The 56,978-nt window shown below is 57.9% G+C and carries 53 protein-coding genes (2 of these 53 only partly in view); 30 read left to right on the top strand and 23 right to left on the bottom strand.

The genetic code is table 11. From position 1 onward, the window contains the following. From GOV85_RS11280 to GOV85_RS11250, 7 genes are all read right to left on the bottom strand, one after another. Positions 1-260, bottom strand: the 5' portion of a protein-coding gene (locus tag GOV85_RS11280; protein ID WP_171178068.1) for a DUF2237 family protein. It extends 115 nt beyond the left edge of the window; the window shows 260 of its 375 coding nt (coding positions 1-260); it begins with the start codon at positions 258-260; its stop codon lies beyond the left edge, outside the window. Between the two features lie 9 nt (positions 261-269). After that, positions 270-1,433 carry a serine hydrolase gene (locus tag GOV85_RS11275; RefSeq protein WP_171178066.1) on the bottom strand — a complete coding sequence of 388 codons (1,164 nt, stop codon included), beginning with the start codon at positions 1,431-1,433 and terminating at the stop codon, positions 270-272. Between the two features lie 83 nt (positions 1,434-1,516). Further along, positions 1,517-2,197 (bottom strand): aminoacyl-tRNA hydrolase, encoded by a 681-nt coding sequence (gene pth, locus GOV85_RS11270; protein ID WP_171178064.1) that lies wholly within the window; start codon positions 2,195-2,197, stop codon positions 1,517-1,519. A gap of 126 nt (positions 2,198-2,323) precedes the next feature. Further along, positions 2,324-2,977: a 50S ribosomal protein L25/general stress protein Ctc gene (locus GOV85_RS11265; protein WP_171178062.1), complete on the bottom strand. Its 654-nt coding sequence runs from the start codon at positions 2,975-2,977 to the stop codon at positions 2,324-2,326. A 247-nt stretch (positions 2,978-3,224) separates the two neighbouring features. After that, positions 3,225-4,391 (bottom strand): alpha-hydroxy acid oxidase, encoded by a 1,167-nt coding sequence (locus GOV85_RS11260; protein WP_171178060.1) that lies wholly within the window; start codon positions 4,389-4,391, stop codon positions 3,225-3,227. A 147-nt stretch (positions 4,392-4,538) separates the two neighbouring features. Further along, positions 4,539-5,330, bottom strand: a complete 792-nt coding sequence (gene trpA / locus GOV85_RS11255; RefSeq protein ID WP_171178058.1) for a tryptophan synthase subunit alpha — start codon at positions 5,328-5,330, stop codon at positions 4,539-4,541. A 78-nt stretch (positions 5,331-5,408) separates the two neighbouring features. After that, positions 5,409-5,870, bottom strand: coding sequence for an acyloxyacyl hydrolase (locus GOV85_RS11250; protein WP_216599031.1), 462 nt, complete (start codon positions 5,868-5,870; stop codon positions 5,409-5,411). A gap of 227 nt (positions 5,871-6,097) precedes the next feature. Between GOV85_RS11250 and ychF the strand changes: the two genes are divergently transcribed. Beyond that, positions 6,098-7,195 (top strand): redox-regulated ATPase YchF, encoded by a 1,098-nt coding sequence (gene ychF / locus GOV85_RS11245; protein ID WP_171178056.1) that lies wholly within the window; start codon positions 6,098-6,100, stop codon positions 7,193-7,195. A 22-nt stretch (positions 7,196-7,217) separates the two neighbouring features. Here the strand turns inward: ychF and GOV85_RS11240 are convergent, their stop codons facing one another. Both GOV85_RS11240 and GOV85_RS11235 read right to left on the bottom strand, forming a co-directional pair. Then, positions 7,218-7,574: a nuclear transport factor 2 family protein gene (locus GOV85_RS11240; protein WP_171178054.1), complete on the bottom strand. Its 357-nt coding sequence runs from the start codon at positions 7,572-7,574 to the stop codon at positions 7,218-7,220. Between the two features lie 146 nt (positions 7,575-7,720). Beyond that, positions 7,721-8,095 (bottom strand): MaoC/PaaZ C-terminal domain-containing protein, encoded by a 375-nt coding sequence (locus GOV85_RS11235; protein ID WP_217358291.1) that lies wholly within the window; start codon positions 8,093-8,095, stop codon positions 7,721-7,723. A gap of 114 nt (positions 8,096-8,209) precedes the next feature. On the opposite strand from GOV85_RS11235, the gene GOV85_RS11230 reads away from it, so the two are divergent. The 5 genes from GOV85_RS11230 (at position 8,210) to GOV85_RS11210 (ending at position 15,112) form a co-directional block, all read left to right on the top strand. After that, positions 8,210-9,091, top strand: coding sequence for a LysR family transcriptional regulator (locus GOV85_RS11230; protein ID WP_171178052.1), 882 nt, complete (start codon positions 8,210-8,212; stop codon positions 9,089-9,091). Between the two features lie 85 nt (positions 9,092-9,176). After that, the gene (locus tag GOV85_RS11225; RefSeq protein ID WP_171178051.1) at positions 9,177-10,880 is read left to right on the top strand and encodes an NAD(P)H-dependent oxidoreductase subunit E; all 1,704 of its coding nucleotides are present in this window, start codon (positions 9,177-9,179) and stop codon (positions 10,878-10,880) included. Between the two features lie 13 nt (positions 10,881-10,893). After that, positions 10,894-13,677, top strand: coding sequence for a formate dehydrogenase subunit alpha (gene fdhF, locus GOV85_RS11220; protein WP_171178048.1), 2,784 nt, complete (start codon positions 10,894-10,896; stop codon positions 13,675-13,677). 114 nt (positions 13,678-13,791) lie between these two features. Beyond that, on the top strand, positions 13,792-14,577 hold the full coding sequence (locus GOV85_RS11215; protein ID WP_171178045.1) for a cyclase family protein: 786 nt from the start codon (positions 13,792-13,794) through the stop codon (positions 14,575-14,577). Positions 14,578-14,590: 13 nt separating this feature from the next. Beyond that, positions 14,591-15,112 carry a thioesterase family protein gene (locus GOV85_RS11210; protein ID WP_171178043.1) on the top strand — a complete coding sequence of 174 codons (522 nt, stop codon included), beginning with the start codon at positions 14,591-14,593 and terminating at the stop codon, positions 15,110-15,112. Between the two features lie 4 nt (positions 15,113-15,116). Here GOV85_RS11210 and GOV85_RS11205 read toward each other — a convergent pair whose 3' ends face one another. The 3 genes from GOV85_RS11205 to GOV85_RS11195 all read right to left on the bottom strand — a co-directional run bounded on the left by GOV85_RS11205 (position 15,117) and on the right by GOV85_RS11195 (position 22,372). Then, complete coding sequence (locus GOV85_RS11205; protein ID WP_253282787.1) at positions 15,117-19,205, bottom strand: translocation/assembly module TamB domain-containing protein; 4,089 nt, start codon at positions 19,203-19,205, stop codon at positions 15,117-15,119. Beyond that, a complete protein-coding gene (locus GOV85_RS11200) occupies positions 19,202-21,007 on the bottom strand; it encodes an autotransporter assembly complex family protein (protein ID WP_171178041.1) in 1,806 nt (601 codons plus the stop codon). The genes GOV85_RS11205 and GOV85_RS11200 overlap by 4 nt, the downstream gene beginning before the upstream one ends. A gap of 99 nt (positions 21,008-21,106) precedes the next feature. Beyond that, complete coding sequence (locus GOV85_RS11195; protein WP_171178039.1) at positions 21,107-22,372, bottom strand: urate hydroxylase PuuD; 1,266 nt, start codon at positions 22,370-22,372, stop codon at positions 21,107-21,109. 96 nt (positions 22,373-22,468) lie between these two features. On the opposite strand from GOV85_RS11195, the gene GOV85_RS11190 reads away from it, so the two are divergent. Then, positions 22,469-23,389, top strand: coding sequence for a LysR family transcriptional regulator (locus tag GOV85_RS11190; protein ID WP_171178037.1), 921 nt, complete (start codon positions 22,469-22,471; stop codon positions 23,387-23,389). Between the two features lie 18 nt (positions 23,390-23,407). On the opposite strand, the gene uraH is transcribed toward GOV85_RS11190, so the two are convergent. Further along, positions 23,408-23,764: a hydroxyisourate hydrolase gene (uraH, locus tag GOV85_RS11185; RefSeq protein ID WP_171094280.1), complete on the bottom strand. Its 357-nt coding sequence runs from the start codon at positions 23,762-23,764 to the stop codon at positions 23,408-23,410. Positions 23,765-23,928: 164 nt separating this feature from the next. Between uraH and puuE the strand changes: the two genes are divergently transcribed. From puuE to GOV85_RS11170, 3 genes are read left to right on the top strand one after another with little or no spacing between them, the layout of a single operon-like run. Continuing rightward, entirely contained in the window at positions 23,929-25,347 is a 1,419-nt protein-coding gene (puuE, locus tag GOV85_RS11180; RefSeq protein ID WP_171178109.1) for an allantoinase PuuE, read from the top strand. Further along, positions 25,344-25,850, top strand: coding sequence for an ureidoglycolate lyase (locus GOV85_RS11175; RefSeq protein WP_171178035.1), 507 nt, complete (start codon positions 25,344-25,346; stop codon positions 25,848-25,850). Before puuE ends, GOV85_RS11175 begins: the two co-directional genes overlap by 4 nt. Positions 25,851-25,892: 42 nt before the next feature. Next, entirely contained in the window at positions 25,893-27,323 is a 1,431-nt protein-coding gene (locus GOV85_RS11170) for a uracil-xanthine permease family protein (RefSeq protein WP_171178033.1), read from the top strand. A 46-nt stretch (positions 27,324-27,369) separates the two neighbouring features. Here GOV85_RS11170 and GOV85_RS11165 read toward each other — a convergent pair whose 3' ends face one another. From GOV85_RS11165 to GOV85_RS11155, 3 genes are all read right to left on the bottom strand, one after another. Further along, on the bottom strand, positions 27,370-28,356 hold the full coding sequence (locus tag GOV85_RS11165) for a type I glyceraldehyde-3-phosphate dehydrogenase (protein ID WP_171178031.1): 987 nt from the start codon (positions 28,354-28,356) through the stop codon (positions 27,370-27,372). A gap of 54 nt (positions 28,357-28,410) precedes the next feature. Then, entirely contained in the window at positions 28,411-28,734 is a 324-nt protein-coding gene (locus GOV85_RS11160; protein WP_171178029.1) for a hypothetical protein, read from the bottom strand. Positions 28,735-28,851: 117 nt separating this feature from the next. Beyond that, the gene (locus tag GOV85_RS11155) at positions 28,852-29,679 is read right to left on the bottom strand and encodes a bifunctional allantoicase/(S)-ureidoglycine aminohydrolase (RefSeq protein WP_171178027.1); all 828 of its coding nucleotides are present in this window, start codon (positions 29,677-29,679) and stop codon (positions 28,852-28,854) included. Between the two features lie 174 nt (positions 29,680-29,853). Here GOV85_RS11155 and GOV85_RS11150 point away from each other — a divergent pair, with 174 nt between their 5' ends. Beyond that, complete coding sequence (locus GOV85_RS11150) at positions 29,854-30,210, top strand: hypothetical protein (protein ID WP_171178025.1); 357 nt, start codon at positions 29,854-29,856, stop codon at positions 30,208-30,210. Positions 30,211-30,225: 15 nt separating this feature from the next. Here GOV85_RS11150 and GOV85_RS11145 read toward each other — a convergent pair whose 3' ends face one another. Further along, positions 30,226-31,161 carry a glyoxylate/hydroxypyruvate reductase A gene (locus GOV85_RS11145; protein WP_171178023.1) on the bottom strand — a complete coding sequence of 312 codons (936 nt, stop codon included), beginning with the start codon at positions 31,159-31,161 and terminating at the stop codon, positions 30,226-30,228. A 104-nt stretch (positions 31,162-31,265) separates the two neighbouring features. On the opposite strand from GOV85_RS11145, the gene GOV85_RS11140 reads away from it, so the two are divergent. From GOV85_RS11140 to GOV85_RS11125, 4 genes are read left to right on the top strand one after another with little or no spacing between them, the layout of a single operon-like run. Next, positions 31,266-32,522, top strand: coding sequence for an acyl-CoA dehydrogenase family protein (locus GOV85_RS11140; protein WP_217358290.1), 1,257 nt, complete (start codon positions 31,266-31,268; stop codon positions 32,520-32,522). 8 nt (positions 32,523-32,530) lie between these two features. Further along, positions 32,531-33,337 (top strand): thioesterase family protein, encoded by an 807-nt coding sequence (locus GOV85_RS11135; RefSeq protein WP_171178021.1) that lies wholly within the window; start codon positions 32,531-32,533, stop codon positions 33,335-33,337. Between the two features lie 24 nt (positions 33,338-33,361). After that, on the top strand, positions 33,362-34,057 hold the full coding sequence (locus tag GOV85_RS11130; protein WP_348540066.1) for a DUF1007 family protein: 696 nt from the start codon (positions 33,362-33,364) through the stop codon (positions 34,055-34,057). Then, a complete protein-coding gene (locus tag GOV85_RS11125; protein WP_171178019.1) occupies positions 34,042-35,004 on the top strand; it encodes a nickel/cobalt transporter in 963 nt (320 codons plus the stop codon). The genes GOV85_RS11130 and GOV85_RS11125 overlap by 16 nt, the downstream gene beginning before the upstream one ends. Here GOV85_RS11125 and truA read toward each other — a convergent pair. Then, positions 35,001-35,768 (bottom strand): tRNA pseudouridine(38-40) synthase TruA, encoded by a 768-nt coding sequence (gene truA, locus GOV85_RS11120; RefSeq protein WP_171178017.1) that lies wholly within the window; start codon positions 35,766-35,768, stop codon positions 35,001-35,003. The two genes, GOV85_RS11125 and truA, sit on opposite strands and share 4 nt — an antisense overlap. A gap of 107 nt (positions 35,769-35,875) precedes the next feature. Here truA and GOV85_RS11115 point away from each other — a divergent pair, with 107 nt between their 5' ends. From GOV85_RS11115 to GOV85_RS11080, 8 genes are all read left to right on the top strand, one after another. Further along, on the top strand, positions 35,876-37,291 hold the full coding sequence (locus GOV85_RS11115; RefSeq protein ID WP_171178015.1) for a YcjX family protein: 1,416 nt from the start codon (positions 35,876-35,878) through the stop codon (positions 37,289-37,291). Further along, positions 37,288-37,743: a GNAT family N-acetyltransferase gene (locus GOV85_RS11110; RefSeq protein WP_171178013.1), complete on the top strand. Its 456-nt coding sequence runs from the start codon at positions 37,288-37,290 to the stop codon at positions 37,741-37,743. The genes GOV85_RS11115 and GOV85_RS11110 overlap by 4 nt, the downstream gene beginning before the upstream one ends. Continuing rightward, the gene (locus tag GOV85_RS11105) at positions 37,736-38,725 is read left to right on the top strand and encodes a YcjF family protein (RefSeq protein WP_171178011.1); all 990 of its coding nucleotides are present in this window, start codon (positions 37,736-37,738) and stop codon (positions 38,723-38,725) included. Before GOV85_RS11110 ends, GOV85_RS11105 begins: the two co-directional genes overlap by 8 nt. A 60-nt stretch (positions 38,726-38,785) precedes the next feature. Further along, positions 38,786-39,496 carry a VIT1/CCC1 transporter family protein gene (locus tag GOV85_RS11100; RefSeq protein WP_171178008.1) on the top strand — a complete coding sequence of 237 codons (711 nt, stop codon included), beginning with the start codon at positions 38,786-38,788 and terminating at the stop codon, positions 39,494-39,496. A gap of 155 nt (positions 39,497-39,651) precedes the next feature. Further along, positions 39,652-42,357 carry a DUF2339 domain-containing protein gene (locus tag GOV85_RS11095; protein ID WP_171178006.1) on the top strand — a complete coding sequence of 902 codons (2,706 nt, stop codon included), beginning with the start codon at positions 39,652-39,654 and terminating at the stop codon, positions 42,355-42,357. Positions 42,358-42,520: 163 nt separating this feature from the next. Further along, positions 42,521-45,433, top strand: coding sequence for an isoleucine--tRNA ligase (gene ileS / locus GOV85_RS11090; protein ID WP_171178004.1), 2,913 nt, complete (start codon positions 42,521-42,523; stop codon positions 45,431-45,433). A 78-nt stretch (positions 45,434-45,511) separates the two neighbouring features. Beyond that, positions 45,512-45,967, top strand: a complete 456-nt coding sequence (locus tag GOV85_RS11085) for a methylated-DNA--[protein]-cysteine S-methyltransferase (protein WP_171178002.1) — start codon at positions 45,512-45,514, stop codon at positions 45,965-45,967. A 76-nt stretch (positions 45,968-46,043) separates the two neighbouring features. Next, positions 46,044-46,511: a hypothetical protein gene (locus tag GOV85_RS11080; RefSeq protein WP_171178000.1), complete on the top strand. Its 468-nt coding sequence runs from the start codon at positions 46,044-46,046 to the stop codon at positions 46,509-46,511. 22 nt (positions 46,512-46,533) lie between these two features. Here the strand turns inward: GOV85_RS11080 and GOV85_RS11075 are convergent, their stop codons facing one another. The 4 genes from GOV85_RS11075 to fsa all read right to left on the bottom strand — a co-directional run bounded on the left by GOV85_RS11075 (position 46,534) and on the right by fsa (position 49,774). Next, entirely contained in the window at positions 46,534-47,229 is a 696-nt protein-coding gene (locus GOV85_RS11075) for a phosphatidylcholine/phosphatidylserine synthase (protein WP_171177998.1), read from the bottom strand. Between the two features lie 69 nt (positions 47,230-47,298). Next, positions 47,299-48,219: a tyrosine recombinase XerC gene (locus tag GOV85_RS11070; RefSeq protein ID WP_171177996.1), complete on the bottom strand. Its 921-nt coding sequence runs from the start codon at positions 48,217-48,219 to the stop codon at positions 47,299-47,301. Next, on the bottom strand, positions 48,216-48,923 hold the full coding sequence (locus tag GOV85_RS11065) for a DUF484 family protein (protein ID WP_171177994.1): 708 nt from the start codon (positions 48,921-48,923) through the stop codon (positions 48,216-48,218). Before GOV85_RS11065 ends, GOV85_RS11070 begins: the two co-directional genes overlap by 4 nt. Positions 48,924-49,120: 197 nt before the next feature. Then, positions 49,121-49,774, bottom strand: a complete 654-nt coding sequence (gene fsa, locus GOV85_RS11060; RefSeq protein WP_152457215.1) for a fructose-6-phosphate aldolase — start codon at positions 49,772-49,774, stop codon at positions 49,121-49,123. 88 nt (positions 49,775-49,862) lie between these two features. On the opposite strand from fsa, the gene GOV85_RS11055 reads away from it, so the two are divergent. The 4 genes from GOV85_RS11055 (at position 49,863) to GOV85_RS11040 (ending at position 54,762) form a co-directional block, all read left to right on the top strand. After that, on the top strand, positions 49,863-52,058 hold the full coding sequence (locus GOV85_RS11055; RefSeq protein ID WP_171177992.1) for a primosomal protein N': 2,196 nt from the start codon (positions 49,863-49,865) through the stop codon (positions 52,056-52,058). A gap of 79 nt (positions 52,059-52,137) precedes the next feature. After that, complete coding sequence (locus tag GOV85_RS11050) at positions 52,138-53,370, top strand: MFS transporter (RefSeq protein ID WP_171177990.1); 1,233 nt, start codon at positions 52,138-52,140, stop codon at positions 53,368-53,370. A 66-nt stretch (positions 53,371-53,436) separates the two neighbouring features. Then, positions 53,437-54,315 (top strand): 50S ribosomal protein L11 methyltransferase, encoded by an 879-nt coding sequence (locus GOV85_RS11045; RefSeq protein WP_171177988.1) that lies wholly within the window; start codon positions 53,437-53,439, stop codon positions 54,313-54,315. 102 nt (positions 54,316-54,417) lie between these two features. Continuing rightward, a complete protein-coding gene (locus tag GOV85_RS11040) occupies positions 54,418-54,762 on the top strand; it encodes a hypothetical protein (protein WP_171177986.1) in 345 nt (114 codons plus the stop codon). A 104-nt stretch (positions 54,763-54,866) separates the two neighbouring features. Here the strand turns inward: GOV85_RS11040 and GOV85_RS11035 are convergent, their stop codons facing one another. Further along, positions 54,867-55,082 carry a DUF1127 domain-containing protein gene (locus tag GOV85_RS11035; protein WP_171177983.1) on the bottom strand — a complete coding sequence of 72 codons (216 nt, stop codon included), beginning with the start codon at positions 55,080-55,082 and terminating at the stop codon, positions 54,867-54,869. 334 nt (positions 55,083-55,416) lie between these two features. Between GOV85_RS11035 and ruvC the strand changes: the two genes are divergently transcribed. The 3 genes in view from ruvC to ruvB are tightly spaced (at most 4 nt apart) and all read left to right on the top strand, a layout consistent with a single transcriptional unit that may run on beyond the window. Then, the gene (gene ruvC / locus GOV85_RS11030; RefSeq protein ID WP_171177980.1) at positions 55,417-55,914 is read left to right on the top strand and encodes a crossover junction endodeoxyribonuclease RuvC; all 498 of its coding nucleotides are present in this window, start codon (positions 55,417-55,419) and stop codon (positions 55,912-55,914) included. Beyond that, positions 55,911-56,588, top strand: coding sequence for a Holliday junction branch migration protein RuvA (ruvA, locus tag GOV85_RS11025; protein ID WP_171177978.1), 678 nt, complete (start codon positions 55,911-55,913; stop codon positions 56,586-56,588). The genes ruvC and ruvA overlap by 4 nt, the downstream gene beginning before the upstream one ends. 4 nt (positions 56,589-56,592) lie before the next feature. After that, positions 56,593-56,978 carry the 5' end (the start) of a Holliday junction branch migration DNA helicase RuvB gene (gene ruvB / locus GOV85_RS11020; RefSeq protein ID WP_171177976.1) on the top strand. The gene runs 634 nt beyond the window's last position, so the window shows 386 of its 1,020 coding nt (coding positions 1-386); it begins with the start codon at positions 56,593-56,595; its stop codon lies off the right edge, out of view.

The following is a 56,978-nucleotide window of genomic DNA, read 5'->3' as shown; positions in this document are numbered from 1 at the left end:
AAGCGGCTGGCACACAGGCACCAGCTGTCACCGGGTTTGAGGCCCGGAAAGTCGAATTCGGGCCGTGCCGTGCTCAGATCATTGCCGACATATTTTGAGAATGCCAGAAACTCGGCTGTCATCACTGCACAGACGGTGTGGCTGCCCTGATCTTCGGGGCAGGTGTTGCACCCGCCGTCGCGGAAAAAGCCGGTTAAGGGGTTTCTTGAGCAGGGGGCGAGGACACCACCCAGCACATTGATACTGTCTTGCTTTTGCATGAGGCTACCTTACAGGCTTTCTGCGATCTTGCGGAACATTTCGATGTTCTGATCATTAACGCCGGGTTCACGGAACAGTCGGTCTGCACCGGTTGAGACAATCAAGACGCCGCGGGGCTGATTGAAATAGACATACTGACCGTAAACGCCACGTGCCAGAAACTCACCCTCATGTGCGCCGCGGGGTATCCACCATTGATAGCCATACCCGATCTTGCCCTGTGCTGTGGGGGCGCTGGGTTGCGTGGCCTCAAATATCCATTCGGCGGGGACCATTTGTAGCCCATTCACTTTACCGTCCTGCAGGATCATTTGCCCGAACCGTGCAAAGTCACGCGTGGTGAAGTTCAGGCCGCCCAAAACAAAAGCAACACCAGTACCGTCAGTAACGTAATACCCGCCGTGTTCCAGGCCCAAAGGCTGAATGACTTTTTCAGTCAACAACTCTGCCACGCTCCGGTCAGTCGCGCCGCGTATCACCATGCCCAACACATGCGTATCGATCGAGACGTATTGCCAGGTTTCGCCCGGTGTCGCAAAGCTGTCTTTCAAAGATGCCGCAAAATCGTCCAGTTCACCGCCCAAGGCGATCACGCGGCCCATGCGGTTGATGTCAGAGTTTGGGTCCAGGTAATCCTCGTCAAACGTGACCCCGCTGGCCATGTTCAGAACATTGCGGATTGTCGCGGCGTCATAGGCGCTGCCCTTGAGTTTTGGCGCGTATTTCACCACCGGATCGTCCAGCGACTTGATTGCGCCCTCATCCAGCAGAATCCCAAACAGCGCTGACAAATAGCTTTTGGCCACCGACCACGAAATTCGACGATCATCCGGGCCTGTTCCCAGATAGTACTCCTCGAACCGGATACTTCCGCCCTGCATCACCAACAACGAGGTTACAGAGCGCTCTTCGATCCAGGCGTCAGCGCCGTCCGGCAGATCGAACCCATCCCCATAAGGCAACTCCCAAGTAGGGGCGTCGCCACGAGGCAGGTCAACGGTTAAAAAAGCCTCGTCCATATGCGAAAAATTATGAACGATCTTTTCTGCTGAAAACAGAGAGTTCACAGCCATCAGGCGCTGCAATTCTTCACGTTTCCACAGCCCAACGACAACACTGGCCAGAGCCAGCGCCAAAACGATGCGCAGCACCCATTTCAAGATGGATCTCATCGCATAGCCTCCCTTATTCTTGGGTATTGGATCGCGGACGCCTTCATTCTGCAATGGCTACGTAACGGAACGTTTTGGATCTGCTATTTGAATTTGTCCAACAGCTTCTGCATGGCAGAGCGGTCATCAACCACTGGTTCGGTTGGTGTATCAGGCTTTGTTTGGGATTTCGGAGTCGAGGTCTTTGAAGATCGCGGCGGAGCAGTGCGCAGCGCGACTGCGTTCATGAATTTGCCTCCATCTCCGTTTGCCAAATATGCAGCGCCGTCTGAAACCCCGCGTAGAACATCATCCAGCCAGTCGGCATCCGCCTTGGCGAAATCACCCAGAACATAGGGTGAGACCATCTCTTTCCGCCCTGGATGCCCGATCCCCAACCGAACGCGGTCATAGGCCGGGCTGATATGATCATGGATCGAGCGCAGGCCATTATGCCCGGCATGGCCGCCACCCGCCTTCACACGGACTTTGCCAGGGGCGAGGTCCAGCTCGTCGTGAAAGATGGTCACATCGGTCGAATCCAGTTTGTAGAACCGCATCGCTTCTCCCACCGACTGACCCGACCGGTTCATGAAGGTCTGCGGTTTGATCAGCAGAACTTTTTCATCGCCCAAACGCCCCTCAGCGATTTCGGCCTGGAATTTGGATTTCCATGGGCCAAAGCCGTGATCCTCGGCGATCCGCTCCACGGCCATGAAGCCAATATTGTGCCGGTTGCGGGCGTATTTCGACCCTGGGTTCCCCAATCCGACAAACAGTTTCATAGTCTCATCCTTGTGCGATGCAGGTGGTTGATGGCACGGAATGCCACCTGTTTCCAGCCCGAGCGGCAAAAGAAAACGGGACCCAACAGGGCCCCGTTTCCAAATCCGAACTCTTGAAGTTCGAGCTTATTCTTCTGCAGCGTCCTGACCGACGACTTCAACCTCGTCAGCTGCCACTTCTTCACCTTCTTCGTCGTCGCTTGTGGACAGACCTGTGGGTGCCGAGATGTTGGCAATCACGAAATCACGGTCGATGGTCGGCTTGGTGCCTGCGGGCAGGTCAACCGACGAAATGGTGACAACGTCGTTGATGTTCAGACCGGTCACATCAACGGTGATCTTCTCAGGGATATCACCCGCGGTGCAGACCAGTTCGACTTCAGGGCGGACAACAGTCAGAACGCCGCCTTTCTTGATGCCGGGCGCTTCGTCTTCGTTGATGAACTCAACGGGGATGAACAGCGCGATTTTGGTGGTCCGGCGCAGACGCATCAAGTCCAGGTGGGTCGGCAGATCTTTGACGATATCACGCTGGACATCGCGGCAGATGACGCGGACATCTTCGTGGCCGTCAACCTTCAGGTTCCACAGTGTCGACTTGAAGCGGCCCGCTTTCAGGCGCTTGAACAACTCGTTGAACGGGATCTGAATAGGAAGCGGCTCTTTATCGCCACCAAAAACAATGCCCGGAACCATGCCGTCGCGGCGTGCCTGACGAGCGGCGCCCTTGCCTGTCCCCGTCCGTTCCAGAGCTACGAGATCAGGAATCTCTCCAGCCATGATAATTCTCCAATGTTAGGGCGGGCATCCTCCAAGGCTGTATGCCCGCGTGAAGCCGCGTCCTTAGCTTGATTCAATTGGTTTGGAAAGGGGGTTTTAGTCCGTTTTTTGTTTTGCGAGGCTCTGCCTCGCGCTCCGAGGTATTTTTAGCCAGATGAATACAGGATCCCTACTTCATCTGGCGGAAAATACCTCGGGGGAGGCGCCCTTAGGGCGACGGGGGCAGAGCCCCCAATGTCCAGCCGGTTCAGCCTTGCCAACGGCCTCCGAAGTCTTCGGGGACAAGCAGGTTGTGACGCCCCAGCCCTTCGATAGTTTTTTCACCGCAGAGCGCCATTGTCGTGTCCAATTCCTTCCGGATAACCTCAAGCGCGGTGGTCACGCCATTCTGACCCATTGCGCCAAGGCCATAGACAAAAGCACGGCCGATATAGGTACCTTTGGCCCCAAGCGCCAAAGCCTTAAGCACGTCCTGACCAGATCGGATACCACTGTCGAGATGAACCTCGATATCACTGCCAACGGCGTCCATGATCTCGGGCAGGACGCGGATCGAGCTGAGTGCGCCGTCAAGCTGACGACCGCCGTGGTTTGATACGACTATGGCGTCTGCGCCCAGCTTGGCCGCCATTTTTGCATCCTCTGCGTCCAGGATACCTTTCAGGATTACTTTGCCGCCCCATTGTTCCATCAGTTTTTCGACCTTGGCCCAATCCAGGCTGGGATCGAACTGTTCTGCGGTCCAGGCACCAAGGGAAGACGCATCCGATATCCCGTCGACATGGCCGACGATATTGCCGAACTCACGCCTTTGGGCACCCAGCATTTCTATTCCCCAAGCCCATTTTGTCATTAGGTTTGCAATGGTTTTGGCAGTCAGCTTCGGCGGGGCGGAAAGGCCGTTTTTCAGATCCTTATGACGTTGGCCCAGAATCTGCAGATCCAGAGTGATCACCAGCGCTGAACATTTGGCGTCTTTGGCGCGCTGGATCAGTCGGCTGACGTAATCCGTGTCCTTCATCGTATAAAGCTGAAACCAGAATGGCTTGATGGTGTGTTCAGCCACGTCTTCGATCGAGTTGATTGACATGGTCGAAAGCGTGAAGGGTACGCCAAATTCCTCGGCCGCTTTTGCGGCCTTCATTTCTCCGTCCGCGTGTTGCATTCCTGTCAACCCGACCGGAGCCAGCGCGACCGGCATCGAGACATCCTCGCCAATCATATGTGAGGCCGTCGAGCGCCCGGACATATCGACCGCAACCCGCTGGCGCAGGCGGATCTGTTCAAAATCGCTGCTGTTTTCGCGGAACGTTTGTTCTGTCCAACTGCCACTTTCAGCGTAATCATAGAACATCCGGGGTACACGGCGTTCGTATATACGCCTGAGGTCTTCGATATTGGTTATTACGGGCATGCGGCGGACCTCCGGGCTGTCTGGTTATTTTTTCTTACCAATCCAGCGCGCCGCCTGCAACGGATTGACCCTGTGCCTAGGTGTCAAAAACCCGCCGCACAAGGCACTGCGACGGTTTTTTTTGAGCTTTGAGATGTATCGCTGAGATCAGACGCTGTGTGCCCCATCCGACAGGGATTTTACGAAATCCAAGACTTCAGCGACCGGCTTGCCCGCGGCGATCTGGCTGACAATGGCGGATCCGACCACAGCACCGTCGGACACTGATGCAATATTGCGGGACTTCTCGGGCGTGTTGATGCCAAAGCCTACGATCACGGGCAAATCTGTTGCGGCCTTTATGCGGGCGACCTCTGGGCCGACATCCGTCGCCTGCGCCTCGGCCGCTCCGGTGATCCCGGTGATCGAAACGTAATATACGAAGCCCGACGTGTTCTGCAGAACGCGTGGCAGACGTTTGTCATCTGTGGTGGGGGTTGCCAGACGGATGAAATTCAAACCTGCTGCCTGTGCAGGCAGGCACAGTTCTTCATCTTCCTCGGGGGGAAGGTCGACAACGATCAGACCGTCGATTCCGGCTTCTTTGGCATCCGCCAGAAATGCGTCAACGCCCCGGCTGTAAATCGGGTTGTAATACCCCATCAGCACTATTGGTGTTGTATCGTCGGTTTCCCGGAACGCACGTGCCAAATCCAAGGTGCGCTGCAAGGTCATGCCACCATCCAGCGCGCGTTGCCCCGCGGCTTGAATCGTGGGGCCATCGGCCATCGGGTCGGTGAAGGGCAAACCCAGTTCGATGATGTCCACTCCAGCACCCGGCAGGCCTTTGACCACTTCAAGCGAGGTGTCATAGTTGGGGTCTCCTGCCATGACATAAGCAACAAAAGCCTTTTTACCTTCGGCTTTCAGGGCGGCGAACTTGGCGTCGATACGGGTCATCGGATGTCCTTGCAGTCGGGTTTCGACCCGTGTGCAGAAACTTTGACCGAAAATCAATCCCGCCAGGGCAGGAATAGATCAGAAGCCCAGATGATAGCGCAGTAGCACCGCGTTTACGCCAGGGTTATCGTCGTTTGTGCTGGCGTTGGATTTATGTGTGATCGCAAACGACACGCTGTTTCCGTTGTCCAGTGCATAGCCAAGGCCAAGGAGACTGCGGATCTGAAAGTCACCCCCCAAGTCGTTCAGATCAATACTTGGGTTAAAATACCCTGGCATAACGCTGCCTTCGACAAACCAGCGTTCGTTCAGCGCATACAGTCCGACCACCCCCAGGCCGATGTGAAAATCGCCATTCTCATGAAGAGACAATGCTGTTCCCCAACCTACGCTGAACCGGGTCGCCTGATGAAACGGCTTATGGTGGTATTCAAGGGAGAAAAGCGCTTGGTCCTCGGATGCATTGTCAGAGAAGTCTGCATATCCAGCGGCAAATATGACTTGTTGGGCTTGGGCTGTCGCATATGCGGATACTGTCAACGCGGTCGCAAGTAAGAGCTGTTTCGTTTTATTCTGCCAGTGAATTCTCGACGTTCAATGCTAGTTGGTTATCGAAGGGGCATTTTTTCATTTCAGCCTAGAACACGTTTTTGGAACGTTTTTGTGATGTGACGATTTGGACTCAGCCGTGGCAAGCCCAGCAATGGCTTGCGCATTGAGGCTGACCTGCATAGAAGCTGCGTTCGTATTCTATGCAGGAGGCCGTGATGGGCTTTAAAATGGGAATCGTGGGTTTGCCGAATGTAGGCAAGTCGACCCTGTTCAACGCGTTGACCAAAACCGCAGCCGCGCAGGCGGCGAACTTCCCGTTTTGCACCATCGAGCCCAACGTGGGCGACGTGGCTGTGCCGGACGATCGACTGTACAAGCTGGCCGCGATAGCGTCGTCCAAGCAGATCATCCCAACGCGGATGACGTTCGTGGATATTGCCGGCCTAGTCAAAGGCGCCTCAAAGGGTGAGGGTCTGGGTAACCAGTTTCTGGCCAACATCCGCGAGACTGACGCCATTGCGCATGTGCTGCGTTGTTTCGAAGACGGCGACGTGACCCACGTGGATGGCCGTGTCGATCCGGTGGCCGATGCTGATACGATTGAGACCGAACTTATGCTGGCCGATCTGGAAAGCATCGAAAAGCGCCGCGCGAACCTGGTGCGCAAGCTCAAGGGCAACGACAAAGAGGCGCAGCAGCAGGATCGCCTGTTGGCCGAGGCGCAAGCTATGCTGGAAAACGGTAAGCCGGCGCGGTTGGTCGAAGTGAGCGACGAAGACGCAAAGGCATGGAAGATGCTGCAACTTCTGACCACCAAACCGGTGCTTTATGTCTGCAACGTGTCCGAAGAAGAAGCTGCTGAGGGCAACGAGTATTCAGCGAAAGTGGCCGAGATGGCTGCGGCGCAGGGCAATTCCCACGTCATTATCAGCGCTAAGATCGAAGAAGAGATCAGCCTGCTGGAAGAAGACGAAGCCCAGATGTTCCTGGAAGAGATGGGTCTGGAAGAACCCGGCCTCGACCGTCTGATCCGCGCTGGTTACGACCTGCTGAAGCTGGAAACCTATTTCACCGTCGGCCCGAAAGAGGCCCGCGCCTGGACGATCCGCACCGGCACCGCCGCGCCACAGGCCGCTGGCGTGATCCACGGTGACTTCGAGAAAGGCTTCATCCGCGCCGAGACAATTGCCTATGACGACTATATCGCCGCCAATGGCGAGCAGGGCGCGAAAGAGGCGGGCAAGATGCGGGCAGAGGGTAAGGGCTACATCGTCAAGGACGGCGATGTGATGCATTTCTTGTTTAATACTTAAGGTCGCTTGTTAAACGCGTATTTCAGGGCGTTTCGTTTAGACTGCAGTGGGTGATCAGCCACCTGCCGTCCGGCTGTTTGTATAACACGTTGAGCAATGTCCCATGATCGGCTTCGCCTTCGCTGAAACGCGCAAGGCACCAGCCAATATGGCCGTTGATATCGGCTTGTACGACCTCGATAGCTTTGGACTTGGCATCCTCTTCTATCCACGCGGCATGCGCCGCTTCGATCGCCTTCCGACCCTTTACCGCAGGCCCATACGGTGAGAAGAGTTCTGCATTGTCTGTGAAATAGGTCGCGCATCCCGCTGGGTCATTGGATCGATAACATTCGACATAGCCATCAAACAGTTTCTGAAATTCTAGGATCACATTCATTTTGTGCGCTTCGCTTCTCTCGTCGGTTTTGCTGAGTCTGCTTGTCCCCGCCGTGCCATCACATGGTCAATGATGAAGCTGAGTACTTCGATGTCTTTTTGGTTGTATGTACGATACCGGAAACGCACCGTACCCCTGTCAGGCTTTCAATGTGAAGGCGTGATCGCCTCGACCGTTACGCGCACGCAGATAGTATCCCCCGAGAAAACCGGTGCGAGCCAGCGCACTTCGTCCATGCCGTGGCCGCCAAGATTTGTACCGTTAAGCACACCAGTGTCGCGAAATAGCCGGAAGGTAAGCGCTATGGTTTGAAAGCCGCTTGCGATAAGGCCGCCAAAAATGGACTCTGTCGCAGCGATCTTGTCTATGTGGAATGGTTGCGGATCGTGCACGAGGGCAAAATCCACGATCGCGCCCTCTGTAAGAGTTACGCCTCCGGTCTCGAAGGAGTCTCCAAGCATCAGATCATCGAGATATTTGCCCTTAATCATCCCAATACTCGCATCCACCGCGTCTTTCATAGTATCGCTGACAGGTTCAAAAAGAAACTCTCCGAAGTTCGTGGATGAAGCGCATTTCTATGCAGGTAAAAACGCGTTAGTCTGCCGTTTGCTCTCAAGTTGGACCGACTAGAAATGATCGAAATCCGCGACCTGCAATTGCTCAGCGCTTTGGCGCGTCATCGCCATTTTGCCAAAGCGGCCGAGGAATGCGGGATTTCGCAGCCCGCGTTCTCGATGCGTATCCGCAATCTCGAGGATCGGCTTGGCCTATCCATAGTCCGCCGCGCAAACCGGTTTCAGGGTCTCACGGAAGAGGGCGAGATGATTGTCCAACGGGCGCGACGTATCCTCGATGACACCAAGGCGCTGGAGCAGCAAGTGCTGGCAGCCAAGGGTGAGATCACAGGGACGTTGATATTGGGCGTGATCCCCACAGCAATCGCGTTCACCGGTCGCCTGATCAAACGTCTGCGTATGGCCCATCCCCGGATCGTGACCCGGATTGAAACCATGTCCGCCACCGCGATTCAGCACCGACTGGACGAAGGCAGCCTGGATGCAGGGATAACTTATGGCGACAGCATCGGTACGGACCTGCGGCAAGTGCAGCCACTGTACGAGGAAACCTATGTCCTGTTGGTGCCATCCCACATGACCGAGGAAACTGGCCCGATTCCCTGGGCTCAGGTCGCCGATTTTCCGTTGAGCCTGCTTGAGCCGCAGATGCAGAATCGTCGTATCCTGGACCGGATTTTTGCGGAACAGGGCCTGCATCCTGACGTCGTAGCCGAAACCAGCGGCTTCACCGCTTCAATGGTCATGGCGAGAGAGGGGCTGGCGGCCACTGTCGTGCCTCGGGTCCTTGTGCGCGCGCTGGGCGACTTGAAAGGGACCCGTGTGTTGCCGCTGGTCGATCCCATTGTCAGCAAACCCATTTGCCTGGCCACCCTCAGTCGCGACCCAGAACTGCCAACGGTCGGCGCGTTGCGTAGCGTGGTGACGTCTTTACGGTGATAAACCGTCGTTATCGTGCGATTGCCAAATGCGATTTGACGATATGCTGATCTGATGAGACACGGAGCCTCAATCGGAGGGCATCATGGCACCATTAGATATCAAGCCATCAGGCGCACCCAAGGGCGTCTGGAAGTCAGGTAAAGGCAAGGGGCGGCACACGCCCAAAGGCCGTCAATTCACGGATGAGGCGCAGGCCGAGATTCATCGCCTGTTGGGCCATCGCCCGCGCCGCCGCGATTTGCTGATTGAATTCCTGCATTTGATCCAGGACGCGCACGGTCATATCAGTGCCGACCACATTGCAGCTTTGGCAGTTGAGATGCGCATCGGTCAGGCGGAAATCTATGAAACCGCCACCTTCTATGCCCATTTCGATGTGGTGAAAGAAGATGAAACACCTCCGCCCGCGCTGACGATCCGGGTCTGTGATTCCCTGTCTTGCGAAATGGCCGGTGCCCAGCAGTTGCAGAAAGCGTTGGAAAACGGGTTGGACGCCTCTGAGGTTCGCGTTGTCCGCGCGCCGTGTATGGGCCGCTGCGATACAGCTCCGGTGTTGGAGATCGGTCACAACCATATCGATCATGCGACCCCTGAAAAGGTACAGGTCGCGATTGCCGCGGAAGATACCCATACCCATCTGCCCGATTATGAAGCCTTCGCCGCCTACGAAGCCAATGGCGGTTACGCCAAGCTGAAGGAGCTGCGCGACGGCGGTGATTGGGAAAAGGTGCAAGAAGACGTGCTGTCCTCGGGCCTGCGCGGTCTGGGTGGCGCGGGCTTCCCGTCTGGTAAGAAATGGGGCTTTGTTCGCATGAACGAAGGTCCACGCTATCTGGCCGTGAACGGGGATGAAGGCGAACCCGGCACGTTCAAGGACCGTTACTATCTGGAACGCACGCCGCATGTCTTCCTTGAGGGCATGTTGATCGCCGCCTGGGCGGTCGAGGCCGAGACCTGCTTTATCTATATGCGTGACGAATACCCTGCGGTGCTGGAAATCCTACGCCGTGAGATCGCCGCGTTGGAACAGGCGGGTATCGTCGAAGAAGGTTACATCGACCTTCGCCGGGGTGCTGGCGCTTATATCTGCGGCGAAGAATCTGCGATGATCGAGTCGATCGAAGGCAAAAAGGGCCTGCCCCGTCACCGTCCTCCGTTCGTGGCGCAGGTTGGTGTCTTTAACCGCCCGACCTTGGTGCACAATGTCGAAACATTGTATTGGGTCACCAAAGTGTGCCGAGAGGGGCCGGAATGCCTCAACAGCACCGAAAAGAACGGTCGCAAGGGCCTGCGCAGCTATTCGGTCTCGGGTCGGGTGGCTAAGCCGGGCGTTTACCTGCTGCCCGCAGGTTCGACCATTCTGGATGTGATTGATGCCGCCGGCGGCATGGCCGAAGGCCATGTGTTCAAGGCGTATCAACCGGGCGGGCCGTCGTCAGGTCTTCTCCCCTCCAGCATCGATGACGTCCCGCTCGACTTTGACACTCTGCAACCGCTGGGCACCTTCATCGGCTCCGCTGCGGTTGTGGTTTTGTCAGATCAGGACACCGCCCGCGACGCTGCGCTGAACATGCTGCGGTTCTTCGAAGATGAAAGTTGCGGTCAGTGCACGCCCTGCCGTGCGGGTTGCGAAAAGGCGGTTAAGCTGATGCAGGCCGACAAATGGGACACCGAACTGTTGGAAGATCTGTGCCAGGTCATGGGAGATGCCTCGATCTGCGGTCTGGGGCAGGCGGCCCCGAATCCGATCCGCCTAGTCATGAAACATTTCGCTGACGAAATCTGAGGGAGACAGAGCCATGCTTGACGCAAGTCCAACCAAGACCGTCACCTTCAACCTGAACGGCGAAGATGTCACTGTGCCCGAAGGCTGGACCATCTGGGAAGCCGCCAAAGGGCAAGGTTTCACAATTCCGCACCTGTGCCACAAGCCTCAGCCGGGCTACAAACCCGACGGCAACTGCCGCGCTTGTATGGTTGAGGTCGAAGGCGAGCGCACGTTGGTCGCCTCGTGCATCCGTCCTGCGGCGGACGGCATGGTTGTGAAAACCGACAGCGCGCGTGCCGAGAAGTCCCGCGCCATGGTCATGGAACTGCTGGTCGCGGACCAGCCAAAGGAAGCGCACGACACCTCAAGCCATTTCTGGGATATCGCCAAGCTGAACGATGTCAGCGACAGCCGTTTCCCGGCGAAAGAGGCCGAGAAAATCCCGCTGCTGGATGACAGCCACGTCGCGATGCGCGTTAATCTGGATGCCTGCATCAACTGCAACCTCTGCGTCCGCGCTTGCCGCGACGTGCAGGTGAATGACGTGATCGGCATGGCCGGTCGCGGCCACACTGCGCAGGTGGTGTTTGACCAGAACGACCCAATGGGCGCATCAACTTGCGTGGCCTGTGGTGAATGTGTTCAGGCTTGCCCGACCGGTGCGCTGATGCCCGCCACCGTGCTGGACGACCAGCAACTGGGCGATAGCAAAGACTACGACAGCGAAACCGAAAGCGTCTGCCCGTTCTGCGGTGTGGGCTGCAAGGTCTCGCTGAAGGTTAAAGACGGTAAGGTCAAATATGTCGAGGGCATCAACGGCCCCGCAAACGAAGGCCGTTTGTGTGTCAAAGGCCGCTTTGGCTTTGACTACATCCACCACCCGCACCGCCTGACCAAGCCGTTGATCCGGCGCGAAGACGCCCCTGAAAAGGGCCTGAACGTCGATCCATCAGACCTGTCGACCCATTTCCGCGAAGCGACCTGGGAAGAGGCGATGGATCTGGCCGCCACCAAGCTAAAAGCCTTGCGCGACGAAGATCCGCGCAGCGTGGCAGGCTTTGGTTCGGCCAAGTGCACTAACGAAGAAGCTTATCTGTTCCAGAAGTTCATCCGTCAGGGATTCAAGCACAACAATGTCGACCACTGCACCCGTCTGTGCCACGCGTCGTCCGTTGCGGCTCTGATCGAGAACGTCGGCTCGGGTGCTGTGACCGCGACCTTCAACGAGATTGAAAACGCGGATGTGGCGATCATCATCGGGGCGAACCCGATTGAAAATCACCCAGTTGCTGCGACCTATTTCAAGCAATTCACCAAGCGCGGTGGCAAGTTGATCGTGATGGATCCGCGCGGTGTCGGCATGCGCAAATTCGCTGACGAAATGCTGCAATTCCGCCCGGGTGCTGATGTCTCGATGCTCAATGCGATCATGAACGTGATTGTCGAAGAGGAACTCTACGACAGCCAGTACATCCACCGCTGGACCGAGAACTGGGAGGCCGAGAAAGAACATCTGCGCCAGTTCACGCCAGAGGCAATGGCTCCGATCTGTGGCATCGAACCCGATCAGCTACGCCGCGTCGCGCGCACCTTTGCGCAGGCCAAGGCCGGTCTGATCTTTTGGGGCATGGGCGTCAGCCAGCATATCCACGGCACCGACAACTCGCGCTGCCTGATCAGCCTTGCTCTGATGACCGGCAACGTCGGTAAGCCCGGCGCGGGTCTGCACCCGCTGCGGGGTCAGAACAACGTTCAAGGCGCATCTGATGCGGGCCTGATCCCGATGTTCCTGCCAGACTACAAGACGGTCACGGATGACAATATCCGGGCTCAGTTCACCGAGGTCTGGGGCTCGGATGATTTCTCGAATGAGAAGGGCCTGACAGTTACCGAGATCATCGATCAGATCTATGCGCGCAACATCAAGGGTATGTATATTCTGGGCGAAAACCCGGCCATGTCCGACCCGGATGTAAACCACGCCCGCGATGCGTTGGCCAAGCTGGATCTGATGATCGTGCAGGACATTTTCCTGACTGAAACGGCGAACTATGCCGACATCATCCTGCCTGCCTCGGCGCTCTATGAAAAGAACGGCACGGTGTCGAACACCAACCGTCAGGTACAGCGTGTACGTCCTGCCGTGGCACCTCCGGGTGAGGCGCGCGAGGATTGGGCGATCACTGTCGAGTTGGCGCAGCGTATCGGTCTGAACTGGAATTACACAGATGTGTCTCAGGTCTTCAACGAAATGAAGCTAACCATGCAGTCACTGGACAACATCACCTGGGAGCGTCTGGAAACTGAAACGATCACTTACCCGTCGCTCAGCGAAACCGATCCGGGCCAGTCCATCGTGTTTGGCGACGGTTTCCCACGGGCTGATGGTAAGGCCAGGTTCACCCCGGCCAGTATCATCCCACCGGATGAAGCTCCGGATGAAGAGTATCCGATGATAGCCACAACGGGTCGCCAGTTGGAGCATTGGCATACGGGTTCTATGACCCGCCGTGCCACTGTTCTGGATGCGGTAGAGCCGGAAGCGAACTGTTCGATGAATCCGCGTACGCTCAAGCTGATGGGGATCGAACCGGGTGAAATGATCCGTCTGACGACCCGTCGCGGTTCCATCGAGATCATGGTGCGCGCCGACCGTGCAATTGCCGAGGGTATGGTGTTCATCCCGTTTGCCTATGTCGAGGCGGCTGCGAACATGCTGACCAATTCGGCCATCGACCCCTATGGCAAGATCCCCGAGTTCAAGTTCTCGGCGATCAAGGTCGAAAAGATCGAAGACGCCATCGCAGCGGAATAACCTCTGCGCCACTTACTCTTTCGAAAAGGCGGTCTTAGCGGGCCGCCTTTTTCGCGTCTTGACAGCAGCTTACGCGCGGCCAACCCTGTGGCTGTTCTTCTGATGGAGTTGCATATGCCTCGCCGTTTCGTCGATTTGTCCGTTCCGCTGGAAACCGGCATCGTATCGGACCCCCCGATCATGCTGCCCGAGATCGAATACCTGACACATGACCAAACTGCCGAGCAGGTCATGGCCTTTTTCCCCGGTCTTGCGAAAGAAGACCTGCCGGGTGGCGAGGGTTGGGCGCTGGAACGTTTGCAAATCGCGACGCACAACGGCACCCATCTGGACGCGCCCTACCACCACCATTCCACAATGAACAAAGGCGAGAGGGCGATCACCATTGATGAGGTGCCGCTGGAATGGTGCATGAACCCCGGTGTCAAACTGGATTTCCGTCATTTCGAGGATGGCTATGTGGTTACCGCAGCGGATGTCGAGGCCGAACTGAAGCGGATCGGTCATACGCTGAACCCGTTGGATATCGTGGTGGTCAATACGTCTGCAGGGACACAGTATGGCCAACCTGACTATCTGATGAAAGGCTGCGGTATGGGACGTGAGGCGACCTTGTACCTGACAGAACGCGGGGTGCGGGTGACCGGAACAGATGCCTGGAGTTGGGACGCACCCTTCCCGCTGACCGCGCAGGAATATGCAGATACCAAAGACCCCTCGATCATCTGGGAAGGGCACCGCGCCTCGATGGAGATTGGGTATTGCCACATGGAAAAGCTGACCAATTTGGAAACGCTTCCGCCGACAGGGTTTGAAATTTCCTGTTTCCCTTTCAAGATCAAAGGTGCCTCGGCAGGGTTCATCCGCGCCGTTGCGATCTTTGAAGATCCGGACGAGTGAGGACTGTTCAGCCATGTCACAAGATGCACAGCCATTAGGTGGTCATGATGGCCCGTACGATGCGCCTGTTGAAATTCACGAGTTTGCGCTGCAACCAGACTGGATCGATTACAACGGGCATATGAATGTCGGCTACTATGGCGTCGCGTTCGACCTGGCCTTCGAACGGCTGCTTGTCGATCAATTGGGTCTTGGAGAACCTCAGGTGCACGCGTTGGGGCAGGGGCCGTACGTCCTGCAATCCCACATGCAGTTCCTGCGCGAGGTGACCGACGACATGACGATCTATTTCCAGTTTCGATTGTTGGATGCAGATCACAAACGTGGGCACTATTTCGGTCAGATGATCTCGGCCCCCGACCAGACTGTATGTGCCACGCAAGAAGTGCTGTTCATGAATGTCAGCCACAGAACAGGTCGCTCTGAACCCTATCCGGATTGGGCGGTCACTCGGTTGGCACGGATGGTGTCGGATCACGCGTCTTTGCCACCCGCGCCCCAGATTGGGCAGCAGATTGGTATTTGCCGAAAATGACGCCTTAGTAATCGCGTTCGAAGAACACCCCGATGCCGGTTTCGCCGCGGCCATCAACTGTGCCTTTGACGGTAAAGTTGTCAGTCACATCCAAGTTCAGGTTCACTTCGGTGTCACCTTCGGTGTTGACGGTAAAGTCGGTATACAGGTTCTCACCCAGATAGGCGCCAGCCCCCAACCGGCCAGCACCACTTTCCGATGCGCCGACATCAATTGTATCCACGCCGGTGGATTCACGCAGACCCTTGGTTGCGTCGCCACCCGCGCCGCTGAGTTGTGCCAGCGACGCTGCCATCTGTGCGATCAGGAATGGCGATATTTCTGAGAACCGGTTTCCAAACAGCAGCATTGCCAACGCCTCTTCAGCCGGGCGTTCGGGGTTAGAGAACACATCCACTTCAGGTGAATCCAACGGTCCCGCAATCTCAATTGTTGCGGTGCCATCAGAGGTGCTGGCCGAGGATTCGAACTCGATGTAAGGCGTCAAGTCGCCCTGCAGCGTGACGATGCCTTTGGTCAGGGCCAGCCTACGGCCCAGAATGTCGAAATTGCCTCGGATCAATTCGATCTGACCCGATGGAACGACAGCAGCGGTGGTGCCACCGATGAAAATCCGTCCGCCCAGCTCTGCGTTCACGCCCCGCCCACGAACAAACACGGCTTTGGGGGCCAGCAGGCTGATGTCCAGCGCAATTCTGGAATTGCTTTGGCTAGCTTCTTCTGTGACAACCAGCCCCGCGCGTTCACGCGTGACAAAAGCAGAGCGGCTTTCGTTGATATGCTTTATCTCGGGGATTGGGGCTGCGCCGACCGCGCCTGAGGCGGCTGCAAGATTGATGTTTGTTTCGTCGAACGTGATTTGCCCGGCCAGTGAACTGTTTCCGGCCAGTGCCCCGGTCATTGCGATCTGGCCGTTCAAGGTGGTTTCGTAAAGCAACTGATCCGTTAGCACGAGACTGTTCAACGCGGTGGTGATCTGAGCGTTAAACGGAGGCGCGAGGTCAACAGGGCCGCTGACGGTAAAACCACCACCAGCCCGCACACCACCGCTGAGGTTGATGGTTGCACGGCTTTGCGCAAGATCGATCTGACCGCTGATACCGGTGATTGTCTGGCCAGCACCGGGAATGGCAAGTGATGTGCCAGATGTGGTGATCGACCCGCTGAGAGAAGCCAAAGACGGTGCGCCATTCAAGGCCAGGTCGAAACGTGCCGACCCTTCGATCTTGTTGGGCGTTATAAAGATATTTGCAATCCCAAGATTGACACCGCCCTGCGCGGTCAGATCCGCCTGGGTGCTGGTTTCATCAAAGGTTCCGGCTACGGTACTGGTGATGTCAGCCGGCCCTTCGGCTTTGGCGTCGATGGTCCAAAGCCCATTGTCCCGCTTTGCGTTGCCCGAAGCTGCGATGGTGCCCGGGAATTCAGGCACAAACCTTTCGATACGGTTAAACTTTGCGTCGAAATCCAGGTCCGCTGCGCCATTCGTGTCAACTGAACCCGCGACTTTGGCATAAGAGCTGTCAGGCCCCTGCAAATTGGCAGTGCCTTCGAAACCAGTGCTTGTGGGCGCAACGTTTCCATCCAGTTTCAATGGGCCTGTAACGGTTTTAGACAGTCGGCCCAGATCGTCCAGGGCGGCTGTAAAGCTTAACCCTCCGGCGTCGCGGTCGAGTTTGCCGGAAGCCTCTGCCGACAGGGCGGTTCCCTTCAATCGGAAGCTGCGGATATCAAGCCCTTCATCGCCATTCTGCGCATCCACGGTCAAGGTCGTGCGCCCTTGGATCAGTTTGTCAACAGTGTCGATTCCGGTTTTGATATCATTCGCATCAAGACTGCCTTTCACGTCAAAGCTCTTGCTGCCTACAGCACCTTTGCCCGATAGGTCGGTTTTGATCGATCCGGCCAGATCGCGTTTGGCAAGGCCCGAGAACAAAGACAGGTTTGGGACATTCAGGCTGGCTTGTCCATCCACAGCCAACGCATTTGTCGGATCGTCGATCGTAGCTGCCGCTTGGGCCGTTAGGGCGGTTCCGTTCACCTTGGCGTCCCGGATCACGATTTGATCCTGGCTAAGCGCGCCATCAAAGGTAATCTCGGTCCGACCAACAAGCAGGGGGTCGATCTCGGACATACCAGTTTTGATGTCTCGGCTTGTTACGCTGGCGGTGCCGTCGAATTCCAGCGTCTGAACTGCGCCTTTACCGCTCAGCTGTGCCTGTATGGCACCGCCAAGCTCACGATTCGCAAGGCCGGAGAAGATGGAAAGATCCTGGGCATTAACCGTGGCCTGCCCGTCGATGGTCAGGTTGCCGCCGGGGGTCGTCACTGCGCCATCAGCTTGCGCGCGCAGTGTGTCGCCGATCAGGGTGAAGTCCCGGATCGTAATCCCATCTGCACTGCGCTTAGCGTCCATGGTGATTTTGGTGTCGCCGCGAATGACCGGATCGATGTCATCGCGCCCTGTGGACAGGTCATTACCTTCGACCTCGAGCTTGCCATCAAAGCTGCCCTCCAAAGGAGAGCCTTTCCCGACAAGCCGGGCAGAGGCTCGACCGCCAAGCTCCATCTGCGCGAGATCCGAAAACCGTGACAAGTCCGCCGCCTGCAACGTGGCTGTGCCATCTACGGCCAGACCGGTGGACAGGCCGCTGATCACCGCGTCTAGCCCCAGTTCATAATCAGAACCAACCAGCTCCACGCCAGACAGGTTTACCGTTTGATCACTGCCATAGGCGAACACACCATCCAGCGTGACGCGCTCGCCCACGGCTGCGTTCAGCGCATCGTCAGCCAGGTCGATGCCGTCCAGAGCAGCCTGAAGATCGCCATCCAGTTGCAGGGCCGATCCCTGTTCCAGCGTCCCCTGTGCCGAGATCTGCGCGCGTTGCAAATCGATCTGTGGCGTCTTGATACCGTTGGCCGTCAAACTCAGATCCCACAGGTTGCCGTTTTTCTCGTCAAACAGCGCTGAAATCTGTGCCGCCTCAATAGATGTTTCGCCGCCCGAAACCGGCAAAACCACGCTTTGCCCTTCCGGCGGCGTGATCCGCCCCTGCAAAGCGGCCAATTGCAGTTGGCCACCAGCAGCGAGTTGCAGTTCACCTTCGAGGTTCAGCGCTTGCGATGTCAGCTCAAGGTCACTGATGTTCAGCGCGCCATCCGGCTCGGTTCGACCGTCCACGAACAACTGTGTTTTGGTGCCGAAAAACGTATCCATGTTGTCGGCGACAAAGGGTGTTAGATCACCGCCCAGATCGGCGGTAAAGGCAATGCCTTCATCTGCGCTTGCCGCAGCGTTCGGGGCTGAACGGAGTCGGACCTGCCCGGTCACACGCGGCTGGCCATCGCTGCTGAGACCAATATCGGCGGTGAAGTCGCTTACTGGCCCAGACCCTTTTGCGGTCAACCCAATGGGTGGGCTGTCTGGGATCTTGAGAGCCGTCGAAATCAGGCCGCCCGCTGCCTCGGTCACTTGTAGGTCAAGATCGATCTGGCTGTCGGCGTTCTGAAATCCTGCGCTTAGCTTGATTTCGTCCCCGGCGCGGTCCAGGCGCGTGATATCAAGATTGGTGTCCAGCGTACCATCCGCCAACGACAGGTTACCATTCACTGCCAACTCTGCCGCAACGCCGATCAGCGGCTCGCCCAGAGACAGTTCGCTGATGCTGATTTCACCGATTTCAATGGCGACGGGAAGTTCGGGCAGTTGAAAGGCTTGCGTTTCGGCTGCTGGGGGCGGCGTATCTTTGGTGGTTGTGCCCGGGGTGCGGGCGATGTCAATTTCCTGTGCAGTCAAGGCGTTGACGGAAAACCGGCCACGGATCAATGCCAGTCGGTTCCAGTCCAGCACGGCATCCTTAATGGTCAGCCAGACCCCCTCGTCATCGGCAACAGTGATCTCGTCGATTGTAGCCCGCGAACTCAGCGCGCCTTGCAGACCCGAGACCGTCACGTTTTGATCGTCTCCTGACAGCGTGTCCTGCAGGAACCTTTCGATCATGCTGCCGCCTTCATCCTCCTGCGCCAGTCCGGCGACAGGTGCAAACGTCAGCGTTCCGATCAACAGAGTATATGAAAGGTGACGTTTCAAAATGCCTGTCCGATCCCGATGTAAAACTGCAGGCCGTCCCCGGTGGGGCCACTCACCGGATAGGCGAGATCAAGTCGTAAAGGTCCAAATCCGCCCAGATCATATCTTACGCCTATACCGGCGCCGGCGTGATCTTCTGCACCGCTGCCAATGAACGAGGACGTATCGACAACACCGTAGTCATAAAACCCGACCAGTGACAGGCTCTCAGTGATCTTGCCGCGGATTTCGCCAGACAAACCGATAAACGACTTGCCGCCTGCGATGCCGGTTCCGACTGGAATGCCAAGGCTTTCGAAGGGTTGCCCGCGAACAGTGCCCGCGCCGCCCGAGAAGAACAGAAAATCGGGCGTTACGCCATCTGCAGGCGGGCCGATGACTGAGCCCAATTGTGCCCGCCCGGCCAGAACGATCCGACCGCTGGTTCCTAGGCTTGTATAAGCCCGGCCATCAAAGAACAGGCGGATACCGGTGTCCGTTCCGGAAATTCCGACAAAGGGCATGACTTGCGAATCCAAATAAAACCCCCGCGTGGCGCTTACTTTGCTGTCGCGTTGGTCCCATTCAGATCGGAAGGGCAGGATGAAATACCTGAACTTGCGACCGCTGCCATAGGCGTCATCGGCGTTTGAAAGTTGAAATCCGGCGGACGCCTCGGCATACAAATTGTCGGAAAAGGTGCGGCGTGCACCATAGGCCAAGGACGCAACCGATACATTGTAGTTTTCCGTGTTGCGCCGTTCCAGCAATGCGCTCCAGAACGTGTTGTCGTCCGGCCCGAGGCGATCCGGTTGATCCAGGCGTAACCCGATCCGGCCATCGATATCCTCGGCCCCGCCGATATTGCGTATCGCCGCTTCAAAGCGCAAACGCTCGGCACGTTTGAACATGTTGCGATGGGTCCAAGTCGCGGTGACGTCAACGCCATCGCGCGAGGCCAGTTCGACCCCGAAGGTCAACCGTCGCTTGGGCAGGTCCTCGAACGTGGCATCGAAGTCCAGCGTTCCATCCGGGTTTGGTGTCTCGCGCTCTTGAAGCGAGACGACGTTGAACGTGCCGGTGCGGCGCAGACGCGTTCCGACCTTTTGGATCTTTTCAGGCGAATAAACCTCGCCACTTGGGAAACCAGCGATCTTTTCGATGGATCTGTGGCGCACATCTGTGTCGCCCTTGATGAACATCTTGCCAAATGTCAGCCTGCGCCCCGGCTCCAGAGTGACTTGAGCGTCCAGCTGCGCCTGTGAATGACGCGCGATGACGGTTTGCCCAGCGACCCCGGCCTTTGCATGGCCTGCATCCCGCCATCCTTGCACACCGGCCGAAGTGGCCTGCTGAATGGCGCCTGTTGTGGCCAGTTTGCCGGTGGCAAACTCTTCCGGAAGAACGGTTTCAGGGGCCAGTGGTTGCACTGTGGCAGTGCCAAATTTAAAGCTGGGTCCAGTCTCAACCGTAATTGCTGCTCGGTCGATTTTGGCAGGCACGGTCAACGAACTTATCTCGGCGGCTTCCTGACCGTCTAATTTGATGCTGACGACAGGGCTGAAATACCCCTCATCATAAAGAATCTGCACAATTGTGCGGTAATCCGACAGCGCGGCGGAAAGGATTTCAAGCGGGGTGTCCAGGCCGCGCTCTTCTGCGGTGGTGACGGATGACGTCTCTGTCAGGCGATCCACCAGCTCCTTGGACGCACCTGGTGCAATCAGAGAGGTTTCCAATGCCAGTGACACGTTTGGAGCCAACGCCACAACAGCGACACTCAGCCAGCGCCTCAGACGGCCTTGCGGCTTGCACCTTTGCATGAATTGCCCCAAATGTCCCAGTTCCAAATATCATACACCGCGTTTGCCACGGTCCTTTGCATTCAGGTTAGAGCATCTGAATGCGATCTGGGAAAGAGATTATTCGCCTGACGCGAATTTTTGGGGCAAATTGCGTTTGTGCTGCAGTCCGGCGTTACGCACCCATCGGATGATGGCCTGGCGGTCTTCGGGTTCCATATAAGTTACGTTTGCCGGAGGCATCGCGTGGGTCACGCCCGCCTGCAAATAGATTTGATTTGCATTTCTGGCGATGTCGGCCTCGGTTTCCAAAAGCACACCCTTGGGGGCCCAAAGAATGCCCTCCCAGACCGGCTCGCGCGCGTGGCACATTGAACAACGCCCAAGAACAATGTCATGGGCGTCTTCGAACCCGTCTGCATCCGCAAATTTCTGTTCGTACGGCGTTAGGGACTGTGCCTCTGCCTCTTCCAGCGGCTGGTACATCGGGGCCGTCGACAGCCACATGATCGCAATGAACAGCAGCGCCGTGGCCAACCACGTCCAGGTCGGATTGCCAGCCCGGGCATGGCGGGTGTTGAAATAGTGCCGAATGGTGACACCCATCAGGAACACAAGTGCGGCGATGATCCAGTTGTATTCCGTCGCGAACGCCAGCGGGTAGTGGTTCGACAGCATCAGGAACAGGACGGGCAAAGTCAGGTAGTTGTTGTGCGTCGAGCGCAGCTTGGCGATCTTGCCGTATTTCGGATCCGGTGTGCGCCCGTTTTTCAGATCATCCACCACAATGCGTTGATTGGGCATGATGATGAAGAACACGTTTGCCGTCATGATCGTGGCGGTGAACGCGCCCAGATGCAGCATCATCGCACGCCCGGTGAAGATCTGGTTGTAGCCCCAACCCATCGCGACCAGCAGCACGAACAGCAAAACCATCAGCAAAGTAGGGCGTTCCCCAAGCCCGGACTTGCACAGAAAATCATAGACCAGCCATCCAACGGTCAGCGAGGCTGCCGAGATCAGAATGCCTTGCCAAAGGGCCAGATCGGCCTTTTCCGCATCGATCAGATACAGCTCTCCTCCAACCCAGTAGACGATCATCAGCAGCGCTGCACCGCTGAGCCAGGTTGAATAGCTTTCCCATTTGAACCAGGTCAGGTGATCGGGCATCCGTTCAGGGGCAACCAGATACTTTTGGATATGGTAGAAGCCGCCGCCATGCACCTGCCATTCCTCGCCATCCGCCGGACCCGGAATATTGCGGTTCAGCCCCAGGTCCAACGCTATGAAATAAAATGAGGATCCGATCCAGGCCATTGCGGTGATCACGTGCAACCAGCGCACGGCAAACGCCATCCAGTCCCAGAACACGGCAAAGTCGTACATGTCAGAGGTCTCCGATTGGTTGCCACCACACTAGGCAAACAGGCTTTTCTTCGGTATTCCCGTATATTGTCAAACTGTATCAAAAAAAACGAAAAGATGTCCTATCTCGACAATATCCGCACCTTTGTCAGGGTCTACGATCTGGGCAGCATGTCCGCTGCGGGGCGCGACCTGAGAATATCTCCGGCCGTGACTTCGGCGCGGATTTCTCAGCTCGAGGATCACTTGGGTGTACGCCTGTTTCAGCGCACGACACGCAATCTGTCTCCGACCGAGCAAGGCAAAGCGTTTTATCCCGGTGCGGTTGCGGTTCTGGACGCGGTGGATGATGCCGAGGCTAAGGTGACCCATCTGACCGAAGCCCCACGTGGATCATTGTTTGCGGCGGCGCCGCTGGGGGTGGGTCGCCGACTGCTGGCACCGCATGTTCCTGATTTTCTGGCGGAATACCCCGAAGTTGACGTGCGATTGCGCTTGACGGATCGGTCCGTCGATTTGACAACCGAAGGGCTGGATCTGGCATTCTTTATTGGCCAACCCGAAGACAGCACCCTGCGCATCCGTAAGATCGCAGATTGTCAGCGGGTGCTTTGTGCCGCCCCCGACTATGTGTCGCGTCGTGGAATGCCAACAACCGGGGCTGATCTGGTCGCCGACAAACATGAATGCCTGAACCTGCGCTTTCCGGGAGCGGCTGAGTTTCAATGGATGCTGGAAACCCCCGAGGGACCGAAACGATTTGCGGTGTCGGGTCGGTTTGAATGTGATGATGGAGACGTGCTGACAGATTGGGCTTTGTCAGGGCAAGGGATTGCAATGAAACCCGTTTTTGAGGTCGCCGAACACCTCAAATCAGGGCGTCTTGTTCCGGTTGCAACCGCAACACCACCGGTTCCCGTGCAAATGGCCTGTCTTTACACCCACCGGCGACATCAAGACCCGAAAGCACGCTTATTTATGGATTTCATGATCGAACGGATCGGAAAAATCGTTCGAAGCGCCAAGCTCCCAGCCTAAGAGCCGCCCCCGGCTCAATTAACTCCCACGATAGGTCGAATAGCCATAGGGCGATAGCAGAAGCGGGACATGGTAATGTGCTTCTGCGTCGGACATGCCGAACCGGATAGGAACCTGATCCAAAAACAAGGGGTCGTCTCCGTCCTGACCTGTTGCACGCAGGTAATCGCCTGCAAAGAAAATCAGTTCGTAAGTGCCTGTTTTAAATGCGTCCTGCGGCAATATCGGGCTGTCGGTACGGCCATCCGCGTTGGTTTCCATCTCAACCAGTTTTCGATGAGAGTTTCCGGACACGCTGTAAAGCGCGATTTTCAACCCCTCGGCAGGGCAGCCACGTGCGGTATCCAGAACATGGGTTGTCAAATAGCCAGCCACGGGTCTCTCCTAACATGTGCCTTTTGATATTTGACAGTCTGGCGCAAAGTTCGAAACAGTTGAAATGCCGAAAGAACCGGAAACAGCGTTCGGATTGATTTGATAATCAACTGCTGCGTTCTGGGGTAAGTCTGTTGGAAACGGAAATAGAAATGGACCATACCATGCAGCCGCCGCGTTACCCCCGGGACATGATCGGATACGGAGCACACCCTCCGCAGGCGAAATGGCCGGGCGGGGCCAAGTTGGCCGTTCAGATTGTGCTGAACTATGAAGAGGGTGGCGAAAACTGCGTGCTGCACGGCGATGACGCGTCCGAGGCGTTTTTGTCCGAGATCGTGGGGGCCGCGCAATGGCCAGGTCAGCGGCACTGGAATATGGAATCGATCTATGAATACGGCGCGCGCGCCGGTTTCTGGCGTTTGCATCGGCTGATGAAGGATCTTCCGATCACGGTTTTTGGCGTGGCCACATCTCTGGCGCGTTCGCCCGATCAGGTGGCGGCGATGAAATCCGCTGGTTGGGAGATCGCCAGCCACGGTCTCAAGTGGGTCGAACACAAAGATATGACCCCGGACGAAGAACGCGCACAAATAGCCGAGGCCATACGTCTGCACACAGAAGTTGTCGGTGACCGCCCGCGCGGGTGGTATACCGGGCGCTGTTCTGAAAACACGGTGCGTCTGGTCGCGGAAGAGGGCGGGTTTGCCTATGTCGCCGACACCTATGCGGACGATCTTCCTTATTGGTTGCAGACAGGTGGGCGGGATCAGTTGATCGTGCCATACACACTGGATTGCAACGACATGCGTTTTGCCACCCCGCAGGGGTTCAATTCGGGTGATCAGTTCTTCGCGTACCTGAAAGACAGTTTTGATGCACTGTACGCTGAGGGTGAGGCGGGCGTTCCCAAGATGCTCTCGATCGGTTTGCATTGCCGCCTGATTGGCCGACCGGGGCGTGTGATGGCGCTGAAACGGTTCTTGGACTATGCACGGGGATTTGCCGATGTCTGGTTCGCAACGCGATTGCAAATCGCGCAACATTGGGCAACCTCCCATCCGCCGGTGCATCGCGTGCGTCCGTCACAGATGGACCGCACCGCGTTTGTCGAGGCATTTGGCGGTGTTTTTGAGCATTCGGCCTGGATTGCTGACCGCGCCTTTGATCTGGAGCTGGGCCCGGCACATGACACCGCAGGCGGGTTGCACAACGCGCTGACGCGCATGTTCCGTTCGGCTTCAGAAGACGAGCGTTTGGGCGTTCTGACCGCGCATCCGGATCTGGCGGGCAAGCTGGCGCAGGCCAAGCGGCTGACACAGGAAAGCACGTCTGAACAGGCGTCAGCGGGTTTGGACGCACTGACCGATGCCGAGCGTGAGGCGTTTACCGATCTGAACCAGCGCTACACGCAGGCATTCGGGTTCCCTTTCATAATTGCGGTACGGGACCATAACAAAGCGTCGATCCTCGAAGCCTTTCAGCGACGCATTGAACAGGATCGCACAACGGAATTTGCCGAAGCCTGCCGTCAGGTTGAACGGATCGCCGAGTTTCGTCTGAGGGATGTGTTGCCCGCATGACCCGGCAGATCGTGACAGAAATAATCTCGGCAGACGCATTTGCCCCTTTTGGCGATTTGATCGAGGCGTCTGGACCGCCCGACAAGATCATCAACCAAGGGCAATGCGGGCGGTTTCACGACCGCGCGCGGTTGGATTTTTCTGATGGTCGGGCTGGGCTGAGCCTGTTCAACGCCAACCCCCGTTCATTGCCCTACACGCTTGAGATGGTCGAGCGCCATCCGGATGGCAGTCAGGCTTTCATTCCCATGACGCATCAGCCTTTTCTGGTGGTCGTCGCGGCAGACAATGCCGGGGAACCGGGCGTTCCGCGCGCGTTCATAACCAAGCCGGGCCAGATGGTGAATTACCACCGCGGTACATGGCATGGCGTTCTGACACCTCTACATGGCCCGGGTCTATTTGCGGTGGTGGACAGGATCGGCACCGGATCAAATCTGGAAGAACACTGGTTCGACACACCCTATGAGGTGGTGCCGAAACCCAACGAAGCCGCGGGATAAGCGGCAATACCCCCGTGAACTCTGACTGAGAGGACAGTGCCCATGGCCGAAACTTCAATTGGAACACCCGAACAGCTTCGGGATCCGAATTTCACACCCGCGCTGCACAAGGCGATTCCACTGGGTATTCAGCACGTTCTGGCGATGTTCGTCTCAAACGTGACACCTGCAATCATTGTCGCTGGCGCAGCTGGGTTTGGGTTTGGTTCGAACTCGCCTGATTTCCCAGAGCTTTTGTACTTGATCCAGATGTCGATGCTATTTGCCGGCGTGGCAACGTTGTTGCAGACGGTCACTGTGGGTCCGGTTGGGGCAGCGTTGCCGATTGTTCAGGGAACAAGTTTCGCCTTTCTGCCGATCATGATCCCTCTTGTGGCGGGCAAAGGGGTCGACGGGTTGGCAGCTTTGTTCGGGGGCGTGATCATCGGCGGTGTGTTCCATGCCTGTCTGGGGGCTGTCATCGGGAAGATACGCTTCGCTCTGCCGCCGCTGGTGACCGGTCTTGTGGTCACAATGATCGGTCTGGCGTTGGTCAAGGTTGGCATCCAGTACGCTGCTGGAGGGGTTCCGGCGATCGGCACACCAGAATACGGGTCAATGCTGAACTGGTCAGCGGCGATGGTCGTTGTTGTTGTAACGCTTGCGTTGAAATTCTTCGCCAGGGGTATGCTTTCAGTTTCAGCAGTCCTGATTGGTCTGGCGGTTGGATACCTTTACGCATTGATGGTCGGAATGGTGACCTTTGAAGCGATTGGTGCAAGCTGGGGTCGCGCTTCGGCGTTTGCTCTGCCTGTTCCGTTTAAATACGGGTTTGAATTCTCATTTGCAGCTGTGATCGGTTTCTGCCTCATGGCTTTTGTGTCTGCCATCGAAACTGTTGGCGATGTTTCGGGCGTGACCAAAGGTGGTGCAGGTCGAGAAGCGACAGATGAAGAAATCTCGGGTGCTACTTACGCCGATGGTTTCGGTTCAGCGCTGGCCGGTGTATTCGGCGGATTGCCCAACACGTCGTTCAGCCAAAATGTCGGTCTGATCGCGATGACCGGCGTGATGAGCCGCCATGTCGTGACCATTGGTGCCTTGTTCCTGATCCTGTGCGGGTTGGTTCCCAAGGTCGGTGCAATCATCCGGACCATTCCAATTGAGGTGTTGGGCGGGGGCGTCATCGTCATGTTCGGGATGGTTGTGGCTGCGGGTATTTCGATGCTGTCTGACGTCGACTGGAACCGTCGCAATATGGTGATTTTTGCAATCTCGCTTTCCATCGGATTCGGGTTGCAGCTTGAACCCGATGCAGTTCAGCACTTGCCGGACACGCTGGGTATCCTGATGAAAAGTGGGTTGTTGCCTGCGGCGGTTATTGCCATCGTACTCAATCTCGTTCTGCCGGAAGAGCTTACGGACGAGGCCACAGAAGAAGTATCTGGTGGGATGTCCGGGCACGGTTCCGGTAGTTTGTCGGGGCACAAATAACCAAGCCGACGCCGGATCGCACACGCAATTGCGGGGCGCGGTCCGGCTATTGGGCAGCCATAAGGCGGGCCACGTCCAGCATGCGCGTCGAGAAACCCCATTCATTGTCGTACCAGCCAAAGACCCTCACCTGGTTTTCACCGACCATTCGGGTTTCAGTGCCGGCGATGACTAGAGATTCCGAGCGTGCGCGAAGGTCGGACGAGACCAGCGGCATGTCTGTCCAGCCAAGGACCGGGGATGCAGCAACGGCCTCTTTCAGCGCCTCTTCAAAGGCATCCGCGCTCAGGCCCCGTTCCAGTGTCACTATTAGGTCCACGGCAGACACACTTGCTGTAGGAACGCGGACAGCCGCCCCAGAGATGCGCCCGGCCAGATGCGGCAGAACGACGTCTATCAAGTGCATGGCGCTCGATGTGGTGGGCACCATCGATAGGGCACCTGCACGTGAGCGGGCGAGGTCGCCGCGCGGGGCGTCTACCATGGGCTGACTATTGGTGTAGCAGTGGATTGTCGTCATGTGCCCTGCCGCAACACCGCCGATATCGTCGATGACCTTGACCAGCGGCACCAACCCATTGGTAGTGCAGGACGCGTTTGAAACGATCCGGGCGCTTCCCAATTGCTCCTCGTTGGCTCCGAGAACAATGGTGACATCGGCAGCGGGCGAAGGACCCGAGATCAGGACTTTGCCAGCCCCTGCGGTCAGACCACGGCGCGCAACGTCAGAGCTGCGGGCAATGCCTGTACAATCCAGCATCACATCCACGCCCGATAGATCAACGCGAGTCAGATCGGCACTGTGCGTCATTGGGATCGTCCGCCTATCCACAATCAGCGCGGCATCCCCTTGGGACACATCGCCCGGGTAGGGGCCGAACGTGCTGTCGTATTTGAACAGGTAGGCGCAGGTTTCCAGCGGTGCGATGTCATTGATCAGCACCAGCTCGATATCTGACCCCTCCGGCAGGGCCAGAACCTGCCGCAGGATCGTACGGCCGATACGGCCGAATCCGTTAATCGCGAGTTTCATGCGCAAGCTATGGCAGGGTGGTCGGACGACCTCAATGCCCTAACTGACGTTCTGTCAGTTGCAGCTGACCTGGGAAAAGAACTGGCCCGAGATGTTCTGATACATGCTGGCCACGATCGGTTTGCACCCGGTTGCCTGCTGAATGGCGGCGATGGCCTGAAGCGTGCGCAAACGTGGCGGGGGGCCAAACGGGTTGAGGTTGTTGTTGTCACGCGTGGCGCGGTACACAACCGGCGCGTCAGAGACCTGTGTCACCGCCCAGGTGCGGCTCATGACGAACACGGACTTGGTCTCTTCCTTGGCGGAAAGGGGCGAGGTGAAAAGGGTCGCAGATGCGGCGAATGCGGCGATGGCCAGCAGGGCAGGGCGCAGTTTCATGGAACAATCTCCAATGCTTAAAATCAGAATTTGCTTGGATTTCAGCAAATTCCGGCGCGCGTGTGAAGCCCCGAAGCCACAAATTCACGGGACACCTTTGCGAGCCACCTGTTTACCTTAGGGCAAAGACAACGGCATGTGCCGATTGACGTCCTTATACAGCAGATACCGGAATCGCCCCGGACCACCTGCATAACAGGCTTGCGGGCAGAAGGCGCGCAACCACATGTAATCGCCCGCTTCAACCTCGACCCAGTCCTGATTGAGGCGATAGACGGCTTTGCCTTCCAGCACATAGAGCCCGTGCTCCATCACATGGGTCTCGGCAAACGGGATGACCCCGCCGGGTTCGAAATTGACGATGTTCACATGCATGTCATGGCGCAGGTCCTGAGGGTCGGCAAACCGCGTGGTCGACCAGCGGCCCTGTGTTCCCGGCATTTCGACCGGTGTCACGTCTCGCTCGTTGGTTATGATCGGATCGGGCAAAGGCAGCCCGGGCACCGACTGATAGGCTTTGCGGACCCAATGGAACCGGGCGACTGCGTCACCCGTGTTGTGCAATGCCCAGTCGCTTCCCGGTGGAATATAGGCATACCCCCCTGTTTCCAATACATGTTTTTCGGCATTCAGGGTTAAGGTGACAGCCCCCTCGACCACAAAGAGAACGGCCTGGGCCTGTGCTTCGGTTTCAGGCTGGTCGCTGCCACCGCCGGGTTGTACCTCCATGATGTATTGCGAGAACGTTTCGGCGAAACCACTGAGCGGACGCGACAGAACCCACAGGCGCGTGCCTTCCCAGAAAGGCAGGGAGCTGGTGACGATGTCGCGCATCGTGCCTTTGGGAATGACCGCATAAGCGTCCGTGAACATGGCGCGGTCGGTCAACAGTTGGTCCTGACCGGGATGGCCCCCGGTTGGGGCAAAATAGGTTGGGTTGGTCATCATGAGCCTCTGGGTCGTTTGTACGGCACTATGGGCGCAAAGACCGTGCGCAGATAGGTCCACCGGCGCGATAGGTTTGTTCGGGATAATTTGAAGGTCGACGTCAGGGGCTTGGCCCTGCAGCGGCAGCGGTATATCCTTGGACACAAATGATTTCAGTTCTGTGAGGCCGCTATGAAAGCCCAGTTTTTGCCCGCAATCGTCGCTTGTGGTGTTCTTTTGATGACCAGTTTGGCAGACGCCAAGCCCCTATCGCGAATCATTGCAGAGATGGGCTTGTCGCCTGCGGATTTCGAAGTGGTCAACGTAACCGCGAACACATTGCTGACCAGTGGTACGCCATCCGTGGGTCAGGAACGGGCCTGGAAAAATGACGACACCGGATCAAAAGGCACGATCCGGGTGCAAAATGTGCAGGGGAACTGCGTCAGCCTTCAACACATAATTCAGCCGGAAGGTGGGGATCAGAGCCGCGAGATCAGAACCCGCCGGTGCAATGACGGCAATGGCAACTGGATTCTCACGCCCTGATCTGCGGTACGGGCCTCAATAGCCCTGAGCTCGATCCACCTCATGCAGCAAGGGCGCGCCAGAGTTGAGCCGTTGAAAGTTCTCGGCGACGTCTGAAAGCGCGTCGCCCAGATGCCACCCCGAGACATGCGGTGTGATCGTCACGCCGGGATGGGCCCATAACGGGCTGCCCTGCGGCAGAGGTTCCACTGATGTAACGTCCAGCACGGCATGAGCCGGTGTGCCTTTGTCCAGCGCTTCGATCAGGGCGGCTTCGTCAATCAGATCCCCGCGCCCGGCGTTCAGCAACTGGCTACTGGGTTTCATCGACTCCAGCGTTTTTGCGTCGAACAAACCAACGGTTTGTGGTGTCGAAGGCAAAATAGCACACACATGATCGCATTGACCCAAAAGCTCGGGCAGGGTGTCTTGTCCATGCAGACAGGTCACACCTTCTATGGATTTTGGTGTGCGGCTCCAACCCATGACCTGAAATCCGATGGCCCGCAGCATCAAGGCGGTGCGGGCACCGATATGGCCCAGACCCAGAACACCTACGACTGTGTCGGGTGTAAAGATCGGCTCTCGCGGCGACCATTCCGACCGGGCTTGGGCGGCCTCATGGAACGCCATATGCCGTTGGCGGCGCAGGATGTAAGCCACAAACCACTCGGCGATACCCTGTGCCGGTGCATCTGGCTTTAGACGCGCGATGCGGACATGGGCTGGAAGGTCGGGATGGCTTACAATGGTTTCCACGCCCGCCCCCAACTTCTGAACAAGCCTCAGGTTCGGCAAGCGTGTGGGATGGTCGCTTTGCATATTGACCAAGGCCAACATCGTGATGTCTTCGGGGTTTCCAAGCGTTTCAGGGGTGCGGATATCCGCATCGGGTGCAGCAGCCTGCAATTTGGCGGCAATTTCACTGTCGCCTATCCAATCGGACAACCCGGTTTCGATCAACAACGCCATGCGCAGCTCCTGCTTTGATTTTGAAGTGGTGACGTCCCGTCACTGCGGTGGACAGGCTTGGGGCAGTTAAGCCATCCTTGCCGCGAAAGTATAGCCCTGTCTCGATGTCCCAGGAGGATGCGCCCGTGAACATGTCATTTACCCTGCGCGAGGAAAATCGCGTTCTTCTGCAACGTGTTGCCGATATGATTCGGGATGAGGTCATGCCGTTGGAAGAAGAGTATCACGCCGAAATCAACAAGGGCGACCGCTGGCAGTACACACAGCGCCAAGCCGAAATTCTTGAAGGGCTAAAGGCCAAGGCCAAGGCGGCGGGGCTGTGGAATTTCTGGCTGACCGACAGTGACAAGGGATTTGGGCTGACCACCGTCGAATACGCCTATTTCGCCGAGGAGATGGGCAAGACCCCCCTGGGGGCCGAAGTGTTCAACTGCTCGGCCCCGGATACTGGAAATATGGAAGTTTTCGAACGCTACGGGTCTGAGAAGATGAAGGAGCAATGGCTGAAGCCTTTGCTCGAAGGTGAGATCCGGTCTGCCTATTTAATGACCGAGCCTGACGTGGCCTCGTCTGACGCGACCAATGTGTCGATGTCCTGTGTGCGGGACGGGGATGACTATGTCCTCAATGGTGAAAAATGGTGGTCCTCAGGCGCAGGCGATCCACGGTGTAAGGTCTATATCGTGATGGTCAAAACCGGCGGCGACGAACAGCCCAAGTACAAGCGGCAGTCGATGATCGTGGTGCCTGCAGACGCTCCAGGGATCGAGGTTTTGCGCCCCATGCAGGTTTACGGACACGATGATGCACCACACGGCCACATGCATATCCGTTTCACCAACGTACGCGTTCCGGCTGAAAACATTCTGCTGGGCGAAGGGCGCGGGTTCGAGATTGCGCAAGGTCGCCTTGGGCCGGGCCGCATCCACCACTGTATGCGCGCCATCGGACAGGCCGAAAGCGCGCTGGAGCAGATGTGCAAACGGTCGCTGCAACGCGAGGCGTTTGGCAAGAAACTGGCGCAGCTTGGGGCCAATTACGACATCATTGCCGAATGCCGGATGGAGATCGATATGGCCCGGCTGCTGTGCCTGAAAGCCGCTTGGTACATGGATCAGGGCGACGCGCGGGCAGCTGCGCCGTGGATCAGCCAGATCAAGGTCATCGCACCTCGGGTTGCTCTAAAGGTGATTGACGAAGCGGTACAGATGTTCGGTGCGCAGGGCATCAGCCAAGACACACCGCTTGCGATGGCCTGGACCCATGTGCGGACCCTGCGATTGGCCGATGGGCCAGATGCGGTGCATCGCCGTCAGGTGGCGCGGGCCGAGCTAAAGAAATACACGCAGGAAAAGATCTGAGGGGGCCTATGGCAGCAGCGCTCGATTTCGCCGACAAGACCTATTTTCATCAACGAGAAGACGGGGCGTTTGTCGGCAACGATCCCGCACGTGGTCCATGGTCTGCCGATCACTGCCATGCAGGGCCAGTGAGTGGTTTGATCGTGCGTGCGGCGGAAACCGAAGTCGGTCCGGAAAAGATGCTGACCCGTCTGACTGTCGACCTGCTGCGCCCTCTGCCGTTGGCCGGTTTGCGGGTTGCAGCGGAAACCACGCGCCACACAAAGACACTGGCCACCACGCGGGTTACGGTACACGACCTGAACGACACGCTCTGTGCTACGGCCTCGACCATGCACCTGGTGCGTCGTGATCTTGGACCGGTTGCCAATGTGAAAACCACCGCGCCCCGGATCGAGGATACAGTCGACGGCCCGTTTCCAATTGGTGAGATTCGTCACGACCTGCCCGGTTTTGCCCATTACAGCGACATTCGGTATCCGACAGGCGGCAAGCAGGGGGCCGGGCCCAAAACGGTGTGGATGCGGACCCCGCTTCTTTTACAGGGTGAAGTGCAATCGCCCATTCAGGCCCTTTGTCCGCTGGCCGATTGCGGCAACGGCATTTCGTGGAACGCGCCGACGTCGGAAATGGGTTTCATGAACACGGACCTGACCGTAAATATTCACCGCGAGCCAATTTCCGATTGGTTGGCCACAAACTCGGTCTCGCATTGGCAGCCGTCGGGCATCGGGATGTCACAATCGGTGCTTTATGACACGCAAGGTCCCGTTGGCACGGCGTTGCAGACGCTGGTGCTGTTTCCGCCGGGATGACACTCGGCCGGTTTTTGCAGTTTGATGGCAAAAGCCGTTGCCGCGGTGGACAGCCGGACCTATCTTGCGTTCATGCGATGGTTGTTCACAGTTATATCCTGCTGCTTGCCGATCCCGGCCATGGCCCACCCACATGTCTTTATCGACACCGGGCTTGAATTCATCGTGGATGAAAGTGGTCAACTGACCCATATCCGCGTGACATGGGCCTATGATGAGCTGTTTTCCCTGCTGCAACTGGAAGATATGCGGCTGGATCAGGATGGCGACGGTGTGTTGACCGAAAGCGAAGAAAAGTTTCTGGCCGGGTTCGATGCGCAATGGATCGAGGGATATAATGGCGATCTGGTTGTGACTGCGGGCGGAATGCCGGTCACCCTGTCCGGCCCGCTTTCACCAAGTGCCACAACCGAGGATGGCCGCATCGTTACCACCCATCTGCGTGCGGTCGAAGGGGAGGCAGTTCCCGCCAGCGCTTTGTCGGCGAAGGCGTTCGACGAAACTTATTACACGGCCTACGAAGTGACACGCCCGGTTGTCGTGTCAGGCCCCGTTGCCTGCAAGATAGAGCGTTTCGACCCGGATATCGATGGCCAGTTGGCTCAGATGCAGGCATTTCTGCTGACGCTGGATGCAGATTACGATCTTGAGGAAAACGATATTCCCCTGGTCGGAGAAAACTTTGCCACCGAGATTCGCGTTTCATGTCCCGCTACCTGATTGTTCCGGTCGCGCTTGCGTGTGGGTTGCTTCTTTGGTTTTGGGGAAGCGGCGGGTTTGACTCCCTTGCGGCTTGGGCCGCGGGTGAGCAACGCGAATTTCAGAACCAGATCGCCCGCTCGCTGCGTGCCGCACGCGCCGAACAGCCCCAGGCCGTCGCCACGCTGCTGACTGTATGTTTCGCCTATGGCTTTTTTCATGCCATCGGCCCCGGTCACGGTAAGGTTCTGATCGGCGGGTACGGGCTGGGTCGACGCGTGGCTTTCTGGCGGCTGTCAGCGATAAGCGTGCTTTCCAGTCTAGGGCAAGCCGTGACAGCCATAGTTCTGATCTATGCCGGGGTATTGGTTTTTCAGATGTCCCGCCAAAGCCTTGTGGGCGCGACCGAGCAGGTCATGGCCCCAATCAGTTATGGCGCGATTGCTTTGATCGGGCTGTGGCTGGTGTTCCGTGCTTTGCGCAGTTTCGCGCGGCGGCAAAAAAGCCAGGCAACGCATGATCATGACCATGCTCACGACCACCAACATAGTCATGACCATCACCACGACCACGATCATGCACATCACCATGATGACGGTGTCTGCTCGGATTGTGGCCATCGGCATGGACCAACGGCGGAAGAGGTCGCAAATGTGGGCACTCTGCGCGAGGCTATGATCCTGATCGCCGGTATTGCCGCGCGGCCCTGTACGGGTGCTTTGTTCGTGCTGATCCTGACCTGGCAGATGGGCATTGCAATGGTAGGTGTCGCCGGGGCTTTTGCTATGGCGCTGGGCACGGCCACAGTAACCACGCTGGTCGGTTGGACTTCCTTCGGTTTGCGTGGAGGGCTGCTGGCCTCTGCCTCGGCCACACGCTTTGCTTCGGTTCTGGCCCCGACCATCGAACTGGTCGCTGGTCTTGTCATTGCAGTGATTGCCGGCGGTTTGCTTATGCGCGCGATTTAGTCGAACACGGACTCCGGGTAGCCAACACGCGCCAGATACAGCCCCTGCGGTGGGCAGACCGGTCCGCACGCTGCGCGGTTTTCAGCTTTCAATGCGTCGCGCACGTCCTCGGGTGTCCAAGCACCGGCGCCGACACGTTCCAAGGTGCCCACGAAACTGCGTACCTGGTTGTGCAGGAAAGATCGGGCGCGCACGTGGAAATGGATCTCGGGGCCGGAAAAGCCCGGAACCTGCTCGACCCGCAATTCATCCAGGGTTTTTACAGGGCTCGCAGCCTGACAGATCGAGGATCGGAACGTGGTGAAATCATGCCGTCCCAGCAGCATGTTTGCCCCGTCCTGCATCGCATCGACATCCAACTGATGATTGATCTGCCAGACCTGCCCCCGGTCATGCGTTGCCGGGGCGCGGCGCATCAGGATGCGGAACAGGTATTGCCGTTCAACCGCTGAAAAGCGCGCATGCCAATCCTCATCGACCCGAGCGGCCTTCACAATCGCCACAGGCTGCGGTTTGAGGTGATAGTTCAATGCCTCGGACAGGCGAAACGGGTCCCAATCCTTGGCCATATCGCAATGGGCAACCTGACCAAGCGCGTGAACCCCGGCATCGGTGCGACCTGCGGCAGCGATTGTGTGCGCGCCCGGCTGAATACGCGACAGAGCCTCTTCAATGGCCCCCTGAACGGACGGCTGATCCTTTTGCCGCTGCCATCCGGCAAACGGTTCCCCTTGGTATTCAACTTTCAACGCGTATCTGGGCATGCGTCGCTGGTACAGCGCAGCGCGGGAACGGGCAAGGGGGCGAAAGCGCTGGTATGTGCCGCACCCTCTACCTATCTTGGGTAAAACGAAAATTGCGGGGCGACAGTTTGGTCATCTCATCACTGGCAGACAGTCTTGTGCGTGGCGTCGAAACCATCGGCGACAGCGTGTCCGAGACGTTTTTCGAGCCGGTCATCCGTCTGGGTGTCACCGGGCTGGCGCGATCGGGTAAGACGGTTTTCATCACCTCGCTGGTGGCCAACCTGCTGGATCGGGGCCGCATGACCGGCCTGACCGCGCAGCAAGAAGGGCGGATCAACGCCGCTTATCTGCAACCACAGCCGGACGATACGGTGCCCCGGTTCGACTATGAAACCCACCTGTCTGCTCTGACGGGCCCCACGCCACATTGGCCCGACAGCACCCGCGCTGTGTCCGAATTGCGTTTGTCGTTCAAAGCGCGCCCCGCAGGGTTGCTTGCCGGGTTGCAGGGGCCACGAACAGTGCATCTGGACATCGTGGATTATCCCGGTGAATGGCTGCTGGATCTGGCCCTTTTGGACAAATCCTACGAAGATTGGTCGCAGGAAACACTGACGCGCATCGAGACACGTGCCGAGGCCGCCGAGTACCTCGCGCAGGTAAAGGCCACAGACCCGTCCGGCGCGCATGACGAGCTGACCGCGCAGGCTCTGGCGACGGCGTTCACGGCTTATCTCAATCAGGCGCGTGAAGCTGGTTTTTATGACTGCACCCCGGGGCGTTTCTTGTTGCCGGGTGATCTGGCGGGCTCACCGGTGCTGACCTTTGCGCCTTTGGTTCTGTCCGGACCATCACGCCGTAAAACTCTTCAGAGTGAGATGGAGCGGCGATTTGAGGCTTATAAGTATCAAGTGGTGAAACCCTTTTTTCGCGAACACTTTTCGCGCATCGACCGGCAGGTGGTTTTGGTCGACGCGCTGGGCGCGATCCACAAAGGCCCGCAGGCGGTTGAGGATATGCGCCGCGCGATGGCCGATATCCTGTCGGCTTTTCGTCCGGGCAGGAATGCGTGGCTTAGTCAGTTGCTGTTGGGCAAGCGGGTCGAACGCATCCTGTTTGCGGCGACTAAAGCCGACCACTTGCACCACACGCAGCATCCCCGAATGACGGCGATCATCGAAGCGTTGACACGCGAGGCACGAGACCGCGCGAATTTCGCGGGGGCGCAGACGGCAGCTCTGTCGTTGGCTTCGCTGCGCGCTACGACCGAAGAAATGCGCAGGCACAACGGGGTGGAGTTGCCATGCGTGAGGGGCACCTTGTTGGACAGCGGGAAACAGGCTGCGTTCTATCCCGGCGAATTGCCTGAAGACCCAGCGCATCTTTTGGGTCCGGCGCGAAATGGGGCGGACAGTTGGTTGGATGAGGATTATGGGTTCATGGCATTTGCCCCTGCGCATCTGACCCTGAAACCCGGCGATGGGCCGCCGCATATCCGTCTGGATCGCGCAGCCCAGTTCCTGATCGGAGACAGGTTGTGACCGTTATCTTGCGTCCTGCACGTACCACAGATGCCGGTGCCATCGGGACAATCCTGCACGGTTTCACTTTGGAAAATGACTGGATGCCAAATCTGCACAGTTGCGCTGAAACCATCGCCTTTTGTGGTAAAATGATCGATCAGGATTGGGTAACTGTTGCGGAAAGTGACGTGGGCGTGGTCGGATTTCTGGCGCTGAACGAAACGGAGATCAACTCACTCTACCTGCACATGCAGGCGCGCGGGCAAGGGATCGGGCGGCAACTGCTGGATCACGCGAAATCCCGTCAAACCCGGCTTAGCTTGTATGCGTTTCAGGCCAACACAGGCGCGTGTAAATTTTATCAGCGCAACGGCTTTGCCGAAGCAGCGCGCAGCAATGGCGCGGATAATGACGAAAATCTGCCGGACATTAAATTTGTCTGGCGCAGCAAAGGTATGACCCATGGCTAAGGGCCCGGTTCTGATCGATCTTGAAGCGGATGAGCCTGCTGCTGATGTTGCGCAGGCCCCTCCGGTGCCAGACGTCGCGCAACCTCAGGGGCAGGCGATGCAGAGCGCTGCAAGGCTTGCCGCCCGAAAACCATCCGCCTTGGCGCGTTGGTTTTGGGGGCTGGCTTTGGCTGTTGTTGGCGCGGCAATCTCTGTTGCAGCTTGGGATTTTGCGACTTCACTGGTGGCGCGGACGCCAGTTCTGGGGTGGGTCGTAGTTGGCTTGCTGGCGGCATTGGTGCTGGTTGGATTGATCATTGCGATCCGCGAATTGGCAGCTTTGGGGCGATTGTCGCGGGTCGACGGAATGCGCCGCGCGGCGGATACGGCTTTGGCGGATGCCGATCTGGCACAGGCCCGTGTTGTTACCAATCGTCTGATCACCTTTTATAAAGGCCGGGAAGAGACCCGCTGGGGCCGCGACCGACTGGCAGAGCGTATGGGGGATCAATTTGATGCCTCGGCTTTGCTGAGCCTTGCCGAAGATGAACTGCTGGCTCCGCTGGACGAAGCCGCCAGCCGCGAGGTTGAGGCCGCAGCCCGGCAAGTTGCAACTGTGACCGCCTTAGTCCCATTGGCTTTGGCAGATGTTGTGACCGCACTGGCCGCGTCACTTCGGATGATCCGTCGGGTCGCGGAAATCTATGGCGGTCGGGCCGGTACTCTTGGCAGTTGGCGCCTGACCCGTGCCGTTTTTGTACATCTGGTCGCCACAGGGGCTGTGGCCGTCGGCGACGATCTTCTGGAGCCTGTTCTGGGCGGGTCCGTTCTCAGCAAACTGTCCCGCCGGTTTGGAGAGGGCCTGGTGAACGGGGCGCTGAGCGCGCGTGTGGGCGTCGCCGCGATGGAGGTTTGCCGCCCGCTGCCATTCTCTGAACGGCACAAACCGTCAACGCGCGGTATCATCAAACGCGCTCTGCAAGGCCTGTTTTCCAAGGGTTGATCCAAAGCAAAGCGTCAGTGCCCGCCCTTCGCCACACTAGGAGTGTCGGAGGAGCCAGCCATGACGGATCACGGTCACAGCCCACAGGAAATCGCCGAGCGGATCAATGCACCACCAGGTCGAGGTGTGTTGCGCGATGTTGTTTATGGCGGCATCGACGGATCCGTCACCACCTTTGCGATCGTCGCAGGCGTCGCGGGGGCAGGGCTTTCCCCGTTTGTTATCGTCGCGCTGGGTTTGGCGAATGTGCTGGCTGACGGGTTTTCCATGGCTGCGGGCAATTATTCGGGCACCAAGGCTGAACTTGACAACATTCGACGCATCCGCGCGGTCGAGGAACGCCACATAGCTTTGTACCCGGATGGCGAGCGGGAGGAAGTGCGCGAAATCCTTGCCCAAAAGGGGCTGTCGGGCGACGTTTTGAACGAAGCTACGGCAGAGATTACATCGAGTCATGAAAATTGGATCAACCTGATGATCGAGGGTGAATATGGATTGGGCAGTGTTGACCCGCACCCGATGAAGGCAGCTTTGGCCACGTTTTTTGCGTTTCTTGTGGCCGGGATGATCCCCTTGCTGCCTTTCCTTGCCTCGATTCCGAACGCATTTGTGATGTCTGCCTGGATGACCATGGGGGTCTTTTTCGCAATCGGCGCGCTCAAAAGCCGATGGTCGCTGGCCCCTTGGTGGCGATCGGGAATGGAGACGCTGTTGATCGGCGGGCTGGCCGCATTGATCGCTTATCTGGTCGGGTCTCTGTTCCATCCATAGTTGTCGCAGCAGGGGTGTTGCTGCCGCCGGGCGCTCTCCGGCAGCGTAGACTTGTCTGAAACGGGTGTATGGGTCAGCCAAGCCGCGGCTTTCCTGACTGTTATTGCTCGCCTTCTCAAGATAGCCTAGCCACAAGACAAAGATCGGAGACCGCGTTGGAATCGCTACTTGTTCTTGTTGGGCTGATTGTTCTGGCAATCCCGGTGACTCTGGTTGTGCTGGTGGTCGGGCAGACCCGATTGCGTCGTCGCGTAGCAGATTTGGAGGCGCAGATTTCAACCCTGTCTTCAGCTGATACGGTGGTTTCTGAGGGGCCGTTAGAAAAGGTGCCTGATCCACAGTCGGAAGCTGAACAGGAACCCCGCAGGCCCGCCCCATGGGCCGCGCCCAAAAGGCCAGCAGAAGAAACTTTGGTTGGAACGGCGGATGTGACTTCATCGGCCATCGTATTCACTCATGACCGGTTTACAGCGTTCGGCGATTGGCTGCGCGAGAACTGGTTTTATGCGGTCTCAGCCGTATCGCTGGCTTTGGCCGGGATATTTCTTGTGCAATACGGCGTCGAAAACGGATTGCTGCCTCCTGCTGCCAGGGTTCTGGCTGCACTTGGGTTCGGTTCGATTCTGATCACTGCGGGTGAAGCCTTGCGTCGGAAATTCGGCGATGATGAGGACGCGACCACCGCCTATTTACCATCGGTCTTTTCTGGGGCAGGGCTTGTTACCCTTTTCGGGGCCATTCTGGCGGCGCGTCAGCTGTACGACCTGATCGGTGCCGAGGCGGCGCTGGCGGGGATGGTCGCGGTCGCCGTGATCGGCCTTGTTCTGGGGTGGTTCCATGGCCCGCTGTTGGCCGCGGTTGGCCTGATCGGCGCATTTTTGGCCCCATTTCTGGTTGGCGGAGCGTCCGAGGATCCCTCGTGGCTTTATGCCTATTTCCTGCTGGTTGCCGTTTTGGGGCTTGGCATCGACACAGTCCGGCGCTGGGCTTGGGTGTCCGTTCTGACCGTGTTTGGAGCCTATTCGGCGAACCTTCTGCTGGTAGCAGGCGCGCCAAACACGGAACCGGGTTATCTGGTCGCCACATTGATACTGGCGCTTTTGGTGATCGCCATTCCTGCGCGGCGCGTCTGGCCGGATCATTCAGGGCCCATGATCTCGCAGATGATCCGCTATCCAAAGGCGCGCCCATGGCCGGATTTTCCGACCCGATTGGCCGCCGGGGCCATTGCAGTAAGTTCGGCGATTTTGGCCTGGCATTGGGCCGACACGGAAACTGAGTTCTGGCTTGGTGTTACTTTACTGTCCGCACTTGTGCTGGCCCTGCTTCTTTGGGCTAAGGATGCACCTGCGCTTCAGGACCTGACCGTCCTGCCGGCCGTCGGGCTTGTGTTTAACGTCCTGATGCACGGGCTTGACCAAGGCGCAGCTTTTCTCGGCTTTGCAGCCACCTATGCGGAAACGGCTGAGGCCGACTATCCGATGGTCGTCACGGTGCTGGTCGCCTTGGGGGCTTTGATCTCAATCCTAATGGCGTGGCGGTCTGCGAAAGCAACCCAGTTTCGCGCCATCTGGGCCGGAGGGGCAGCTCTGTTTGCCCCGGTAATGGCTATCGGGCTGGAGGTCGGCTGGCATCCGGTTTCTGTTATCGGGGCCTACCCCTGGGCCTTGCACGCGGTTGCGCTGGCCGTCTTGATGGTGGTGATTGCGGAACGTTTTGCACGGGTCGATGGAGAGGATCGGATGCGTGCTGCGTTGGCCACTTTGTCTGCTCTGTCTTGCCTCGTCTTTGCCTGCGTCATAGTCCTCAGTGCGGCGGCGCTGACGGTGGCGCTTGTTGCAAGCGTGGTTGTGGCGGCGGCTTTGGACCGCAAGTTCACCTTGCCGCCAATGAGCTGGTTTATCTGGGCCGGTGTTTTTGCCGTCACCGTTCGACTGGTGCTTGATCCAGGATTGTATTGGGCAAATTCGGCTCCGGTGCTCGAGATGACATTGGTTTACGGCTCGGCCACGGTGGGGTTTGTGGCGGGTTGGTGGGTGCAGCGCCCCTTGCAGCGCCCAGTGGCGTCATTGCTGCTGGAAAGCGCAGCGTGGGCGACAGGTGGCATTCTGCTGTCCCTGTTGCTGCTGCGCTGGCTTGAAGGGTTTGGCGAAGGCGGCGCCGACAACAGCCATTGGGGTCTGGGACTGCTGGCGGTCATCTGGCTGCTGCTGGCTTTTGCTCAGGTTCAGAGATTTGAGCTGGGCGGTAAGCTGAACTATGCGCGTTACGTGTTGGCGGTTTTTTTTGCCGCGCATGGTCTGTTCTATCTCATGCTTGCCGTGTCCGAGCAAAACCCGCTTTTGAATCCAAATGCTGATCCGGTGCTCGGTCTGCCGGTTTTCAACACGCTTGCCATTGCGTATCTGCTGCCCGCGCTGGTTATCGCCGGGTCCGCTTGGCGGATCAAAGATATGCCCAACCAGATCACGATGACAAGCTATGTCGTGGCAGGGGGGCTTGCGGCCATGTGGTTGGGTTTGACAATCCGCCACGTCTGGCAGGGCTCTGCGGGCATGTTTGAAGGAAACGGCGTCACACAGCCCGAGCTTTACACTTATACTCTGGTTCTGCTGCTGATCGGAGCTGCGCTGTTCTATCAATCTCTGGCCCGCGGATCGGACCTGATGCGGAAGGCGGGCCTCGTTGTGATCGGGTTGGCTGTTGCCAAGGTCTTTCTGATCGACATCGCAGGGCTAGGCGGGTTGATCCGGGTCTTCTCACTGCTTGCGCTTGGCCTTGCGCTGGCTGGTCTGGCATGGCTGAACCGCTGGGCCAAACTGCGCCATTCGCCGCATGAGGCAGAACCTCTGGACCATTAGGCGCGGGCGTCTTATAAGCCCGCTATGCATGACCGCTTGGCCATCATTATTCGAATTATATCCCCGGCGCTCTGACCCTCTGAGACGCCGGGCAAAGGTGTTTGAGAACTCGCACCGACCGCTTCGATCCTAGTACGACCAGATCATCCAAAGGACGCCCCCAATGTGCGCCGACACGATCCAGACACCTGATTACAAAGACACGCTGAACCTGCCCAAAACCGAATTCCCCATGCGCGCTGGCCTGCCCAAGCGCGAACCCGCATGGCTGGAACGGTGGGAGACCATCGGCGTCTATGACCGCCTGCGCGAGAAACAAGGCCGCACGCCCTTTACCCTGCACGATGGCCCCCCCTATGCGAACGGCCACCTGCATATCGGCCACGCGCTGAACAAGACCATCAAGGACATGATCGTACGCAGCCATCAGATGATGGGTTTCGACGCGCGTTACGTGCCCGGCTGGGACTGCCACGGCCTGCCGATCGAATGGAAGATCGAAGAACAATACCGCAAGAAGGGCAAGAACAAGGACGAGGTGAACATCGTCGACTTCCGGCAGGAATGCCGCAAGTTTGCCGAGGGCTGGATCGATATCCAGCGCGAAGAGTTCAAGCGCCTGGGCATCACCGGTAACTGGCCTGATCCCTACATCACCATGGACTATCACGCCGAGGCCGTGATCGCGGATGAGTTCATGAAGTTCCTGATGAACGGTACGCTTTATCAGGGCTCGAAGCCCGTAATGTGGTCGCCGATCGAAAAAACCGCTCTGGCCGAGGCCGAGGTCGAGTATCACGACAAGGAAAGCTTCACCATCTGGGTGAAGTTCAAGGTTGTGAATGCGGGTGATTTGGATGACGCGTTTGTCGTAATCTGGACAACGACCCCATGGACCATGCCGTCGAACAAGGCAGTCGTGTACGGCAAAGACATCTCTTACGGCCTGTACGAAGTCACCGGCGCGCCAGAGGAATGCTGGGCCAAGGTAGGCGACAAGTTCCTGCTGGCCGACAACCTGGCCGCTGACGTTCTGGGTCGCGCGCGTCTGAACGACGACCAGTGGACCCGCGTTCATGACGTGACCGCGGATGAGCTGGAAGGCGTTCAACTGACCCACCCGCTGGCCGGGGCCGAAGGCGGCAATGGCGAATGGGACGACATCCGCGATTTTCGCGCTGCTGAGTTCGTGACCGACACCGAAGGGACCGGCTTTGTTCACTGTGCACCATCGCACGGGATGGAAGAATTCGAGCTGTATCGTGACTTGGGGATGCTCGAGCAGGTAATCACTTATAACGTGATGGACGACGGTAGCTTCCGCGCTGATCTGCCGTTCTTTGGCGGCAAATACATCCTGTCCCGTAAGGGCGGCGAGGGCGACGCGAACAAAGCCGTCATCGACAAGCTGGCCGAAGTTGGCGGGCTGCTGGCGCGTGGCAAGATCAAGCACAGCTATCCTCATTCATGGCGCTCGAAAGCTCCCATCATCTACCGTAACACACCGCAGTGGTTTGCCTCGGTTGACCGTAAGCTGGACGATGGCATGGGCGAGATGGGTGATACCATCCGTGAACGGGCCCTGCGGTCCATCGACGAGCTGGTGAAATGGACGCCGCAAACCGGCCGTAACCGCCTCTATTCGATGATCGAAGCGCGCCCGGACTGGGTTCTGTCCCGTCAGCGCGCCTGGGGCGTGCCGCTGACCTGCTTTACCAAGAAAGGTGCTCTGCCCACCGACGTGGATTATCTGCTGCGCAACGCGGACCTGAACGCGCGCATCAAGGCTGCGTTCGAGAAAGACGGCGCAGATGTCTGGTACACCGACGGCTTCAAAGAAAAGATCCTCGACGGCATCGCCAACCCGGACGACTACGATCAGGTTTTCGACGTGCTGGACGTGTGGTTCGACTCGGGCTCGACCCACGCATTTGTTCTGCGCGATCGTGAGGATGGCACCGAGGACGGTATCGCCGATGTCTACATGGAAGGCACTGACCAGCACCGCGGTTGGTTCCATTCGTCCATGCTGCAGGCTTGCGGCACCAAGGGTCGCGCGCCGTACCGCAACGTGGTGACCCACGGCTTCACGCTGGATGCCAAGGGCAACAAGATGTCCAAATCGCTGGGCAACACGATTGTGCCTGAAGAGGTCGTCAAGCAATACGGTGCCGATATCCTGCGTCTGTGGGTGGCGCAGACCGACTATACCGCCGACCAGCGGATCGGGCCTGAGATCCTGAAAGGCACTGCCGACAGCTATCGTCGCCTGCGCAATACCATGCGGTTCATGCTGGGCTCGTTGTCCGACTTCACCGAAGCGGATCGGGTCGAGCCCGAGGATATGCCGCGTCTGGAACGCTGGGTCCTCAGCCGTCTGGCGGAACTGGATGAACAAGTGCGCAAGGGCTACGCGTCCTTCGACTTTCAGGGTGTGTTCAGCGCCGTCTTTACGTTTGCCACAGTTGATCTGTCGTCTTTCTACTTCGACGTCCGCAAGGATGCGCTGTACTGCGATGGCGACAGCCTGCGCCGTCGTGCGTCGCGCACTGTTCTGGACATTCTGTTCCACCGCCTGACAACCTGGTTGGCTCCGGTTCTGGTGTTCACTATGGAAGAGGTGTGGCTGGAACGCTTCCCGGGCGATGATAGCTCGGTCCATCTGGTGGATTTCCCGGACACACCCGCCGACTGGCGTCACGCCGAGTTGGAAGAGGCCGTGGCCAAAGTGCGCCGCGTTCGCCGCGCGGTGACCGCTGCGCTGGAAGTTCAGCGCCAGGACAAGGTCATCGGATCGAGCCTCGAAGCCGCGCCGATCGTGCATGTCGAAGATCAGGAGACCCGTGACCTGCTGGCAACCTTTGACGTGGATGATCTGTGCATCACTTCCGGATTGGCGGTTTCGGGTGATCCTGCCCCTGCCGAGGCGTTCCGCGTGCCTGAAATCGAAGGCGTTGCGGTGGTCTTTGAAAAAGCCGAGGGCGCGAAATGTCAGCGGTGCTGGAAAATCCTGCCCGACGTGGGCCGCCACACGCATCCGGGTGTATGCAGCCGCTGTAACGACGCGCTTGGTTAACACTTACCCCCAGCCCATCGGCTGGGGGTTTTTCTTTCCCTGCTTGCAACAGCTTTGGTGATCTGAAACGCTGCGCCTATGCCGATGATTGCCGTGGAAACCCAATTTGGATGTCTGGGTGTCGAAGAAACAGACGGAGCCCTCACGCGCCTGGTCTGGGATGGCCGGGATGTGGGAGAACCGACGGATCTGTTGCGTGAAGCCGCCGCGCAATTGAAAGCGTATGACGCCGGGGAATTGGACCGGTTTGACCTTCCTTACCGCATCGCAGGGTCTGACTTCCAACGACAAGTCTGCGATCTGATGTATGCGATTCCTCTCGGCGAAACGCGTACTTACGGAGATATCGCAAAAGAGCTTGGGCAGCCTGCGCAACCTGTAGGGCAGGCTTGCGGTGCAAACCCCATTCCGGTGATCATTCCCTGCCACAGAGTTCTTTCAGCAAATGGTCTGGGTGGCTTTTCCGGCGCGGGCGGGGTCGAGACCAAAGTGGCCCTGTTGCGCCATGAGCGCGCAGCCGGGCTTTTGATCTGATCCGTGAAATTCGGTTGCAATCCGTCAACGGCGGGCACACCATATACGTGTTGTTGAATTTGAAGGACCGCATTGCATGACCACGGATCAAGATCGCGCCGCCCGAAAGAAGGCCATTATTGACAGGTTGATGTCACTTGAAGCGCAAGAGCTTGCAACGGCGCAGGCGCATTACGATGCGTATTTGAAGGACGCTCAACTGGATGATCGGGAAGGTCACGACAAGGATGACCTTGCCGCCTCACGCGAAAACGCTGACTTGGCGGCTGCGTTTGACGCCCCTGTGCACGCACATCACGCCAAGATCGACGTGATTGAAAACACCGACTTCGGTCTGACGGACACAGTTCAGCCCGGCGCAGTGATCAAGTTCAACAATCGCAGATTTGTCGTGTGCGTTTCGACCACCCGGTTCGAGGTGGATGGAAAGACCTATATGGGCATTTCAACACAAAGCCCGATTTACTTGGCCATGGTGGGCCTGCAAGAGGGTGATGTCTTTACCCATAACGGCACCGAGTTCGAGGTGCAGGACGTCATGTAGCTCGACTGTCGGCAGCGCTGCGTCAGGCGTGGCGCTGCGGTATGATTTGTTGCGCGATGCCTGCAAAGGTCAGATACAGGCTGGTGATCACCAGACCCCAATGCGCCCAGCTTTCAGGGTGAAAATCGACCCAGGCCGCCCAACCGGCAAAGAACGTCCACGCCAGAGCCATGGGCAGGGTCAGGCCGCGCCAACGCTCGGTGCGTACGGGATGGACAAACTTGAGCGGCAGGAACATCGCAAGCGACAGCAGTGTCACCAACAGCAGAATAATCCAGAAATTCGGTTCGAGCGCGAAGATCACGATAACGAACATGTTCCAGCATCCGGGAAAACCGGAAAAGGAGTTGTCCTTGGTCTTCATCCGGGTGTCCGCGAAATACATCGCGCTGGCAAAGGTTATGACGATTATCGCAAACCATCCGGTCCAGCCGTCCATCAGCCCGGACTTGAACAGGGCAAAGGCCGGGATGAACACATAGGTCAGGTAGTCAATGATCAGATCCAGCAGCACGCCGTCAAATTCGGGCGCGTTCTTTTTGACGTGGTAATGACGCGCCAGAGGACCGTCGATGCCGTCCACAATGAATGAGACAACCAGCCAAAGATACATAAGGCTCCATTTCTCTTCGACGGCAGCCAGCATGGCGAGCATGGCAAAAACGGCGCCAGTTGCAGTGAAGAGATGGACGGAAAGAGCTTTGAATCTGAGTGTCATGCACGCGTCATGACTGATGCACGCCTGAGATGCAAACCAAAAGCCACGCGGTTTTGATGCATGTGTGTGTCAGGCTTTGGGGTGCGCGCGGTTGTAGACTTCCATCAATCGCGCTGTGTCCACGGCAGTATAGGCTTGTGTGGTTGAAAGCGACGCGTGTCCCAAAAGTTCTTGAATGGCGCGCAAGTCGCCTCCCGCCGAAAGAAGGTGCGTGGCAAAGCTGTGTCGCATGGCGTGGGGTGTTGCGGTCGCAGGCAGGCCCAGTTGCATCCGGGCTTTCGCCATGACGCCCTGTATCGCACGTGGATTCAACGCCCCGCCGCGGACGCCGCGAAACAAGGGTGTGTCAGGGGCCTGCGGGTGAGGGCACAGCTGCATGTACCGGTCGACGGCTTCCTGAGCAGCGGGCAAAACGGGAACGACCCTCTCTTTGTCGCCCTTTCCGATGATACGCAAGCTTGCAGGTAAAGGTGCGTCAGCACCGGTCAATGACAACGCCTCGGATATGCGCAGCCCGCACCCGTAAAGCAACGTCACCACTGCCACGTCCCGCGCGGCGACCCAATCTGAAGTGGATTGCACCTCGACCGTGTCGATCATGGCGCGGGCAGCGTCTTCGGCCAGAGGGCGGGGCAGTTTCTTGGTGAACTTTGGTGCGCGTGTGGACAAGACAGCAGTGGGTTCAAAGCCTTCACGTTCGGCCAGCCAGCGGTAAAAGCTTTTGACGGCCGAGAGTTTGCGAGCGAGTGATCGTGCACCAACATCACCGCTGCGTTGATCTGCCATCCAGGCGCGCATGTCCGATACGGTGATCCGTTCCAGTGCTTTCAATCCTTGCCGTTTGGCATGGTGCAGCGTCATGAACGACAGGAACTCGGTCACATCGCCACGATAGGCGGTTTGCGTATTCTCGGACCGTCCCGCCAGCGCACCCAAGCCGTCCAGCCAATGCTGCAGCGCATCGCGGCAGGCGGGTGAAATCAGGCTCACGACAGCCAGTGGCGCATCGAGCGTTCGAACACGCCGGCGAAAAAGCTTAAAAGGTCGGTGCCGAGCTGTGGTGTGAAATGCCGAGGGTCACGCGCACCCATGACAATCATTCCCGGCAGGCGGCCGGGGCCGAGGTTAAGCTTCAGGCAGGCTTCGGAGCGCAATTGATCTGCAAGCGCGCCAAAAATGCGGCGGTTGGGGTGATGGACCTCGCGCAGAGTGACGTCGCGGGCGGGACCGCCGCGATCAATGGTCAGGTACTGGTCGATGAAGCCGGGTTCGGCAATTGTCAGAACGCCGCCCAGCTTGTCGACGGCTGGATCGTCCTGAACCACTGTTGTTTCCAGAACCAAAGTGATGTGATCAACGCGCAAAATATCTGCCACGTCCGCACCAAGCGCGCGTAGGAAATCTTCGAATTCAACGGGCTCCAACAGGCGCAGAATCGCACGATGCACTTGATTGGTGCCTGCCAGGTTCTCATAAGCCGCCGCAATGACAGACCGGTGGGTGTCTTCCAGCCGGTCCAGCCGCGCTTCGAGCCGTTGCATGGCGATGCCGCGCAGATCGATCACATTGTCGCCGCGTGCGCGTTCATTGGCGCTGACCAGCGCCTGCATCAGGTCCTTGTCATCCAGCACGACGTCAGGCTCAGCCAGAATCGCCGCGCGGAGGTTATCCTCGAGTTTGGGGTTGCTGCTCATGTCCCGTCCGGTCTTTTTTTGTTGAGCGGCTTATAACATACCAGACCGGTTTTGCCTTGGGAAAAATGCACGCAAAGGTGGATTTCCTTGAGTGCTGTGACGATGAGGCTCTCGCCCCTCATGCTTGATCACAAATCAGGCATAGGGCCGTTGGGTCGGGCGCGGTGCCTGAAAGCACCGCGCAGTTATTCTAAAGATCAGAGGATTTTTTGACCGGTCTTGGCCCAATCGGCCAAGAAGGTTTCCAGGCCTTTGTCGGTCAGAGGATGATCGGCCAGCTTCTTGATCACGGCTGGTGGAGCAGTGATGACATCGGCACCAATGCGGGCGCTGTCGGTCACATGGTTCACGGTGCGGATCGAGGCGGCAAGGATCTCAGTCTCGAACCCGTAATTGTCATAGACCTGACGGATGTCGGCAATCAGATCCATGCCGTCGAGGTTGATGTCGTCGAGACGACCAATGAAAGGCGAGATGAAAGTCGCACCTGCTTTGGCAGCAAGAATGGCCTGATTGGTCGAGAAACAGAGCGTCACGTTGACCATCTGACCTTCGTCGCTGAGCGTTTTGCAGGTTTTCAGGCCAGCCCATGTCAGCGGCACTTTCACTGCGATGTTCGGAGCGATTTTGGCCAGCTTGCGGCCTTCGGCGATCATGTCATCGGCTTCGGTGGCGACAACTTCGGCCGAAACCGGCCCGTCGACCAAATCACAGATCTCTTTGGTTACTTCCAGAATGTCGCGACCCGACTTTAGGATCAGCGAAGGGTTGGTGGTCACACCGTCCACCATGCCCAGATCGTTCAGTTCGGCGATGGCGTCGATCTCGGCGGTGTCTACGAAGAATTTCATGAGGGCAGTCCTTTGATGGGTTGGCCTTGGTCGCGGATGGCTTTACCTCAAAGTGAGCCATGCTGGAACCCCCTGCTAAGGATATGCTGTGAGCGCTAACGGATTTTTCGACCAAGGAGAGCTAATTGCGGTGCTGACAACGCAGCCGCTGGACCGGACGTTGGATTACAAAGCGCCTGAAGGCGGGTGCTTTCTGGGTGCGTTTGTCGAAGTGCCTTTGGGGCCACGCAAGGTTCTGGGTGTGGTCTGGGGCCCGGGACAGGGCGGGTTTGATCTGAACAAGGCGCGGTCTGTGATCCGGGTACTCGAAGTCGCGCCGATGCGTGAAGAAATGCGGGCTTTTCTAGGTAAGGTGGCCGACTACACGCTGACGCCGATGCCTGCCATGCTGAGGCTGGCGACGCGTGCGCCGGGGTTGGGCGACCCGCCGTCAATGCGCAAGGTCTATCGTCTTGGCAGTGGCGAACCGGACCGGATGACCGATGCGCGATCCCGTGTGATGGAGGTTTTGCGCGACTATGGTGGTCTCGCCTTCACCTTGAAAGAGCTTGCCGAGCAGGCAGGTGTAACCTCCTCTGTTGTCAAAGGGTTGGTTAAACAAGGCGCCGTCCGGGAGGAGGACAGTCCGCGTGATCTGCCGTACCCGCATCTTGATCCGAACCTGCCCGGGAAAGATCTGACCGAAGATCAGGCGGCGGCTGTGACCCGATTGCAAGCCGGGCAGCGGACGGGGGGTTATGGCACGACATTGCTGAAAGGCGTTACAGGTTCGGGCAAGACCGAAGTGTATCTGGAGGCAGTGGCCGAAGCCCTGCGCATGGGACGACAGGCTTTGGTCTTGCTGCCGGAAATTGCGCTGACCGCTGAATTCCTGACCCGTGTCGAGGCGCGGTTTGGTGCACGACCTGCCGAGTGGCACTCGGGCGCGACCATGACGGAACGCCGACGGGTCTGGAGAATGGTCGGGCAGGGGAATGCGCAGTTGGTTGTGGGCGCGCGATCTGCATTGTTTTTACCGTTCCGCGATTTGGGGCTGGTGGTGGTCGATGAGGAACACGATACCTCTTACAAGCAGGAAGACGGCGTGCACTACAGCGCGCGGGATATGGCAGTTCTGCGTGCGGCCATTTGTGGTGCGCGGGTGATTCTGGCCAGCGCCACGCCCTCGTTGGAAAGCTGGGCCAATGCCGAAGCAGGCAAATACGAGCGGGCGGATCTGACCTCGCGCTTTGGCGCGGCGGTCCTGCCCGAAATGAAGCCCATCGACATGCGGGTCGAACAGATGCAGCCCGGGACATGGATTTCTCCGTCCCTGCGACAGGCGGTGCAGCAGCGGATCGAGAAGGGTGAACAATCGCTGCTGTTCATCAACCGACGTGGTTATGCTCCCGTGACCCTGTGCCGGGCCTGCGGAGAACAGATCGCCTGCGATCATTGTGACGCGCGAATGGTTGAGCACCGGTTCCTGAAACGCCTTATGTGCCACCAATGCGGTGAGACCAAACCCATGCCAGATGCCTGCCCGTCCTGCGGGGTAGAAGGCAAGCTGGCCCCGGTTGGGCCGGGGATCGAGCGGCTGGCAGAAGAGGCCGAGGCGACCTTTCCTGACGCCAAGATTGCGATGCTGAGTTCCGACCTTTTCGGTTCAGCACGCGCACTGAAGGCCAAGATCGAAGAGATCGCCGAGGGCGATGCCGATATCATCATCGGCACTCAGTTGGTTGCCAAGGGACATAACTTTCCCAAACTCACATTGGTTGGTGTGATTGATGCGGACTTGTCACTGCACGGTGCCGATTTGCGCGCGGCGGAACGGACGTTTCAATTGATGCGGCAGGTTGCCGGGCGTGCTGGCAGGGCGGATAAGCCGGGGCAGGCGTTGTTGCAGACGTTCCAACCAGAACATCCAGTGATACGTGCCATCCTGTCTGGAGACGAAGAAGGGTTCTGGAAAGCGGAAGCCGCAGGGCGGCAGGCGGCGGGGGTTCCCCCTTATGGGCGCATGGCCGGTATCGTGCTGTCGGGGCCAGAGGTCGGCCCTGTCTTCGATATCGGAAACGCGATGGCGCGCAATGATGCCCCTGTGCGCGATGTGGGGGGGCAAGTTTTTGGCCCTGCACCAGCGCCGATTGCACGTATTCGCGGACGGCACCGTGTGCGCCTGCTGGTCAAAGCCCCAAAAGGTGCCCCCATTCAGGACGCGATTGCTCGCTGGATCGCGCCTTTGCGTCTGAAAGGGGACATCCGTCTGACTGTCGATATCGACCCGCAGAGCTTTTACTGACTTCTGCATCAGCGCAGGTCGGCTGTGCGCGAACGGCTTACCTCTCGCCAAAGCGCCAAAATGGGCGTAGAGGACCAATATGCTGAAACCCATGCCCCTTAACGAGGCGCAGAGCCTTCCGTTCTGGCGTCGTCCTGTCACGCTCTTGTTTGTGATGGCCATGACCATGCCCATCGCGTTCAATGCGTGGAGCGCGCTGCTGAACAATTTCGTCATTGAGGTGGCGAATTTTGATGGGGCCGATATTGGCCTGCTGCATACGGTACGTGAAATTCCGGGCTTTCTTGCGATTGGCGTGATCGCCGTCATCATTTTCATCCGCGAGCAGGTTCTGGCGATGATTTCGCTGATGATGCTTGGGGTGGCAACGGCTGTAACTGCCTGGTTCCCCAGCTTGGGTGGGTTGTTGTTTGTGACCCTGTTCAGCTCGATCGGGTTTCACTACTATGAAACGGTAAATCAGTCGCTGCAGCTGCAATGGCTGCCCAAGGATCGCGCGCCGCAAATTCTGGGATGGCTGGTTGCGATGGGGTCGGCAGCGACGGCGGTGGTCTATGGGTTGATCGTTCTGACCTGGGAGCGCTTTGATCTTTCCTATAACTTCGTTTTCATGGCCGCAGGCGGCGTGACGGTCTTGTTGGCCCTGTTCAGCCTGATCGCCTATCCTCAGTTTGACGCCCCAACACCGCAGACCAAAAAGCTGATCCTGCGTCGCCGGTACTGGCTCTACTATGCGCTGCAATTCATGGCCGGCGCACGGCGGCAGATCTTTATTGTGTTTGCCGGGTTCATGATGGTCGAAAAGTTCGGTTTCAAAGTGCATGAACTGACCAGCCTTTACCTGATCAACCTGATGATCAACATGATGGCCGCGCCTTTGCTGGGCAAAGCTGTGGCAAAGTTTGGCGAGCGGCGCACCCTGATCTTCGAATATGCCGGACTGGCCATCGTGTTTGCGGCTTATGGCGGTATCTACTGGTTTGGCTGGGGTGTGTTGCTGGCTGCGATCCTATATGTGATCGACCATGTGCTATTCGCACTGGCGCTGGCGCTGAAAACCTATTTTCAGAAAATCGCGGACCCAGCGGACATTGCACCGACAGCGGCCGTGGCTTTCACGATCAACCATATCGCCGCTGTGTTCTTGCCTGCATTGCTGGGGCTTTTGTGGGTGGTTTCGCCGGGCGCAGTGTTTGGTTTGGCGGCGGCTATGGCAATTGTTTCACTTCTGTTGTCGCTGTTGATCCCGCGCCATCCCGAACCGGGCAATGAGACAATCCTGACCAAATACGCTCCGGCGCCTGCGGAATAGGCCGGACGGATTGACCTTGGCGGCACGGCGTCCTAGGCGCTGTGCCAACTGAGACAGGAGGCCCAGATGCCCACATTCACCGCGCTGACTACGCTGACAGGTAAGAAGGCCGCCGAAGGTCTGGGCGAAGCCATGGAGCGTTTGGAGCCGGAACCCACCGGTGTTGGTGTGTTCGAGGTTGAGGACGGTTCGGGCCTGTGGGAAGTGGGCGGCTATTTCACCGAAGCCCCGGACGAGACTGCACTGGCGGTACTGGCAGCGGCGTTTGAAGCGAAGCCGTTTGTCGTCTCGGAATTGCCTGAAACAGATTGGGTCGCACATGTGCGTCGCGAGCTTGCACCAGTCGAAGCCGGTCGGTTTTTCGTCTACGGCAGCCATGATGCCGACAAGCTGCCCGAAGGCCGCATTCCGTTGCTTATCGAAGCTGCAATGGCCTTTGGCACTGGGCATCACGGCACAACATTGGGTTGCTTGAAAGCGCTGGATCGCTTGTTGGACGAAGGATTTGCTGCGTCAAAAGTGGCCGATATTGGCTGCGGTACGGCCGTTTTGGCCATGGCTGCCGCTCGGGTCTGGGATGGCGAAATCATTGCCAGCGATATCGACGAAGTCGCCGTTGACGTGGCCGAGGCGAACCTGAAGGCAAACGGTATGTCCGATGCGGTGAAATGCGTGGAAGCCGCTGGCTTCGATCATCCTGACCTAAAGGCACACGCCCCGTATGATCTGATCTTTGCCAATATTCTGAAGGGTCCGCTGGTGGCGTTATCGCCTGAAATCTCCGCGAATCTGCGCCCAGGAGGGTATGCGATCCTGTCGGGAATCCTTAACGAACAGGCCGATGATGTGGTTTCAGTTTATTCACAAAACGCGTTCAATCTTGCTCATAGAGGTGAGATTGGTGAATGGACGACCCTAATCTTAACCAAACAGGGCGCGAATTAGGCCATTTGCAGGAGTTTTTTGGAATTTTGCCACGCTTTTGTCGCAATCTCTAATTACCGTTTTCTGATCAAAGTCGAGGGGGGCGGTTTTTTGGAGGCTGCCATGACGGGTAAACAACTGGAGTTCACTCAGCGCGTTAATCGCCTGAACAAGAAGCATCAGAAGATGAGCCGGGGCTATCGCGCAACGATGCGCAAAGATGGCCTGGTTGTCATGAGACCGCAACGAATCAGTTCGGCCGTGCCGGTAAGGGTCCTGCTGTTCACGCTTGTCGCGTTCTTTGTGTTCAAGGCGTTCCTTCTGTCACACCTTGGCCCCTCCGGATACCAATATAGAATAGACAGCTTGAACGAAGGCACCAAGGTCGAACAGGCAGGGGCATGGGTGATGCAAATTGATCCTGTGTCGCAGGCGCTGTCTCAGCAAATGAACAAGATTCTCTTCTGATCTCGAAACATGAAAAAAATAAACACCGCGTGCCGTAATGCGCGCGGTGTTTGTCTTTGCCCCACTCGAGGGAGGAGATTGGGGCGCGTGAGTGGTTGCCGGAGTTACCGACGGCCCTCGGCGATGGCGTCAATGTCGCCACGGCACAGGCCGATGTCTTCCAGTTCGCGGTCGCTCAGAATGATCAGCGCGTTGCGGGTTACGCGGGCGTCATTCCATTCGATTGCGGCGTTCACGGCCGATACGAAAAATACGCCGATACGGCCAACGAGGCCGAACGAGCCAGTGGTGGCGATGCGGGTAGTGTCCAGTGCAGCCATATCCTGTTTCCTTCTGGTTTGTGTTCACTTTTCAATCTTGCGATCTGAGCGGCATCTAGTGCTGCCAATTCGCGTGCACAAGTTCAGTTTTTGCATGTGTCCTATGCATTTTTTGCAATGCTCTGAAATGCTGAAACCCCCTTAATTTATTGGTAAATTTGCGTTAACAAAGGTGCCGTTTTCAGACCTTTTTCGGGTCGTAAATCTGCCTCTGGGTCGCGGCTGAGATATAGGTGTCGTTTTCAGACTTTGGGCCAATTCGCTTGGAAAATGTTCACGCTTCGTGCTAGGCGTTGAAAAAAGATCACAAAACCCGAGCAGGCCGAGGCACAACATGCGAATTCTAGGCATTGATCCGGGGCTTAGGACCCTGGGATGGGGCGTCATCGAATCAAATGGCAGCCGTCTGAGCCATGTAGCCAATGGGTTATGCAAATCAGATGGGGACGATCTGGGTGAGCGCCTGTTGTCGCTGCACAACCAGATTGTCGAAGTGATTGCCGATCACCGCCCGGATCAGGCCGCCATCGAACAGACATTTGTGAACAAGGATGGGGCAGGGACGCTTAAGCTGGGTCAGGCGCGGGGCGTTGCGTTGCTGACATTGGCGCAGGCTGGATTGCCGGTGGGCGAATATGCTCCCAATCGGGTCAAGAAGACGGTGGTTGGCGTGGGCCATGCCGAGAAAGAGCAGGTCATCCACATGGTCAAGTTGCAACTGCCGGGATGTTTGCCAAAAGGAGCTGACGCTGCAGATGCGCTGGCGATTGCCATCTGCCACGCCTATTACGGAAAGACACAACAGGAGCGTGTGAAAGAGGTGCGGGCATGATTGGCAAACTGACAGGGCGGCTGGACTATCGCGCAGCAGATCACGTTCTGATCGATGTGCGAGGCGTTGGCTATATCGTCTATTGTTCCGACCGGACTTTGGCGGCGTTGCCGGGCGTCGGCGAGGCAGTCTCGATCTATACCGACATGGTCGTGCGCGAAGATCTGATGCAGCTTTACGGGTTTCTCTCGTTGGTCGAGAAGGAATGGCATCGCCTTTTGTGTTCGGTTCAGGGCGTTGGCGCAAAAGTGTCTTTGGCCATCCTCAGCGCCTTAGGGCCGGATGGCGTGAGCCGCGCTATTGCATTGGGCGATTGGGGCGCCGTCAAAGCGGCCAAAGGCGTAGGGCCGAAAACGGCGCAGCGGATTGTGCTGGACCTCAAGGATAAAGCGCCGGGGGTCATGGCCATGGGCGGGACGGTCGCCGAGGCGCTGGATGGGCCCGCGCTTGAGGTAGTGGAACTGGCCGAACCCGCGCCCGCTCCAAAACGGTCATCGAAACCGCCATCGGGGGCTGCTGCGGCATCCGCCGGTGCATTGTCGGCACTGGCCAATCTTGGATATGGACCGTCTGACGCGGCAGCAGCCGTGGCCGAGGCGGCGGCAAGCCAACCTGAAGCGGGCGAGGCTGATCTGATCCGCGCCGCGCTCAGATTGTTGGCTCCGAAAGGGTAGTTAAATGGTAGATGCTGATCCCACCCTGCGCCCGGATCCTCTGCCCGAGGACAACGATCGTGCATTGCGTCCGCAAGGGCTGAACGAGTTCATCGGTCAGGCCGAGGCGCGGGCCAACCTGCGTATATTTATTCAATCCGCCAAGCAACGGGGCGAGGCGATGGATCATACCTTGTTCCATGGCCCGCCGGGATTGGGGAAAACAACCCTGGCACAAATCATGGCGCGTGAGTTGGGTGTCAACTTTCGTATGACCTCCGGCCCGGTTCTGGCCAAAGCTGGCGATCTGGCGGCGATCCTGACCAATCTGGAAGCGCGCGATGTTCTGTTCATCGATGAAATCCACCGTTTGAATCCGGCGGTGGAAGAGGTGCTGTATCCCGCGATGGA

Origin of the sequence: Ruegeria sp. HKCCA4633 (assembly GCF_013034605.1) — a bacterium.
GTDB lineage: Bacteria > Pseudomonadota > Alphaproteobacteria > Rhodobacterales > Rhodobacteraceae > Ruegeria.
The sequence above is the reverse complement of the archived record's forward strand: the minus strand, read 5'-3'. Positions and strand labels throughout refer to the sequence as shown.

Excerpts from the sequence above, each read along its gene's own strand:
- GOV85_RS11275 (WP_171178066.1), bottom strand. The coding sequence starts at position 1,433 with ATGAGATCCATCTTGAAATGGGTGCTGCGCATCGTTTTGGCGCTGGCT.
- pth (WP_171178064.1), bottom strand. The coding sequence starts at position 2,197 with ATGAAACTGTTTGTCGGATTGGGGAACCCAGGGTCGAAATACGCCCGC.
- GOV85_RS11265 (WP_171178062.1), bottom strand. The coding sequence starts at position 2,977 with ATGGCTGGAGAGATTCCTGATCTCGTAGCTCTGGAACGGACGGGGACA.
- GOV85_RS11260 (WP_171178060.1), bottom strand. The coding sequence starts at position 4,391 with ATGCCCGTAATAACCAATATCGAAGACCTCAGGCGTATATACGAACGC.
- trpA (WP_171178058.1), bottom strand. The coding sequence starts at position 5,330 with ATGACCCGTATCGACGCCAAGTTCGCCGCCCTGAAAGCCGAAGGTAAA.
- ychF (WP_171178056.1), top strand. The coding sequence starts at position 6,098 with ATGGGCTTTAAAATGGGAATCGTGGGTTTGCCGAATGTAGGCAAGTCG.
- GOV85_RS11240 (WP_171178054.1), bottom strand. The coding sequence starts at position 7,574 with ATGAATGTGATCCTAGAATTTCAGAAACTGTTTGATGGCTATGTCGAA.
- GOV85_RS11235 (WP_217358291.1), bottom strand. The coding sequence starts at position 8,095 with ATGAAAGACGCGGTGGATGCGAGTATTGGGATGATTAAGGGCAAATAT.
- GOV85_RS11230 (WP_171178052.1), top strand. The coding sequence starts at position 8,210 with ATGATCGAAATCCGCGACCTGCAATTGCTCAGCGCTTTGGCGCGTCAT.
- GOV85_RS11225 (WP_171178051.1), top strand. The coding sequence starts at position 9,177 with ATGGCACCATTAGATATCAAGCCATCAGGCGCACCCAAGGGCGTCTGG.
- fdhF (WP_171178048.1), top strand. The coding sequence starts at position 10,894 with ATGCTTGACGCAAGTCCAACCAAGACCGTCACCTTCAACCTGAACGGC.
- GOV85_RS11215 (WP_171178045.1), top strand. The coding sequence starts at position 13,792 with ATGCCTCGCCGTTTCGTCGATTTGTCCGTTCCGCTGGAAACCGGCATC.
- GOV85_RS11210 (WP_171178043.1), top strand. The coding sequence starts at position 14,591 with ATGTCACAAGATGCACAGCCATTAGGTGGTCATGATGGCCCGTACGAT.
- GOV85_RS11200 (WP_171178041.1), bottom strand. The coding sequence starts at position 21,007 with ATGCAAAGGTGCAAGCCGCAAGGCCGTCTGAGGCGCTGGCTGAGTGTC.
- GOV85_RS11195 (WP_171178039.1), bottom strand. The coding sequence starts at position 22,372 with ATGTACGACTTTGCCGTGTTCTGGGACTGGATGGCGTTTGCCGTGCGC.
- GOV85_RS11190 (WP_171178037.1), top strand. The coding sequence starts at position 22,469 with ATGTCCTATCTCGACAATATCCGCACCTTTGTCAGGGTCTACGATCTG.
- puuE (WP_171178109.1), top strand. The coding sequence starts at position 23,929 with ATGCAGCCGCCGCGTTACCCCCGGGACATGATCGGATACGGAGCACAC.
- GOV85_RS11175 (WP_171178035.1), top strand. The coding sequence starts at position 25,344 with ATGACCCGGCAGATCGTGACAGAAATAATCTCGGCAGACGCATTTGCC.
- GOV85_RS11170 (WP_171178033.1), top strand. The coding sequence starts at position 25,893 with ATGGCCGAAACTTCAATTGGAACACCCGAACAGCTTCGGGATCCGAAT.
- GOV85_RS11165 (WP_171178031.1), bottom strand. The coding sequence starts at position 28,356 with ATGAAACTCGCGATTAACGGATTCGGCCGTATCGGCCGTACGATCCTG.
- GOV85_RS11160 (WP_171178029.1), bottom strand. The coding sequence starts at position 28,734 with ATGAAACTGCGCCCTGCCCTGCTGGCCATCGCCGCATTCGCCGCATCT.
- GOV85_RS11155 (WP_171178027.1), bottom strand. The coding sequence starts at position 29,679 with ATGACCAACCCAACCTATTTTGCCCCAACCGGGGGCCATCCCGGTCAG.
- GOV85_RS11150 (WP_171178025.1), top strand. The coding sequence starts at position 29,854 with ATGAAAGCCCAGTTTTTGCCCGCAATCGTCGCTTGTGGTGTTCTTTTG.
- GOV85_RS11145 (WP_171178023.1), bottom strand. The coding sequence starts at position 31,161 with ATGGCGTTGTTGATCGAAACCGGGTTGTCCGATTGGATAGGCGACAGT.
- GOV85_RS11140 (WP_217358290.1), top strand. The coding sequence starts at position 31,266 with ATGTCCCAGGAGGATGCGCCCGTGAACATGTCATTTACCCTGCGCGAG.
- GOV85_RS11135 (WP_171178021.1), top strand. The coding sequence starts at position 32,531 with ATGGCAGCAGCGCTCGATTTCGCCGACAAGACCTATTTTCATCAACGA.
- GOV85_RS11130 (WP_348540066.1), top strand. The coding sequence starts at position 33,362 with ATGGCAAAAGCCGTTGCCGCGGTGGACAGCCGGACCTATCTTGCGTTC.
- GOV85_RS11125 (WP_171178019.1), top strand. The coding sequence starts at position 34,042 with ATGTCCCGCTACCTGATTGTTCCGGTCGCGCTTGCGTGTGGGTTGCTT.
- truA (WP_171178017.1), bottom strand. The coding sequence starts at position 35,768 with ATGCCCAGATACGCGTTGAAAGTTGAATACCAAGGGGAACCGTTTGCC.
- GOV85_RS11105 (WP_171178011.1), top strand. The coding sequence starts at position 37,736 with ATGGCTAAGGGCCCGGTTCTGATCGATCTTGAAGCGGATGAGCCTGCT.
- GOV85_RS11100 (WP_171178008.1), top strand. The coding sequence starts at position 38,786 with ATGACGGATCACGGTCACAGCCCACAGGAAATCGCCGAGCGGATCAAT.
- ileS (WP_171178004.1), top strand. The coding sequence starts at position 42,521 with ATGTGCGCCGACACGATCCAGACACCTGATTACAAAGACACGCTGAAC.
- GOV85_RS11085 (WP_171178002.1), top strand. The coding sequence starts at position 45,512 with ATGCCGATGATTGCCGTGGAAACCCAATTTGGATGTCTGGGTGTCGAA.
- GOV85_RS11080 (WP_171178000.1), top strand. The coding sequence starts at position 46,044 with ATGACCACGGATCAAGATCGCGCCGCCCGAAAGAAGGCCATTATTGAC.
- GOV85_RS11075 (WP_171177998.1), bottom strand. The coding sequence starts at position 47,229 with ATGACACTCAGATTCAAAGCTCTTTCCGTCCATCTCTTCACTGCAACT.
- GOV85_RS11065 (WP_171177994.1), bottom strand. The coding sequence starts at position 48,923 with ATGAGCAGCAACCCCAAACTCGAGGATAACCTCCGCGCGGCGATTCTG.
- fsa (WP_152457215.1), bottom strand. The coding sequence starts at position 49,774 with ATGAAATTCTTCGTAGACACCGCCGAGATCGACGCCATCGCCGAACTG.
- GOV85_RS11050 (WP_171177990.1), top strand. The coding sequence starts at position 52,138 with ATGCTGAAACCCATGCCCCTTAACGAGGCGCAGAGCCTTCCGTTCTGG.
- GOV85_RS11045 (WP_171177988.1), top strand. The coding sequence starts at position 53,437 with ATGCCCACATTCACCGCGCTGACTACGCTGACAGGTAAGAAGGCCGCC.
- GOV85_RS11040 (WP_171177986.1), top strand. The coding sequence starts at position 54,418 with ATGACGGGTAAACAACTGGAGTTCACTCAGCGCGTTAATCGCCTGAAC.
- GOV85_RS11035 (WP_171177983.1), bottom strand. The coding sequence starts at position 55,082 with ATGGCTGCACTGGACACTACCCGCATCGCCACCACTGGCTCGTTCGGC.
- ruvC (WP_171177980.1), top strand. The coding sequence starts at position 55,417 with ATGCGAATTCTAGGCATTGATCCGGGGCTTAGGACCCTGGGATGGGGC.
- ruvA (WP_171177978.1), top strand. The coding sequence starts at position 55,911 with ATGATTGGCAAACTGACAGGGCGGCTGGACTATCGCGCAGCAGATCAC.